At 62.6% G+C, this 55010-nt stretch carries 59 protein-coding genes, 1 pseudogene and 2 riboswitches (1 of these 62 running past the window's edge); of the genes and pseudogenes, 36 read left to right on the top strand and 24 right to left on the bottom strand.

Annotation, left to right across the window (positions count from 1 at the left end):
• Positions 1-34: 34 nt before the first annotated feature.
• Positions 35-928 carry an Rv0361 family membrane protein gene (locus ACWF6P_RS10715; RefSeq protein ID WP_452621014.1) on the bottom strand — a complete coding sequence of 298 codons (894 nt, stop codon included), beginning with the start codon at positions 926-928 and terminating at the stop codon, positions 35-37.
• A gap of 125 nt (positions 929-1053) precedes the next feature.
• Between ACWF6P_RS10715 and ACWF6P_RS10720 the strand changes: the two genes are divergently transcribed.
• The 3 genes from ACWF6P_RS10720 to ACWF6P_RS10730 all read left to right on the top strand — a co-directional run bounded on the left by ACWF6P_RS10720 (position 1054) and on the right by ACWF6P_RS10730 (position 3623).
• The gene (locus ACWF6P_RS10720; RefSeq protein WP_378637712.1) at positions 1054-1470 is read left to right on the top strand and encodes a DUF3151 domain-containing protein; all 417 of its coding nucleotides are present in this window, start codon (positions 1054-1056) and stop codon (positions 1468-1470) included.
• The gene (locus ACWF6P_RS10725) at positions 1457-2602 is read left to right on the top strand and encodes an FUSC family protein (protein ID WP_378536122.1); all 1146 of its coding nucleotides are present in this window, start codon (positions 1457-1459) and stop codon (positions 2600-2602) included. The genes ACWF6P_RS10720 and ACWF6P_RS10725 overlap by 14 nt, the downstream gene beginning before the upstream one ends.
• Before the next feature lie 91 nt (positions 2603-2693).
• Entirely contained in the window at positions 2694-3623 is a 930-nt protein-coding gene (locus tag ACWF6P_RS10730) for a cation diffusion facilitator family transporter (protein WP_003944295.1), read from the top strand.
• Here ACWF6P_RS10730 and ACWF6P_RS10735 read toward each other — a convergent pair.
• Positions 3613-4077: a pyridoxamine 5'-phosphate oxidase family protein gene (locus ACWF6P_RS10735; RefSeq protein WP_029254754.1), complete on the bottom strand. Its 465-nt coding sequence runs from the start codon at positions 4075-4077 to the stop codon at positions 3613-3615. The two genes, ACWF6P_RS10730 and ACWF6P_RS10735, sit on opposite strands and share 11 nt — an antisense overlap.
• Positions 4078-4141: 64 nt before the next feature.
• Between ACWF6P_RS10735 and ACWF6P_RS10740 the strand changes: the two genes are divergently transcribed.
• Entirely contained in the window at positions 4142-5086 is a 945-nt protein-coding gene (locus tag ACWF6P_RS10740) for a helix-turn-helix transcriptional regulator (protein ID WP_452621015.1), read from the top strand.
• A 4-nt stretch (positions 5087-5090) separates the two neighbouring features.
• On the opposite strand, the gene ACWF6P_RS10745 is transcribed toward ACWF6P_RS10740, so the two are convergent.
• Positions 5091-6032 carry a DUF808 domain-containing protein gene (locus ACWF6P_RS10745; RefSeq protein ID WP_378536126.1) on the bottom strand — a complete coding sequence of 314 codons (942 nt, stop codon included), beginning with the start codon at positions 6030-6032 and terminating at the stop codon, positions 5091-5093.
• A gap of 240 nt (positions 6033-6272) precedes the next feature.
• On the opposite strand from ACWF6P_RS10745, the gene ACWF6P_RS10750 reads away from it, so the two are divergent.
• On the top strand, positions 6273-6929 hold the full coding sequence (locus tag ACWF6P_RS10750; protein WP_378536128.1) for a class I SAM-dependent methyltransferase: 657 nt from the start codon (positions 6273-6275) through the stop codon (positions 6927-6929).
• Between the two features lie 27 nt (positions 6930-6956).
• On the opposite strand, the gene ACWF6P_RS10755 is transcribed toward ACWF6P_RS10750, so the two are convergent.
• Both ACWF6P_RS10755 and ACWF6P_RS10760 read right to left on the bottom strand, forming a co-directional pair.
• Complete coding sequence (locus ACWF6P_RS10755; protein ID WP_452621016.1) at positions 6957-8126, bottom strand: thiolase family protein; 1170 nt, start codon at positions 8124-8126, stop codon at positions 6957-6959.
• Entirely contained in the window at positions 8123-9538 is a 1416-nt protein-coding gene (locus ACWF6P_RS10760; protein WP_452621017.1) for an MFS transporter, read from the bottom strand. The genes ACWF6P_RS10755 and ACWF6P_RS10760 overlap by 4 nt, the downstream gene beginning before the upstream one ends.
• Before the next feature lie 58 nt (positions 9539-9596).
• Here ACWF6P_RS10760 and ACWF6P_RS10765 point away from each other — a divergent pair, with 58 nt between their 5' ends.
• Positions 9597-10085 (top strand): winged helix-turn-helix transcriptional regulator, encoded by a 489-nt coding sequence (locus tag ACWF6P_RS10765; protein WP_452621018.1) that lies wholly within the window; start codon positions 9597-9599, stop codon positions 10083-10085.
• Positions 10086-10198: 113 nt separating this feature from the next.
• Complete coding sequence (locus ACWF6P_RS10770) at positions 10199-11437, top strand: DUF222 domain-containing protein (protein ID WP_452621019.1); 1239 nt, start codon at positions 10199-10201, stop codon at positions 11435-11437.
• Between the two features lie 86 nt (positions 11438-11523).
• Here the strand turns inward: ACWF6P_RS10770 and ACWF6P_RS10775 are convergent, their stop codons facing one another.
• From ACWF6P_RS10775 to ACWF6P_RS10785, 3 genes are all read right to left on the bottom strand, one after another.
• On the bottom strand, positions 11524-12012 hold the full coding sequence (locus ACWF6P_RS10775) for a GNAT family N-acetyltransferase (RefSeq protein WP_317828127.1): 489 nt from the start codon (positions 12010-12012) through the stop codon (positions 11524-11526).
• A 70-nt stretch (positions 12013-12082) separates the two neighbouring features.
• Positions 12083-12853, bottom strand: coding sequence for a site-2 protease family protein (locus ACWF6P_RS10780; RefSeq protein ID WP_378446987.1), 771 nt, complete (start codon positions 12851-12853; stop codon positions 12083-12085).
• Positions 12850-13524, bottom strand: coding sequence for a hypothetical protein (locus ACWF6P_RS10785; protein WP_452621020.1), 675 nt, complete (start codon positions 13522-13524; stop codon positions 12850-12852). The genes ACWF6P_RS10780 and ACWF6P_RS10785 overlap by 4 nt, the downstream gene beginning before the upstream one ends.
• Positions 13525-13806: 282 nt before the next feature.
• Here ACWF6P_RS10785 and ACWF6P_RS10790 point away from each other — a divergent pair, with 282 nt between their 5' ends.
• A complete protein-coding gene (locus ACWF6P_RS10790; RefSeq protein WP_003944351.1) occupies positions 13807-15096 on the top strand; it encodes an adenylosuccinate synthase in 1290 nt (429 codons plus the stop codon).
• A 230-nt stretch (positions 15097-15326) separates the two neighbouring features.
• On the opposite strand, the gene ACWF6P_RS10795 is transcribed toward ACWF6P_RS10790, so the two are convergent.
• Entirely contained in the window at positions 15327-15557 is a 231-nt protein-coding gene (locus tag ACWF6P_RS10795) for a hypothetical protein (protein ID WP_452621021.1), read from the bottom strand.
• A 61-nt stretch (positions 15558-15618) separates the two neighbouring features.
• On the opposite strand from ACWF6P_RS10795, the gene yczR reads away from it, so the two are divergent.
• Both yczR and ACWF6P_RS10805 read left to right on the top strand, forming a co-directional pair.
• Positions 15619-17094, top strand: coding sequence for a MocR-like transcription factor YczR (gene yczR / locus ACWF6P_RS10800; RefSeq protein WP_452621022.1), 1476 nt, complete (start codon positions 15619-15621; stop codon positions 17092-17094).
• A 47-nt stretch (positions 17095-17141) separates the two neighbouring features.
• Positions 17142-18245, top strand: a complete 1104-nt coding sequence (locus ACWF6P_RS10805) for a class I SAM-dependent methyltransferase (RefSeq protein WP_452621023.1) — start codon at positions 17142-17144, stop codon at positions 18243-18245.
• Between the two features lie 59 nt (positions 18246-18304).
• On the opposite strand, the gene ACWF6P_RS10810 is transcribed toward ACWF6P_RS10805, so the two are convergent.
• The 3 genes from ACWF6P_RS10810 to ACWF6P_RS10820 all read right to left on the bottom strand — a co-directional run bounded on the left by ACWF6P_RS10810 (position 18305) and on the right by ACWF6P_RS10820 (position 23309).
• Positions 18305-19405 carry a CaiB/BaiF CoA transferase family protein gene (locus ACWF6P_RS10810; protein WP_452621024.1) on the bottom strand — a complete coding sequence of 367 codons (1101 nt, stop codon included), beginning with the start codon at positions 19403-19405 and terminating at the stop codon, positions 18305-18307.
• 107 nt (positions 19406-19512) lie between these two features.
• The gene (locus ACWF6P_RS10815) at positions 19513-21579 is read right to left on the bottom strand and encodes an ABC transporter ATP-binding protein (RefSeq protein ID WP_452621025.1); all 2067 of its coding nucleotides are present in this window, start codon (positions 21577-21579) and stop codon (positions 19513-19515) included.
• A complete protein-coding gene (locus ACWF6P_RS10820) occupies positions 21576-23309 on the bottom strand; it encodes an ABC transporter ATP-binding protein (RefSeq protein ID WP_452621026.1) in 1734 nt (577 codons plus the stop codon). The genes ACWF6P_RS10815 and ACWF6P_RS10820 overlap by 4 nt, the downstream gene beginning before the upstream one ends.
• 319 nt (positions 23310-23628) lie before the next feature.
• Between ACWF6P_RS10820 and ACWF6P_RS10825 the strand changes: the two genes are divergently transcribed.
• From ACWF6P_RS10825 to ACWF6P_RS10850, 6 genes are all read left to right on the top strand, one after another.
• Complete coding sequence (locus ACWF6P_RS10825; protein WP_378537223.1) at positions 23629-23751, top strand: hypothetical protein; 123 nt, start codon at positions 23629-23631, stop codon at positions 23749-23751.
• A 239-nt stretch (positions 23752-23990) separates the two neighbouring features.
• On the top strand, positions 23991-24113 hold the full coding sequence (locus ACWF6P_RS10830) for a hypothetical protein (protein WP_378446996.1): 123 nt from the start codon (positions 23991-23993) through the stop codon (positions 24111-24113).
• Positions 24114-24474: 361 nt separating this feature from the next.
• Positions 24475-24627 (top strand): hypothetical protein, encoded by a 153-nt coding sequence (locus tag ACWF6P_RS10835; RefSeq protein ID WP_378537228.1) that lies wholly within the window; start codon positions 24475-24477, stop codon positions 24625-24627.
• A gap of 260 nt (positions 24628-24887) precedes the next feature.
• Complete coding sequence (locus ACWF6P_RS10840; protein WP_452621027.1) at positions 24888-26393, top strand: GGDEF domain-containing protein; 1506 nt, start codon at positions 24888-24890, stop codon at positions 26391-26393.
• 40 nt (positions 26394-26433) lie between these two features.
• The gene (purT, locus tag ACWF6P_RS10845) at positions 26434-27669 is read left to right on the top strand and encodes a formate-dependent phosphoribosylglycinamide formyltransferase (protein WP_452621028.1); all 1236 of its coding nucleotides are present in this window, start codon (positions 26434-26436) and stop codon (positions 27667-27669) included.
• A complete protein-coding gene (locus ACWF6P_RS10850; protein WP_452621029.1) occupies positions 27666-28148 on the top strand; it encodes a DUF456 domain-containing protein in 483 nt (160 codons plus the stop codon). The genes purT and ACWF6P_RS10850 overlap by 4 nt, the downstream gene beginning before the upstream one ends.
• On the opposite strand, the gene ACWF6P_RS10855 is transcribed toward ACWF6P_RS10850, so the two are convergent.
• Both ACWF6P_RS10855 and ACWF6P_RS10860 read right to left on the bottom strand, forming a co-directional pair.
• Positions 28052-28891, bottom strand: coding sequence for an amidohydrolase family protein (locus ACWF6P_RS10855; protein ID WP_452621030.1), 840 nt, complete (start codon positions 28889-28891; stop codon positions 28052-28054). The two genes, ACWF6P_RS10850 and ACWF6P_RS10855, sit on opposite strands and share 97 nt — an antisense overlap.
• A 109-nt stretch (positions 28892-29000) precedes the next feature.
• Entirely contained in the window at positions 29001-30398 is a 1398-nt protein-coding gene (locus ACWF6P_RS10860; RefSeq protein ID WP_230816290.1) for an FAD-dependent oxidoreductase, read from the bottom strand.
• A gap of 230 nt (positions 30399-30628) precedes the next feature.
• On the opposite strand from ACWF6P_RS10860, the gene ACWF6P_RS10865 reads away from it, so the two are divergent.
• Genes ACWF6P_RS10865 through ACWF6P_RS10875 form a run of 3 tightly spaced genes read left to right on the top strand, consistent with a single transcriptional unit; the run spans position 30629 to position 32749 of the window.
• Positions 30629-31054: an Rv0361 family membrane protein gene (locus ACWF6P_RS10865; RefSeq protein ID WP_452621031.1), complete on the top strand. Its 426-nt coding sequence runs from the start codon at positions 30629-30631 to the stop codon at positions 31052-31054.
• Positions 31055-31100: 46 nt separating this feature from the next.
• The gene (locus ACWF6P_RS10870; RefSeq protein ID WP_230816478.1) at positions 31101-31529 is read left to right on the top strand and encodes a rhodanese-like domain-containing protein; all 429 of its coding nucleotides are present in this window, start codon (positions 31101-31103) and stop codon (positions 31527-31529) included.
• Complete coding sequence (locus tag ACWF6P_RS10875; RefSeq protein ID WP_029254764.1) at positions 31526-32749, top strand: O-succinylhomoserine sulfhydrylase; 1224 nt, start codon at positions 31526-31528, stop codon at positions 32747-32749. The genes ACWF6P_RS10870 and ACWF6P_RS10875 overlap by 4 nt, the downstream gene beginning before the upstream one ends.
• A 70-nt stretch (positions 32750-32819) precedes the next feature.
• Here the strand turns inward: ACWF6P_RS10875 and ACWF6P_RS10880 are convergent, their stop codons facing one another.
• Together ACWF6P_RS10880 and ACWF6P_RS10885 are read right to left on the bottom strand one after the other, a co-directional pair.
• Positions 32820-33416 (bottom strand): alternate-type signal peptide domain-containing protein, encoded by a 597-nt coding sequence (locus tag ACWF6P_RS10880; RefSeq protein WP_452621032.1) that lies wholly within the window; start codon positions 33414-33416, stop codon positions 32820-32822.
• On the bottom strand, positions 33416-33613 hold the full coding sequence (locus ACWF6P_RS10885; RefSeq protein ID WP_452621248.1) for a hypothetical protein: 198 nt from the start codon (positions 33611-33613) through the stop codon (positions 33416-33418). Before ACWF6P_RS10885 ends, ACWF6P_RS10880 begins: the two co-directional genes overlap by 1 nt.
• Here ACWF6P_RS10885 and ACWF6P_RS10890 point away from each other — a divergent pair.
• The gene (locus ACWF6P_RS10890; RefSeq protein ID WP_452621249.1) at positions 33594-34091 is read left to right on the top strand and encodes a hypothetical protein; all 498 of its coding nucleotides are present in this window, start codon (positions 33594-33596) and stop codon (positions 34089-34091) included. The two genes, ACWF6P_RS10885 and ACWF6P_RS10890, sit on opposite strands and share 20 nt — an antisense overlap.
• A gap of 587 nt (positions 34092-34678) precedes the next feature.
• Here ACWF6P_RS10890 and ACWF6P_RS10895 read toward each other — a convergent pair.
• From ACWF6P_RS10895 to ACWF6P_RS10925, 7 genes and pseudogenes are all read right to left on the bottom strand, one after another.
• Positions 34679-35146, bottom strand: a pseudogene (locus ACWF6P_RS10895) (signal peptidase I); the annotation flags it as partial.
• Positions 35059-35661, bottom strand: coding sequence for a SipW-dependent-type signal peptide-containing protein (locus ACWF6P_RS10900; RefSeq protein ID WP_378646299.1), 603 nt, complete (start codon positions 35659-35661; stop codon positions 35059-35061). The pseudogene ACWF6P_RS10895 and the gene ACWF6P_RS10900, both read right to left, overlap by 88 nt.
• Entirely contained in the window at positions 35645-36286 is a 642-nt protein-coding gene (locus ACWF6P_RS10905) for a signal peptidase I (protein WP_452621033.1), read from the bottom strand. Before ACWF6P_RS10905 ends, ACWF6P_RS10900 begins: the two co-directional genes overlap by 17 nt.
• Positions 36283-36849 (bottom strand): hypothetical protein, encoded by a 567-nt coding sequence (locus ACWF6P_RS10910; protein WP_452621034.1) that lies wholly within the window; start codon positions 36847-36849, stop codon positions 36283-36285. Before ACWF6P_RS10910 ends, ACWF6P_RS10905 begins: the two co-directional genes overlap by 4 nt.
• Before the next feature lie 4 nt (positions 36850-36853).
• Positions 36854-37411: an alternate-type signal peptide domain-containing protein gene (locus ACWF6P_RS10915; RefSeq protein ID WP_378548927.1), complete on the bottom strand. Its 558-nt coding sequence runs from the start codon at positions 37409-37411 to the stop codon at positions 36854-36856.
• Between the two features lie 285 nt (positions 37412-37696).
• Complete coding sequence (locus ACWF6P_RS10920) at positions 37697-38512, bottom strand: HAD-IIA family hydrolase (protein WP_378537262.1); 816 nt, start codon at positions 38510-38512, stop codon at positions 37697-37699.
• 37 nt (positions 38513-38549) lie between these two features.
• A complete protein-coding gene (locus ACWF6P_RS10925; RefSeq protein ID WP_452621035.1) occupies positions 38550-39317 on the bottom strand; it encodes a sulfite exporter TauE/SafE family protein in 768 nt (255 codons plus the stop codon).
• Between the two features lie 199 nt (positions 39318-39516).
• A riboswitch (SAM riboswitch) is annotated at positions 39517-39611 on the top strand.
• A gap of 7 nt (positions 39612-39618) precedes the next feature.
• On the opposite strand from ACWF6P_RS10925, the gene ACWF6P_RS10930 reads away from it, so the two are divergent.
• The 16 genes from ACWF6P_RS10930 (at position 39619) to ACWF6P_RS11005 (ending at position 54790) form a co-directional block, all read left to right on the top strand.
• The gene (locus ACWF6P_RS10930; RefSeq protein ID WP_378537806.1) at positions 39619-39696 is read left to right on the top strand and encodes a putative leader peptide; all 78 of its coding nucleotides are present in this window, start codon (positions 39619-39621) and stop codon (positions 39694-39696) included.
• Positions 39697-39820: 124 nt separating this feature from the next.
• Positions 39821-40795, top strand: a complete 975-nt coding sequence (locus ACWF6P_RS10935) for an amino acid ABC transporter permease (protein WP_378537264.1) — start codon at positions 39821-39823, stop codon at positions 40793-40795.
• Positions 40792-41577, top strand: a complete 786-nt coding sequence (locus ACWF6P_RS10940) for an amino acid ABC transporter ATP-binding protein (protein ID WP_020968833.1) — start codon at positions 40792-40794, stop codon at positions 41575-41577. Before ACWF6P_RS10935 ends, ACWF6P_RS10940 begins: the two co-directional genes overlap by 4 nt.
• Positions 41578-41611: 34 nt before the next feature.
• On the top strand, positions 41612-42583 hold the full coding sequence (locus tag ACWF6P_RS10945) for an ABC transporter substrate-binding protein (RefSeq protein ID WP_378637787.1): 972 nt from the start codon (positions 41612-41614) through the stop codon (positions 42581-42583).
• Between the two features lie 10 nt (positions 42584-42593).
• Positions 42594-43703, top strand: coding sequence for an FAD-dependent oxidoreductase (locus ACWF6P_RS10950; RefSeq protein ID WP_452621036.1), 1110 nt, complete (start codon positions 42594-42596; stop codon positions 43701-43703).
• Between the two features lie 8 nt (positions 43704-43711).
• Positions 43712-44302, top strand: a complete 591-nt coding sequence (locus ACWF6P_RS10955; RefSeq protein WP_452621037.1) for a GNAT family N-acetyltransferase — start codon at positions 43712-43714, stop codon at positions 44300-44302.
• Positions 44303-44319: 17 nt separating this feature from the next.
• Positions 44320-44414, top strand: a riboswitch (SAM riboswitch).
• 8 nt (positions 44415-44422) lie between these two features.
• Complete coding sequence (locus tag ACWF6P_RS10960) at positions 44423-44512, top strand: putative leader peptide (RefSeq protein WP_310504006.1); 90 nt, start codon at positions 44423-44425, stop codon at positions 44510-44512.
• A 148-nt stretch (positions 44513-44660) separates the two neighbouring features.
• Positions 44661-46301: an ABC transporter substrate-binding protein gene (locus tag ACWF6P_RS10965; RefSeq protein WP_452621038.1), complete on the top strand. Its 1641-nt coding sequence runs from the start codon at positions 44661-44663 to the stop codon at positions 46299-46301.
• 2 nt (positions 46302-46303) lie between these two features.
• Positions 46304-47302, top strand: coding sequence for an ABC transporter permease (locus ACWF6P_RS10970; RefSeq protein WP_452621039.1), 999 nt, complete (start codon positions 46304-46306; stop codon positions 47300-47302).
• Positions 47295-48185, top strand: a complete 891-nt coding sequence (locus tag ACWF6P_RS10975; protein ID WP_378537276.1) for an ABC transporter permease — start codon at positions 47295-47297, stop codon at positions 48183-48185. The genes ACWF6P_RS10970 and ACWF6P_RS10975 overlap by 8 nt, the downstream gene beginning before the upstream one ends.
• Positions 48182-49804, top strand: a complete 1623-nt coding sequence (locus ACWF6P_RS10980) for a dipeptide ABC transporter ATP-binding protein (protein ID WP_452621040.1) — start codon at positions 48182-48184, stop codon at positions 49802-49804. The genes ACWF6P_RS10975 and ACWF6P_RS10980 overlap by 4 nt, the downstream gene beginning before the upstream one ends.
• Positions 49791-50909, top strand: coding sequence for an LLM class flavin-dependent oxidoreductase (locus ACWF6P_RS10985; RefSeq protein ID WP_452621041.1), 1119 nt, complete (start codon positions 49791-49793; stop codon positions 50907-50909). Before ACWF6P_RS10980 ends, ACWF6P_RS10985 begins: the two co-directional genes overlap by 14 nt.
• 24 nt (positions 50910-50933) lie before the next feature.
• The gene (locus tag ACWF6P_RS10990) at positions 50934-52304 is read left to right on the top strand and encodes an NtaA/DmoA family FMN-dependent monooxygenase (RefSeq protein ID WP_452621042.1); all 1371 of its coding nucleotides are present in this window, start codon (positions 50934-50936) and stop codon (positions 52302-52304) included.
• The gene (locus ACWF6P_RS10995) at positions 52301-53125 is read left to right on the top strand and encodes a DUF1684 domain-containing protein (RefSeq protein WP_452621043.1); all 825 of its coding nucleotides are present in this window, start codon (positions 52301-52303) and stop codon (positions 53123-53125) included. The genes ACWF6P_RS10990 and ACWF6P_RS10995 overlap by 4 nt, the downstream gene beginning before the upstream one ends.
• A complete protein-coding gene (locus ACWF6P_RS11000; RefSeq protein ID WP_452621044.1) occupies positions 53122-54264 on the top strand; it encodes an LLM class flavin-dependent oxidoreductase in 1143 nt (380 codons plus the stop codon). The genes ACWF6P_RS10995 and ACWF6P_RS11000 overlap by 4 nt, the downstream gene beginning before the upstream one ends.
• Positions 54265-54292: 28 nt before the next feature.
• Positions 54293-54790 carry a nucleoside deaminase gene (locus ACWF6P_RS11005; protein WP_452621045.1) on the top strand — a complete coding sequence of 166 codons (498 nt, stop codon included), beginning with the start codon at positions 54293-54295 and terminating at the stop codon, positions 54788-54790.
• Positions 54791-54820: 30 nt separating this feature from the next.
• Here the strand turns inward: ACWF6P_RS11005 and ACWF6P_RS11010 are convergent, their stop codons facing one another.
• Positions 54821-55010 carry the 3' portion of an alpha/beta hydrolase gene (locus ACWF6P_RS11010; protein WP_452621046.1) on the bottom strand. The gene runs 752 nt beyond the window's last position, so 190 of the gene's 942 nt are visible here — the last part of the coding sequence; the start codon falls outside the window, past its right edge; it ends in the stop codon at positions 54821-54823.

Below are 55010 nucleotides of genomic sequence, written 5' to 3' on the forward strand. Positions count from 1 at the left end.
GTTTCTCGCCGGCGCGCATTTTCTGTTCAGGTACCTACTTGCTGGGGTCGCAAACCTTCCACGTGCCGTCCTGGCGTTCGAGGTCGAACGTGCGCCACGACTGCTCGCCGGTGCTCGGCAAACTTGCCTGGACCTGAGCGATCGCGGTGTCGTCGGTGATGCGAACAGCGTCGACGGCTCCGACCTGCGGGATCGTCTTCTGCGCGACGGCATTGTCGTGGACCTGAGCGAACGCAGCGTCGGGAATGGTCCGGTAGTACTCGCCCAGCGCTCCACACGTCGACGTTCGCAGAGTCGCCAGATCGCCGGTTTGCAGTGCGTCGACGTACGTCGAGATGGCGGTCTGAACCTGGGCTTCAGGTGAGCTTTCGCCGCTACCGCTGTTGGACGAGACGAATACGGCGACGCCGATCGCCGCGAGGACGGCGACGCCTGCCGCTGCCGCCGCGATGTACCAGCCCTTGCCGCTGCGCTTGGTTTTCTCCGGCGCGGCGGGCTCGATGCGAGTCGGCATCGGCTGGGCCGGAGGTGGGGTTGGCGCGACGCCCACCCGTTGAGGTGCGGCGCGCTGCGGCGGTTGAGGCGCGGCGCGCTGCGGCGGTGGTGTGGGGGCCTGCTGCCCTGTCGGGGGCGCCACCTTGGGAATGGCGACGGTCGCCGGCTCCGGCTCCGGCTCCGGCTCCGGCTCCGGCTCCGGCTCCGGCTCCGGCTTGGGCTGGGGTGTCGGTGCCGGTGTTCCCGTGGGTGCCTGAGTTGCCTTCGGGATCGCGACGGTTGGTGCGCTGGTGGCTTTGGCGTCGCCGTCTGCCTTCGAGCCCGTGCCTGCCTTCTGAATCGCCACCGTCGCAGGTTCGACCGGGGCCGACTTCTCCGGCGCACCGTTCGGGGCTGCGCTCTTTTTCGAGTTGTCGTCTTTCGAGTCCGGCACGGGTAACCCTTCGGTCTTATGCAGCAATGACCATGTCAGGGTAACGACCGGTATGTACCCGGCATAACTCCGACCGTCGGCGAGGCGGTCCTGTGGCGGAAAGGCGTAGCGGGCACAATGAGCGCATGACCCAATTCGGTGACCTGCTCGGACCCAAGCCCACTCTGCTTCCCGGCGACGACGACGCGGAATCGGCACTGCTCAACCACGCTGACCCGGCCCAGGTCGCGGCCGACCATCCCACTGCCTCCATCGCGTGGGCCTACCTCGCCGAGGCTTCCCTGGACAAGGGTGAAACCATCACTGCCTACGCCTACGCGCGTACCGGCTACCACCGTGGACTCGACCAACTGCGTCGTAACGGTTGGAAGGGTTTCGGTCCCGTGCCCTACAGCCATGAACCGAACCGTGGCTTCCTGCGTTGCGTCGCAGTCTTGGCGAAGGCTGCGAAGACGATCGGTGAAGCCGACGAGTACGCGCGTTGCCTCGATCTGCTCGAAGACTGCGACCCCAACGCCGCCGAAGCGCTTGGCCTCGGTTAGCAGTTTCCGCCCGAGCCGGGCCGGCATCAAGGACCGGGCTCGCAAATCGGTGCGTCGGCTTCAGACGTCGGCGCTACCGATCATTCAATGTGCCTTGGCGGCCGGATTAGCGTGGTGGGTTGCCACCACGGTGATCGGGCACCATGCGCCGTTCTTCGCGCCGATTGCTGCCGTGGTCTCGCTCGGTCTGTCGCTGGGTGCACGACTACGACGCTCGTTCGAGTTGGTTGCGGGCGTCACGGTCGGCATCGGAATCGGCGATCTGATCATCTCCGGTATCGGGAGCGGACCGTGGCAGATCAGTTTGGTCGTCGTGCTGGCGATGTCCGTCGCGGTGCTTCTCAACAGCGGGCCGATTTTCTCCATGCAGGCGGGAAACTCGGCTGTGCTGGTGGCGACGCTCATCCCGCCGGGTGGCAGCGGCGGTCCGGATCGCATGATCGATGCCCTGGTCGGTGGTCTGGTGGGCATCGCGGTGGTCGCGATCATCCCCACCCACCCGGTACGACGCGCACGCAAGGATGCAGCATCGATCCTCGGAACAGCTTCCGAGGTACTGCAATTGGTGGCAGACGGCCTCGTCGCGAATGACCCGGACCCGATCGTGAAGGCACTGCAGAAGGCGCGCGCAACTCAAGGCGCCATCGACGGGTTGCGCAGTAATCTTCTCGGCGGGCGCGAGATCAGCCGAATCTCCCCGCTGTACTGGAACAGTCGACCTCGCCTCGAAAGGCTCATGGCAACAGCCGATCCCATCGACAACGCGTTGCGCAACATTCGAGTGCTCGCGCGTCGTTCGTTGACGTTGGTCAGAGATGACGAGATTCTCGATCCCCGTTTGGTGGCTCAGGTCGAGCGCTTGTCGAAAGCCGTTGAAGTGCTGAAAGACATGATCCTGGCGGAGCCGGGGGAGCAGCCCGATCAAGCCGAGGCAGCGCGTGTCCTGCGCTCGGTGGCCAAGGAACTGAAACCTGCGATTGTCGAGAACGCGGGCCTGTCCTCGACTGTGGTGTTCGCCCAGATTCGATCGTTGGTGGTCGACCTCCTGCAGGTCGCGGGCATGAAGCGCATCTCGTCGATCGCCACACTGCCGCCGACTGTGCCGCACCCGGCGTACGAGCCGGATCACTGACCTCTGCCCTTTCCCGCTCACTGAGCAACTCATTGTATGTATGCGAATGTATGCATATGCTCTGAGAAGGACTTGGGAGGGAACAGGACAAATGGGAGCAGGGCACGGCCATTCGCATGGCCACTCGGCAGCAGATTCGGTCGGCGTAGGACCGTCACCGCAGCGCATCAGAAAAATGGCGATCGCACTTGCGATCCTCGTCGCGTTCCTCGTGCTCGAAGCCACGGTCGGCATCCTGATCAACTCGTTGGCTCTGCTTGCCGACGCCGGTCACATGCTTACCGACGTGGTGGGTATGGCCATGGGACTGACCGCGTTGCTACTTGCGAAGAAGGGCAGCACCACCGCGGCCAGGACCTTCGGTTGGCATCGCGCCGAAGTGTTGACCGCCATGGCCAACGCGGTGATGCTGCTGGCCGTCGCGGCCTGGGTCTTCTACGAGGCAATCGGTCGGATCGGAAACGAACCCGAGATCCCGGGCGGTGCCCTGATCATCACCGCGGCTGCCGGTTTGGCCGCGAACATCGTCGTGATGCTGATGCTGCGCGGTGACTCCAAGGACAGCCTGGCGGTGCGCGGCGCCTACCTCGAAGTGCTTGCCGACGCCGTCGGTAGCGTCGGTGTTCTGATCGCCGGTGGCCTTGTCCTGCTGTTCAACTGGACGTGGGCGGACGTCGTCGTCGGTGTACTCATCTCGCTCTGGGTGGTGCCGCGCGCGATCAAACTGGCCGCAGCATCGCTGCGCATTCTGACGCAGGCTTCGCCGGCCGACGTCGACGTCGAAGCGGTCGAGGCCGACTTGGCCGCCCTGCCGAGCGTGATGGGTGTTCACGACCTACATGTCTGGACTCTCACCACCGGCATGGATGTCGCCACGGTCCACCTGACCAGTGACGCGAATTCGTCGAACGTTCTGGAATCCGCACGTACCGTCCTCGAGAGTCACGGTCTTTCCCACGCCACCGTCCAGGTGGAATCGTGTGCCAACGGCGAGCACTGCGAGAAGAACGTCACTTGGTGAAGCGGGTGATCTCCTTGCCCGGCTTCCAGAGGTCTACGTACATGTGCTCGTCGTCGACAGTCGTATGCACCACCTCGTCGATGTCGAGAACGAAGAGGTGCAGGGGCTTCGGAACCTCGTAGGTGTAGCTTGCCAGCACGGCTTCGAACTCGTCGCCGGTCACCTCGCGTGCGATTCCGGCGATTTTCGCATCGCCGCCTTCCATCGTGTGCTCGCCGGGATTGCTGTGGAGGGCGTAGCGCCCGTCGCGGATGAGGTCCTTCGCCTTGAGCGCGCCGAACATCGAACCGAGCACCAAACGCCCGTCGAGGATCTCGACTTCGGTGCCGCTGACCCTCGGTGAACCGTCCTTGCGCAGCGTTGCGAGGACGTGATGCTTGTGGGCCTTGAATCGCGCTTGGACCGCGTCGGCGAGGGCGGGAACTTCTTCGGAGAACTGCTTCCAGGTGACCATGACGGTCATTGTGCACCCCTATTCCTGACAACTTCTGTCAGTGATTCTCGGTAATGTTCGCGTCATGAGATCCGCGCGGTTGCTCCAACTCATGTTGCGTTTGCAGGGCAGTCGTGGCGTCGTTGCCGATCAGTTGGCCGACGAGTTCGGTGTATCGGTGCGGACGATCTACCGCGACGTGGCCTCGTTGTCGGCTGCCGGAGTGCCGATCTGGACCGAGAGCGGACCGGGCGGTGGCGTCCGTCTGCTCGACGGTTGGCAGTCCAAACTCTCCGGTATGACGGACGACGAGACGTCCGCGCTCATGCTGTTGGGTGTGCCGTCCATCGCTGCGGATCTCGGGCGATCCGACGCCGTCGGTTCGGCGGGGGCCAAACTGCTCCGCACCCTGCCCGGACCGCTGCGCGAGAGCGCGCGCCTGTGGCAGGACCGAATCCTGGTCGACGTCCCAGGCTGGTTCGGCGGCGTCGACGACATCTCCGCGCTTCCGATCGTCACATCTGCCGTGCTCGACTCGCGTCGGCTGCGGTTCATCTATCGCGATCGGGAGCGGACGGTCGAACCGCTGGGGTTGGTCATCAAAGCCGGCGTTTGGTACCTCGTGGCGGGTTTGAACGGACGTACCCTCTCGTTCCGGGCAGGCCGCATCAAAAACGCCGTGGTAGAAGATGATTCGTTCGCCCGGCCGTTGGATTTCGACCTGGCGTCGTGGTGGGCGGCGTCGATGGCCGAGTTCGACCGGTCGCTGCTCCGTTTCCACTGCCGAGTGCGGGTGTCGCCTGAGGGAAGGCGCCGGCTCCCCGATGTGGTGGGCGAGCTTGCCGCTGCTGTCGAAGTGGGACCAGAGGACAACGACGGATGGGTGAGTGCCGAGCTGAAACTCGAGAGCGAGGATGTCGCGCTCTCACAGTTGATCGGGCTGGGCGTAGACGTCGAGGTGCTCGAACCCTCGTCCTTGCGTGAAGGGATGCGCACCGTGGCGGAGCGGATGCTGCTCCGCCACGGGTAGGTGATCAGGCCGTCGCAGAACGCTTTGCAAGCAGACGGGTAATACCTAGTTGAGCTGCAACGATGATCGCACCAACCACCAGTCCAAGTGCTGCCGACGCAAGTGTGTTGACGATCCACGCCAATACACCGCCGACTCCGGCGATGTCACTGACTGCTTCTTCGCCATGATGAACGGCATCGTAGAGCGGGTGGAAGCCCAGTTCGTCGATGCCGACCAACAGGATGTGGCCACCGACCCACAGCATCGCGGCGGTACCCACCACCGAGAGCACCGACATCACGTGAGGCATGCCGCGAACCAGGCCTCGGCCGACCTTGTGGGTGAAGCCCGATGACGTCTCGGCGATTTTCAAGCCGATGTCGTCCATCTTCACGATCAGTCCGACGACGCCGTAGACGACCACGGTGATGACCACGGCGACGACGGCGAGAATTACCAACCGGCTCCAGAAACCTTCGCCCGCGATGGTGTTGAGTGCAATCACCATGATCTCGGCGGACAGGATCAGGTCGGTGCGCACGGCGCCCGAAACCACAGCCTCTTCGTCGCGCGGATGCTCGCCGGCCGTTTCGTGGTGGTCACCGTGGCCGAAGATTGCACCCCAGATCTTGTGCACTGCTTCGTAGCTGAGGTAACAGCCGCCGACCATCAACAGGGGAGTCAGCAGCCAGGGAAGGAACTGACTCAGCAACAGAGCGATCGGCAGAATGATCAGCAGCTTGTTGCGCAGCGATCCGATGGCGATGCGCTTGATGATCGGTAATTCGCGTTCGGCCGCGAGCCCGCGGACATACTGCGGTGTGACGGCTGCGTCGTCGATGACCACGCCTGCAGCTTTGGCGGTCGCCTTACCGGTTGCGGCGGCGACGTCGTCGATCGAGGCGGCTGCCATACGAGCCAGGGCTGCCACGTCGTCGAGCAGGGCGAAGAGTCCGCCGGCCATCACAGACCTCCAGTGGAATCAGTGGAAAAAGGTGGCCGGACCGAACCGGTGACGCAATTACTTGATCGCACGAGGTCTCTATCCATGATCGTCGTAGGTGAGGTCAGGTCACCTGGAACGATACCGGGGGCATCCGTCAGGGACGACCTCGCTCGGTCGATTGCCCTTCGTCACGAAAGGTCTTCCCGACCCGGTGCTCGCATGTAAGACTGCACAGAAGATCGATCGAAACGGGGCACTATGCGTGAACCAGACACTGCACAGGTCGCCAAGACTTTCGACGCAATGGCGGCGCACTACGACCGACAGATCGGGCGCTTCGAACGCTTTGTGCTCGGCGACGCCCGGAAATGGGCTGTGGACCAGGCCCACGGGCGCGTGGTCGAGATCGCCGTGGGAACCGGGCTGAACCTGCCTCTCTACGGGGATGACGTCGATTACGTCATCGGCGTGGATATCTCGAGTGCGATGCTCGATCAGGCCAGGATGAAAGTCTCCGAGGGGGTGAAGACCGAAGTCGACCTACGTCTCGGCGACGTGCAAGCACTCGATGTTCCCGACGAGTGCGTGGACACGTTGGTGTCCACGTACGCCTTTTGCACGATCCCCGATCCGGACCGAGTTGCGAGCGAAGCATTTCGGGTCCTGGTGCCTGGAGGTCGGTTCGTTCTCGCGGAGCACGGGCCGAGCAAGAACATTGTTGCGCGCACATTGATGAAGGCCGTGGAACCGCTTTTCGTACGGTTCGGTGCTGATCACCTCACCCGCGAACCGGTCGGATACCTCGAAAACGCAGGCTTCCTGATCGACGAGGTGCAGCGCAGCGGACGGGGCGGAATCGTGTTTCGTGTGGTGGCGCGGAAGCCGGATCCCGAATGGACGGCGCTCGGTCACTGACGTCCGAGCACCGTCCATTGAGTTTGCTCAGCCCAGGCGCTCCAGGATGGTCGCGTTGGCCAACCCACCTGCCTCACACATGGTCTGGAGCCCGTAGCGCGCGCCGCGCTGTTCCATCGCATTGACCAGGGTGGTCATGATCCGCGTTCCACTGCCGCCCAGCGGGTGACCGAGTGCGATGGCGCCGCCGTGGACGTTCACCTTGGACAGGTCGACGCCGGTATCCGCTGCCCACGAGAGGACCACTGGGGCAAAGGCCTCGTTGACCTCGAACAGGTCGATGTCCGAAACCGTCAACCCCGCACGGGCCAGGACCTTCTGCGTAGCCCGGATCACCGCGGTGAGCATGTAGAGCGGATCGTCGCCGGCGACGGCGAAGCTGTGCAACCGTGCCTTCGGGGTGAGGCCGAGTTTCGCGGCGATCTCACTGGTCGTGATCATCACCGCCGAACTGCCGTCCGAAAGCGGGCTGCTGTTGCCCGCGGTGATGGACCAGTCGATCTGCGGGAATCGCTGTGCGTAGTAGTCGGATTCGAAGGCGGTCCGTAGGCCGCCAAGGGTCGCGACCGTGGTACCGGGGCGGATCGCTTCGTCGACCGACAGCTGCGGGAGAGTGGCGAGTTCCTTGGTGAAGTACCCACTCTCGGTTGCCAGCGCGGCTTTCCGATGACTCGACGCCGAGAACTCGTCGAGTTGGGTGCGGCTCAGTCCCCACTTGGCGGCGATCAATTCGGCGCTGATGCCCTGCGGAACCAGACCGTCCGGGTAACGCTCTTCGAAACCTACCCCGAGTGACTCGCGCCCGACGCTGCTCGAGCCCATCGGCACTCGGCTCATCGACTCGACTCCGGCAGCGACGACGATGTCGTATGCCCCGGCGATGACACCCTGAGCGGCAAAATGAACCGCTTGTTGGCTACTTCCACACTGTCGGTCGACCGTGGTCCCCGGCACCGACTCGGGGTAGCCGGCGGCGAGAAGTGCAGTGCGAGTGACATTCTGGCTCTGCTCGCCGACTTGGCTGACTGCACCGCCGATGACGTCGTCGATCAGTGCGGCATCGATTCCGGTTCGCTCGACCACCGCTTTCAGGCTGTGGGCGAGCAGGTCGACGGCATTGATGCCGTGCAGTGCGCCGTTCGCTTTTCCCTTGCCGATCGGAGTGCGAACGGCTTCGACGATAACTGCGTCTCTCATGACAAATTCCTTTCAGGGATGGCGGATTCAGCGGGGACAACTGGGGAGGGTGCAGTAGCCGGGGTCATTCCCAGCGATGCCAGTGCAGAGGCAAGCGCGACAGCGAAGATCACCCACCAGGCCTGACGGAAAGTGTCAGGGGCGACGGAGGAGCCGAGAACCGCGATCAGAACGCTCACGCCGAGAACGGTTCCGATCTGTCGGCTCATGCTGACGATTGCGCTACCGGTGGCTGATCGAGCCGGCGCCAGATCTGCGGTGGCCTGGGACAGAATGGTCGGGAGGGCAAGGCCGACGCCGATTCCGGCGATGATCCAGCCCGGCAGGAGTCCGGTCGCGTAGTTGGGCGTTGAATCGACCGAGACGAGGACCAATACCGTTCCGACAGCCCACAAAATGCTGCCGAGTGCGGCGACGCGTCCGGCCGAGTACCTGCGCGAAAGCGACCCTCCGGCGATCGCGAACAGCGGAACCAGAAGCGGACCCGGCGAGACGGCGAAGCCGGTTCGCAATGCCGAGTATCCCCAAACTTCCTGCAACCAGAGGATGTTCGAGAGCAGGCCGGCGGCAAATGCCGCGCTGAACAGGATGGCGGTGACGTTGGACCAGGCAAATGAGCGGATCTTCAGAAGGTCGGGAGCAATCAATGGAGTGCGATGGCGAGAGTTGCTCCACCAGAACGAGAGTAGGGTGACGGCGGCGACGGCGAAGGCGATCAGAACGCGGCTGTCGGTCCATCCCCAGTCCGGACCCTGGACGAGAGCGAGTGCGAGAGAGCCGATTCCGACCGTGAGAAGGGCAGCGCCGGCGAAGTCGATTTCGGCATCGGTGTCTTTGTGTGTCGTATCCGGGACGAGTCGGACTGCCAAGTAAAGCAATACGATCCCCACCGGAACGTTGATCAGGAAAACCCAGCGCCACGACGCTTCGACGAGAATCCCGCCGACGACAGGGCCGAATGCCGCTGCTGCCGCACCGGCCGCCGCCCAGATGCGCACGCCGGATTGGCGTTTCGCAGCCGGAAGTGCGCTGATCAAGAGGCCGAGGCTGGCCGGGGTGAGCGCTGCGGCGCCGACTGCCTGGACGATGCGGAATGCCACCAGTGCCCACAATGACGGACTGAAAGCGCAGGCGGCGCTGGCGAGGGTGAACAGCGCGAGGCCGGCGATGAAGGCGCGCTTGTGCCCGATCCTGTCCGCCCAGCGTCCGAGGGGTATCAGCAGCGCGGCGTAGACGATCGCGTAGCTGTTGAGGATCCAACTGAACTCGCCGAGCGAGTGACCCGGGTAGCTCTTGGCGATGTCGCCGAAGGCCACGTTGACCACAAAAAGATCGAGGCTGGCGACAAACGGCGCCCCCGACAGTATGGCGAGGAGGGGTCCGGTTCGCACCGGCTGGCTATGAAGTTCCATAGTCAGCAATCTAGACTCTGGCTATGGTTATGGCAAGCCAGGGGGTATGGTGAATTGCATGGACGCTGTACGACTGACCGGAGTGCTCGAAGATCGCGACGCCTGGCGGGCCACGCACTGTTCGATCGGGCGGGCCATGGAAGTGGTCGGCACTCGCTCGGCAATGCTGATTCTGCGAGAGGCCTATTACGGCACAACGCGTTTCGACGACTTCGCGTCGCGAGTCGGCATCACCGAGGCGGTTGCGTCGGCGAGGCTGAAAGAACTCACTGAGGCGGGCCTCTTCGAGCGTGCGCCGTACAAGGAACCTGGAAAGCGGACGCGGCACGAGTACGTGCTCACTGAGAAGGGTCGTGACCTGCTGCCGGCAGTTCTGGCGCTGATGCAGTGGGGGGACAAGTACCTGCACGGCGGAAAAGGTGGACCGTTGGAGGTGGCGGACGACGCCACCGGCGAGCGCGTTCGCGTCGAGGTGCGCAGTGAGTCGGGACGTGAAGTGCCTTTGGGGGAGTTGCGGGTATCTGTCAACAAATCGCGCGGGCGATAGCTTTTGGCGCGCTCGAATATTCATGTACTTCAACGGGTCTCGAGTGTTCGTTGCTTTTGAAGTTGTCCGTTATGTCTCTGGTTGTCGAAAGTATGTTCGATTAAACTTTCGGTATGGACAGTCGGGATGCGTGGCAGCTGGATGGTGAGGGCCTCAAGTGTGAGGTTCTGGATCTGGTGCGTGTCCGGCATGAGTTGCAGTCGCGGATGGTGTTGTTGATCGTGGAGATGTTTTCCCGGGAGGCTGTGGTCGGGAAGGGTTTTCGGGCGATCGCGCAGTGGTTGCATGGTTCTACGAATCTGGAGATCGGTGAGTGCAGTCTGCTGGTCAGTCTGGCGCGGTTGCTGTTGCTCGAACCTGTTGTGGCGGATGCATTCCACCGCGGGGATGTGGATGCGTTGAAGGCTCGTCAGGTGGCGTCGTTTTGTCAGCATCCGCCGAAAAACATGACGCCGGCGGATGTGGACAAGGCCCGCTGGATCCTGCTTGACCTGGCGTCGAAGAACATTGCGGATTGTGATGCGGTGCGGGCGGCGATCCGGCGGATCGAGAAGCAGTACGGAAAACGTGAAGACGGCGTCCCGGTCGGTGAGGATTCGGAGCGTAACGAGTTCTACGCCTCGAAAGGCTTGTACGGGCGGGTGTCGGTGAAAGGTGATCTGGATGCCGTGAACGGTGCACGTCTGATCACGTTGTTGTCGAGCCTGTCGGCGCCGACGCCGGAGAAGGACGGAGTCAAAGACGCCCGCACTCCGGCGCTACGGCGCGCGGATGGGTTTTGCGAGTTGTTGCGCCGGTACGAGCGGGCGGGGTTGGGTCCGATCGAGGGCGGGGTGAAACCGCACATCACGGTGACTGCGTCGGCGAAAGACATGACCGACCTCAAAGCCTTGAAGGATCTACTGCCGTCGACTCAGGAACTCGGGTTCGCGTGGACGGATTGGGTGGGCCCGATCAGCATCGACACAGCCCGGATGTTGGCGTGCGACTGCACCGTCACCCGGATTTTGTTGGATGAGAATGGTGTTCCGCTCGACTGCGGTAAGGAAGTGCGAACGGCGACGGTTCCGCAGCGGCGGGCGTTGGCGGTGCGTGATGGTGGGTGTGCGTTTCCGGGGTGCGGAACTCCATCAGGGTGGTGCGATGCTCACCATATCGTTCACTGGAATGATGGTGGCCCAACGGATCTCGACAACCTGATTCTGTTGTGTGGCCATCATCATCGGACACTGCACCACACGGAATGGCGGGTCGAGATCGGCCCCGATCGGAAGACGGTGTTCTATCCGCCGATGTCGGTGGATCCGTATCAGCATCCGATCGGCGGGAACAGTCCACCGGCAGCCGCCTGAACGGGCACAAACTGCAGACGCGAGCACCGGGGCACAATCATGCCGCGGTGCTCGAGCCTGTGTTCTGGAGTCTTGGTGGCTGGGCGTCAGCTCAGTGACTTCTTGAACCCGACATGCGAGGCGACAAATCCGAGTCGCTCGTAGAAGTCGTGAGCTTCCTTGCGAGTTTGATCCGAGGTGAGCTGCGCCAGGAAGGCGCCGCGCCGGGCACCTTCTTCGCAGGCCCAGCGGATCATCGAACTGCCGATGCCCTTGCTGCGGAAGTCCTCGTGCACGCGAACGGCTTCGATCTGCAGGCGAGTCGCGCCCATCCGGCTCATGCCCGGAATGAAGGTCAATTGCATTGTGCCGATGACAGCGTCGCCGACCAGAACGGTGACGAGGAGTTGCGCCGGATCCTCGTCGATTCGTTTGAAGGCGTCCTCGTAGATCATTCGGGCCTCGGGGTTGGTCGTCTCCCGAGTGCTCCCGATCGGGTCGTCGGCGAGCAAGTCGATCAGTGCTTCCACGTGTCGAATCTCGGCCCGCGTGAGGGTGTATTCCACTCCGCCGGACTGAAATGACGTCGCAATCATCGATGCTCCCCTGAAGAAGAATGAATGTCTGAAATGTCAGACTCTCACGAGTCTCCTCCAGCGCACTCGATCACGTCCAGAAACGCATGAGGGCGTTACCGAGCATGGCGTAGTAGTCGGACACCCCGCTCAATTCGAAGATCCAGTAGATCGCGTCGAAGAAGACGACATTGATCTGCGGGACAAACAGGAGCGCAACCAACAGGAGCAGCCCGTACGGCTTGAACTGTTCGAGTTGGTGCCGTGTGTTGGGTGCGAGGTACGGCTCCAGCGCGTTGTAACCGTCCAGACCGGGGACGGGGAGCAGGTTCAAGACTGTGGCCATGACCTGTAGGAAGGCAAGAAAACTGAGGCCGGCCCAGAACGTCAGATGTTCGGCCCCTGAGCCGTACGTACGTATGACGACGAGGAGGATCACCGCGGCGACGGCGTTCGTGAACGGACCGGCGAGAGATATTCGCGCTTGCACCTTGGGCGGGAACATCCCGGTGCGCAGGTACACGGCGCCGCCGGGAAGCCCGATGCCGCCCAACGCGATGAACAGCACCGGCAACCCGATCGAGAGCATCGGATGGCTGTACTTGAGCGGGTTGAGCGTCAGGTAGCCACGAGCCTCGACGTCGGTGTCTCCGTGACGCCACGCCAGATACGCATGGGCGAACTCGTGCAAGCACAGCGTGACCACCCAGCCGGCAACCACGAGGACAAAGACACCCGCGCGGCCCGCGATGGAACCCCACGTCGAGTTCCAAGCGACTACTCCGGCAATGACGGTGACGGCAACTACGCCGAGGAAGACGGGGCTGGGTCGAACCGCCGACCGTGCTGCTCCGGTTCTCACCTGACCAACAACCAAGTCTTGTCGTGCCGGTAGAAGGTCGAACGCTTGAGATCGCGCGGGTTGGGGACACCGTCGCGAACCAGGCGAGCTGCGGGCGATCCCAGCTGAATCGCTCGGCCTTCCAGCCAGCGTCGTCCGCTCCATCGACTCTTACGATCGACAGATGCCTTGATGCCGGGGAGTTTGGGGCTCGGCACGATCCGGATGCCAGGGACTGTGCCGGAGAACAGTTTGTTGTCGTCGACGTAGGCCTCGCCGATCAGTTCGTCGGCATCGGCTGGACCCGTGACGGTTGCTGCACCGACCAGCGCGATTCCGGCGTCGTCACGAATGAGCGGCACGGTGTGGACTGTGCCTTTCAACGCCGTGCGCGCAGCCCGTGCACCGGTCGCGAGTTTGTACGCGTCGGTTGCATCGGACCTGTTCTCGGTGACGTAGGCGAGTTCGACGTGGAGTCGCTCGAGTCGCATCAACCGCGTCAATGCCGCGGCAAACGCGCCGTCGTTGCCCACGACGATCAAGCGCGGCTCCGTCACGACCTGCAGTTGGGACAGTGCCTCGTCGAAGTCTTGCTTCTCCGGAAGCTCGGGGACAGTGAACGACGTGAGTTCACCCAGGGGGAGTGGAACCGGCGAATCGCCACATTTGAGCACCACAGGGGTCAAAGCCACTCCTAGCTCGATCAGACTTCTTCTCGGGTAGTGGGACCTCGCCACCCTTCCCCGAAATGGCCGTCCGAATCACTGCCGACGATCTTAGTGCGAGTGTCTGTGTCGACTCGCAATCGTGATGGTCACCGGCCAAATTCTGGACCGTCAGGTCTGGTCTGGCGCTCTGGGCTAGACTGCTCCTTCGGTCACTGCAACAGTTCGGCGCTGCATCATGTGCGCGGAAGCCAGGCAGTACCAATGCGGCGGGACAACTGCTGCACGTCGACCGTAGGAGACAACGTCATGCCGGCAATCGTCCTGATCGGCGCCCAGTGGGGCGACGAAGGTAAGGGCAAAGCTACAGATCTACTGGGCGAGCAGCTTCAGTGGGTCGTGCGATACCAGGGCGGTAACAACGCCGGACACACCGTGGTTCTGCCGAACGGTGACAAGTTCGCACTGCACCTCATCCCGTCCGGAATCCTCACCCCCGCCGTCAACAACGTCATCGGTAACGGTGTCGTCGTCGACCCGGGTGTGTTGTTGACCGAATTGGCAGGCCTGGAAGAGCGCGGCGTGGACACGTCCCGCCTGCTGCTTTCTGCTGATGCCCACCTGATCATGCCGTACCACGTGGCCATCGACAAGGTCACCGAACGCTTCCTGGGAGCGAAGAAGATCGGCACGACCGGCCGCGGTATCGGCCCGTGCTACCAGGACAAGATCGCCCGTGTCGGTGTCCGCGCCGCGGACGTCCTGGACGAGAAGATCCTGACCCAGAAGGTCGAGGCAGCACTCGAATTCAAGAACCAGGTGCTGGTCAAGATCTACAACCGCAAGGCACTCGACCCGCAGCAGGTCGTCGAAGAGGTACTGACGCAGGCCGAGGGTTTCAAGCACCGCATCTCGGACACGCGCCTGGAACTCAACCTCGCCCTCGAGCGCGGCGAGACCGTTCTGCTCGAAGGTTCGCAGGGCACTCTGCTGGACGTCGACCACGGCACGTACCCGTACGTGACCTCGTCCAACCCCACTTCGGGTGGCGCGGCAGTCGGTTCGGGAATCGGTCCCACCAAGATCACCACGGTCCTCGGAATTCTGAAGGCGTACACGACGCGTGTCGGTTCCGGCCCGTTCCCGACGGAGCTGTTCGACGATCACGGCGCATACCTGGCCAAGCAGGGCGGCGAGGTCGGCGTCACCACCGGACGCGCACGTCGGACGGGATGGTTCGACGCTGTCATCGCGCGTTACGCGACGCGCGTCAACGGCATCACCGACTACTTCCTCACCAAGCTGGACGTGCTGAGCAGCCTCGACACCGTGCCGATTTGTGTCGCATACGAGGTGGACGGTGTCCGTCACGACGAAATGCCGATGTCGCAGAGCGACATTCACCACGCCAAGCCCATCTACGAAGAGATGCCTGGCTGGTGGGAAGACATCTCGGAGGCTCGCACCTTCGAGGAACTGCCGCAGAATGCGCAGAACTACGTGCTTCGACTCGAAGAGCTTTCGGGTGCGTTCATTTCCTGCATCGGTGTCGGCCCCGGCCGCGACGAGACGATCGTCCGGCGCGAGATCGTCCGCTAGTTCGCTTCCTCGAAATCCCCGTTCCTGCAAGCAGGAGCGGGGATTTCGTGTTTAAGCCAACTTCGACAGGTGTGCGGTGACGGTCTTCCACGGCGCCGTCGAGAGGATGTAGGTGTCGAACTGCTGCGCCAATTGGTGGTAGGCGTCGATAGCACCTTCGAGGGGGTCCATCCGAGAAAAGATATGCGGCGCCTCGCCGGAGACACTCTGGGTACGCAAAGAGTCCAGTTTTATGGAACTGGACTGAGATCAGTGAATTCTTCCCCTTGATCACAATCGCTCAAAGGTCTGACAGGGTTGTTCTCGCAGTCTGCAGTCGCGTCGTGGAAGATACCGCCGAGGGGTGCTGCCAGGCGAAACTGCTCGACGCGAATGTAGGTACCTTCACCTTCGGCGGGTGCAAAGAAGTAGACGAGCGCCACGAAGAGGCCGATGCCGATGAGGGTTGCGAAGGTAGTCATGGACATATGATCAACTCGACTGGTATTGAAATACATAGCCAAGTTGTCGATACTGGATTGCATGATGACCCGAGTTCTTGGTGCCCGTTCCCTTGCGCGTGATCTCGGCTCCTGGCAGGAAGAGTCCGGACGCAGGCCCGCGTACCGTGCGCTTGCCGACGGTATCCGCCTGCTCGTGCACGACGGTCGCGTTCCGCTCGGCGTCGCGTTGCCCAGTGAGCGCGAACTTGCGACGGTGCTCGAACTCAGCCGAACCACGATCACGTCGTCGTACTCGGTGTTGCGCGACGAGGGGTACCTGATCAGCCGGCAGGGATCGCGGAGCACGGTGGCCTTACCGGCCGGTGCTCAGCCCAACGGGTTGATGTTCCGCTCCCATCAACCGGGGCCCAGTGGACCCGTCGTGGATCTCAGCTATGCCGCGATGGCAGCTCCCGCGGCTCAAGTCGAACTTGCGTATGCGTCTGCGCTGCGGGAACTTCCGAATTACCTACCCACGCACGGGATGGAACCGGTCGGAATCGGCGACTTGCGTGACGTGATCGCGCAGCGTTACACAGCGCGAGGTCTGCCCACCGCCGCCGAACAGATCATGGTGACCTCGGGCGCGCAGCATGCGCTTCGGTTGTTGCTCTCGGTGCTCACCTCGCCCGGCGAGCGCGTGCTGGTCGATCATCCGACGTATCCCAATGCGCTGGAAGCGATTCGGCGAAACGGTGCTCGACCGGTCCCGGTGCCGGTGCGGCCGGAATTCGCGGCAGCCGGAGCCTGGGACCTCGACGGGATTCGAAGTGCAGCAAGGCAAACCGCTGCCAGAATGGCGTACCTGATTCCCGATTTCCACAACCCGACCGGACTCTGCATGGATTCTGCCGGGCGCGCCGAACTTGCGAAGATCGCGCACGAAACGCGGATGACTCTGGTCGTCGACGAGACGATGGTGGACCTGTGGCTCGACGCACCACCGCCGGCGCCGGTCGCTTCGCACGGGCGAGGCGCCGCGAAAACCGAAGTGGTGACGCTCGGTTCGACGGCGAAGTCGCTGTGGGGTGGACTGCGTGTCGGCTGGATTCGCGCCGACGCCGCGCTCATCACACAGTTGGTCGGTGCGCGTGCCGCGATCGATCTCGGTACTCCCGTCATGGATCAGCTTGCGGCCGCCTACCTGCTCGCCGATGACCGCTCGCTCCTCGAACAGCGTCGCGAAGTTCTGCGTGAACAGCGCGCAGTACTCCTCGGTGCAGTGGCCGAGCGTCTGCCGGACTGGCTCCCCACCATCGGCTCCGGCGGAATGTCGGTGTGGATGCGTATGTCTGCGCCAGTCTCGACGGCATTGGCGGCGGTGGCTCCCAACTTCGGAGTGCTCCTCGCTGCCGGCCCCCGTTTCGGCGTCGAAGGCGCGTTCGAACGATTCATCCGCGTGCCGTACGCGCGTTCCCCCGAGGACCTCATTCGCGGAGTTGCATCCATCGCCGCTGCATACGACACTCTCGCGACGGATCGCGACACGGCCGACCAACGAATGGTCGTCGTCTGAGAACTGGGTACACACCCTGAAAGAGGTGTGAAACCCAGGAGGTCGGCATGACGGCGGTAAACGGCACAGGCGCAGCGGGAACCAGTGCGGCGGAGGCGCTGGCAGAACGATTGTTCGCGGCCACACTCGGCGCTTCGGAGCTGCAGGCTGTGTATCTGGGCGACCGCTTGGGCTGGTACCGCGCGCTGAGCGATTACGGCCCGCTCACGTCGACGGAGTTGGCGGACCGGACGGGGACCGTCGAAAGGTATGCGCGGGAGTGGCTCGAGCAGCAGGCAGTGGCCGGATATGTGGACGTCAATTCGGATGCCAATCGTCGGTACAGCCTGTCGCCGGCCCACGCCGAAGTGTTGGTCGACGACGAAAACCTGCTGTTCCTGACACCGTTGGCGAGGCTGTTCGTCGCGACGACGGGGTCGATGCCACGTCTACTGGATGCCTATCGCCACGGCGGCGGAGTGACGTGGGAATCGATGGGACCCGACGCTCGCGAGGGTCAGGCACTGCTGAACCGGCCGATGTATCTGCAGCAGCTCTGTCAGCAATTCCTGCCGGTAGTTACCGACCTGCATGCCGTTCTTTCGGACGGCGGGCAGGTCGCCGATCTCGGAATGGGGGAGGGCTGGTCGTCGATCGCGCTTGCCCTCGGCTACCCGAAGATCGAGGTGCACGGCTTCGACGTCGACGCGGCCTCGGTGAACGCCGCCCGTCGTAACGCCCACGATCGTGGGGTCGACGACCGCGTGCATTTCTCTTTGGTCGACGTTGCCGGCCAAGCTCCGGAGAACGGCCGAGCCGATGCCGGGACCTACGATGCCGTCTTTGCTTTCGAGTGCCTTCACGACGTACCGGATCCGGTGGGATTTCTGTCCACGGCTCGGGCGATCGCCCAGCCGGGCGCTCCGGTGATCGTGATGGACGAACGAACGGCGGATGCGTTCGATCCCGAGGCTGGCCCGATCGAGCAATTGCTGTACGGCTTTTCGCTGACCTGTTGCTTGCCGGACAGTCTTTCGCATCCGGGGAGCATTGGCACCGGGACGGTGATGAGGCACTCGACACTCGAAAGCTATGCCAAGGCAGCAGGTTTCGAGCGGGTGGACGTGCTGCCGATCGAGCACGAGATGTTCAGGTTCTACAGGTTGGGCTGACGCCCCGTGTGCGGTTGAAGAGTCCCGAGGCTCCTTAACCACGCACGGGGCCGAAGGCCCTAGGTCCAGACCGTGTCGATATCCGTCGCCTCACGCGCCGGGGCGGCGGGCGTCGTGGTGGGCGTGCGCGAGAAGCGCGGCGCCGGTGCGTGCTGGGTGACGCCGTCGAGTTCGATGAGCGAACCGCGAGCCGCGATGTGTTCGTTCGACGGTGCCTCGGCGAATGTCAGGACCGGCGAGACGCAGGCGTCCGTGCCGAGGAAGATCTTGGCCCACTCGTCGCGAGTCTTGGACAAGAACTTTTCGGTGAAGAGCTTCTTCATGTCGTCCCACTTGGACGTGTCCATCTGGTGGGGGAGCGTCGCGGGATCGAGTTCGAGGCCATCGAGCAGCAGTGCGTAGAACTGCGGTTCGATGGAACCGACGGCCATGTACTTACCGTCGGAGGTCTCGTAGGTGTCGTAGAACGGGGCACCGGTGTCGAGGAGGTTGACGCCGCGCTCGTCGGACCAGACGCCGCGACCGCGGAATGCCCACATCATGTGTGAGAGCGCCAGCGTGCCGTCGACCATCGCCGCGTCGACGACCTGGCCCTTGCCGGACGTCGAGCGCTCGACGAGAGCCGACAGAATGCCGAAGATCAGGAACATGGAGCCGCCGCCGAAATCGCCGACCATGTTGAGCGGCGGAACGGGGCGCTCACCCTTGCGTCCGATGGCGTTGAGGACACCGGTCAGAGAGATGTAATTGATGTCGTGACCGGCTGCGTTGGCGAGCGGGCCTTCCTGGCCCCAGCCCGTCATGCGGCCGTAGACGAGACGCGGATTGCGCTCCGACACCACATCGGGTCCGAGTCCCATACGTTCCATGACGCCGGGGCGGAAGCCTTCGATCAACACGTCGGCGCGGCCCAGGAGATCGAGCACCTTGGCGACGTCTGCCGGGTCCTTCAGGTTGGCCTCGACAATGCGGCGGCCGCGCTTGATCTGGTCGGTTGCGTTCGAGTCCTGCGGGATCTGCCCTGCGCGCTGCACGATGACGATGTCGGCGCCCATGTCCGCCAACAGCGTCGCGGCGTGCGGGCCCGGTCCCAATCCAGCGAATTCCACGATCCGAATGCCCGCGAGCGGGCCCTTCTTCTCCACAGCTTCTGCAGACACACGCACTCCCAATTCAGACGGTGACAACACTTCTGACCCGACGGTAACCTGTCGGATCGATCAGGTGTGCTCCGGGGCACTGTGTCCGCTGAGGGAGGCGCCGATCACTAGACGGCGGCACCCTCGAACTGGGCGTTGTAGAGACGGAAGTACGCGCCCGCTGCTGCGATGAGTTCGTCGTGTGTGCCCTGCTCGACGATCTTGCCCGCCTCCATCACGACGATCAGATCGGCGTTGCGGATAGTGGACAGTCGGTGCGCGATGATGAAGCTGGTACGCCCGACGCGCAATGCGGACATTGCTTGCTGCACAAGTTGTTCCGTACGTGTGTCGACCGAGCTGGTCGCCTCGTCGAGGATCAGCAGCGACGGCTCCGACAGGAAGGCGCGGGCAATCGTGATGAGCTGCTTCTCGCCGGAGCTGATGTTCGACGCTTCCTCGTCGAGCACGGTGTCGTACCCGTTCGGGAGCGTGTGGATAAAGCGGTCGACGAAGGCAGCGCGTGCTGCTTCGTGGATCTCGTATTCGCTGGCGTCGAGTCGGCCGTACGCGATGTTGTCGCGGATCGTGCCGCCGAAGAGCCACGTGTCCTGCAAAACCATGCCGACGTGCTTGCGCAGGTCGGAGCGACGCATCTGTGAGATGTCGACGTCGTCGAGAGTGATTCGGCCCGAGTCCACTTCGTAGAAGCGCATGAGCAGGTTGACCAGGGTGGTCTTGCCGGCGCCGGTAGGTCCGACGATGGCGACCATCTGCCCGGGCCGAGCCGTCAGGTACACGTTCTCGATCAGCGGCTTGTCCGGCTCGTAACGGAACGAGACGTTCTCGAATTCGATGTGACCGACGTTGCGATGGCGTCCGGCAGGCTCGGGCAGTAGCGGCACGTCGATGTCGGGTGACTGCTCAGGCTCGTCGAGAAGCTCGAAAACCCGCTCGGCCGAGGCTGCTCCGGACTGCAGACTCGTCGACATGGATGCGATCTGCGTGAGTGGCTGACTGAACTGGCGTGAGTAGACGATGAACGCCTGAACGTCACCGAGCGACATGTTGCCGCTGGCGACCTTGAGCGCGCCGACCACCGCGAGCAGCACATAGGTGATGTTTCCGACGAAGTTCATGACCGGCATGATCAGGCTGGAGAGGAACTGCGCGCCGAAGGACGCGTCGAGCAGCCTCTTGTTCTGCTCGGCGAACTCACGCTCGGCTTCGGCCTGGTGACCGTACACGCGAACCAGGTCGCGACCGCTGTAGTTCTCCTCGATCTGTGCGTTGATCTTGCCCGTCTCAGCCCACTGAGCCTTGTACAAGACCTGTGCGCGCTTGGCGACCCTGGCAACGAGTAGCACCGATACCGGCACCGCGATCAGCGCGATCAGGGCGAGCATCGGAGAAATGACGAACATCATCGTCAGAACACCGAGGACGGTGAGCACCGACGTCAGGAGTGAGGTCAAGGTCGACGACAGCGTCGACGAGATGTTGTCGATGTCATTGGTGACGCGGCTGAGGATCTCGCCGCGCGGTGTCTTGTCGAAGTACGGAAGGGGCAGGCGGTGAAGCTTCGCCTCGACCGAGGCGCGCAGGTTGTAGATGGTCTTCTGGACGATGATGTTGAGGAGGAATGCTTCCAACCAGGCCAGCAGCGACGAGAGCAAATACACGCCGATCGCGAGCATGACGACCTTGCCGATGGCGTCGAAGTTCAGACCTACACCGGGAACGACGTCGGTCGAGTTGGCGACGAGGTCGGCGAACGTCGAATTTCCTGATGCCCGAATCGCCTCTGATGCCTGATCGCGGGTCAGTCCGGCCGGCAGGCTCTTGCCGATGAACCCGGCGAAGATGAGGTCCGTCGCGTGACCGAGGATCTTCGGCACTGCGACGGAGAGTGCGATGCTGGCGATCGTCGCGACGACGACACAGCAGACTGCAAACTTGTGTGGCTGCAGAAGCGAGAGAAGCCGCTTCATCGTCGCCTTGAAGTGGCGTGGCTTGGTGTCCGTCGCGGTCAGCGCGGGCTTCGGCTCGTTGTCGGGCTTCTCAGGGTTGCTCGACTTCGCCTCGCCGTCTGCGGATTCCGGTTCGTTCGGGATCTTGTCGAACACTACGGTCGGCGCATCGTCGAAGTACTGGCTGTTGGGACTGCCCCATGTCGGGTCCTGCGGGCTGGTCATGCGCTCATCTCCGCGGGAATCTGGGAAGCCACGATCTCTTGGTAGGTCGGACAGTTGGCCAAGAGGAACTGATGGTCGCCGAGGCCGACAGGAGCGCCGTCCTCGAGGACCATGATCTGGTCTGCATCGATGATGGACGCGACGCGTTGCGCGACGATGATGACAGTCGAATGCGTCGAGACCGTACGAAGTTCGCGCCGGACTGCAGCGTCGGTGTGCATGTCGAGTGCGGAGAACGAATCGTCGAACACGAAGATCCGGGGTCTGCGGACCACAGCTCTGGCGATGGCGAGACGCTGTCTTTGTCCACCCGAGAGATTGCCGCCGCCCTGGGCGATGGGTGACTCGAGACCGTCGGACAGTTCCCGGACGAAGTCGTCTGCCTGAGCGATGGTGAGGGCTGCCCAGATGTCTTCGTCGGTGGCCGTGGGGTTTCCGTAGCGGATATTGCTTGCGATCGTGCCGGCGAACAAGTAGGCCTTCTGAGGCACGTATCCGAAGTTGGCGAAGAGTTCGTCCTGATCCCAACCGCGGACGTCCAAGCCGTCGACCAGGACAGCGCCGGCCGTGACGTCGAAGAGCCGGGGGATGAGTGAGACCAAGGTCGATTTGCCACTGCCGGTACTGCCCACGATCGCGGTGACCGTGCCCGGCATGCATCGCATCGAGACATTCGACAGGACCGGCGTTTCTGCTCCCGGATACGTGAATCCGGCTCCTCCGAACTCGACAACACCATAGGGACTGGTCGGGCGCAGAGGTTGGGCGGGCGCAGGCACGGTCGGCTCGGTGTCGAGCACCTCCGTGATGCGGTCGGCGCACACGGCCGCGCGCGGAATCACGACGGCCAACATGGTTGCCATGACCACCGACATCAGGATCTGCATGACGTACGCGAGGAAGGCGCTGATCTGACCGATCTGCATGTCACCGGTGTCGACCAGATGCGCGCCGAACCACAGCACCGCGACGCTCGACAGGTTGGCGATCAACATGACGGTGGGCAGCAGAACCGCCTGGTACCGACCGATGAGGAGCGCGGTATCGGTCAGTTCCTTGTTGGCTTTGTCGAAGCGGATCGTCTCGTCAGGTTCGCGAACGAAGGCGCGAATGACACGCATGCCGGTGAGCTGTTCACGCAGTGATCGATTGATGTTGTCGATCCGCGTCTGCATTGTCCGGAAGTGCGGGATGAGCTTGGCGACCACGACCGAGACGGTGATGCCGAGCAGTGGCACCGAAATCGTCAGGAGCCAGGACATCTGCAGGTTCTCGCGCAGCGCCATGATGATGCCGCCGATACACATCAGTGGGGCACTGACGAGCATCGATGACGTAAGCATGACCAGGGCCTGGATCTGCAGGACGTCGTTGGTGTTTCGTGTGATCAGCGTCGGCGCACCGAAACTGTTGAATTCGCGATCCGAGAAACTGCCGACGGCCTTGTAGAAGGCGCCTCGAACGTCGTGGCCGAAGCCCATCGACGATTTTGCAGCCAGATAGGTCGACGCGACCGACGCGATGATCGACGCAAGCGAGACCAGAAGCATGATCCCGCCGGTGGACATGATGAATCCGGTGTCGCCGCGGGCGACGCCGTCGTCGATGATCCGAGCGTTGAGCGTGGGCAGGACCAACGACGCGATAGCCCCGAAGAGTTGAAGTGCGAGGACTCCGGCAAGCAACCAGCGGTACGGCGGCAGGTACGCCTTGAGCAGTTTTGCTAACACGACGGTTCCCGGTGAGTTGCGTGGGTTGCCGCTCGTTCGCGATTGATCACACGCACACGGTATGACAGATCGCGGTCGAGGTCGGCACCGACTCTGACGATTGCATCCTTTTGTCCTAATTAACTGTGATCTCGAACACACTTGAGTTCGAGATTGGATTCAGGTCACAGCGCCTGAACTGCGGATTTACATATTGGTCCAATGTGTCACGTTTTTGTTTGAATAGAAACAAACTGGACGTACGTATTTAGCTTCGCTAAAGAGGGGCGGAGCGAACAAAACGTGCGCCGCGTCATAGATATTCATGCAAGGAGTCAACATGGGATCCCTCGGAAACCTTCTCAAGGCCAACGGCATGGGCTGGGGCCTTCTCCAGCTTCTTCCCCTGGTCAACATGCTAAAGACCATCCAGGGTCTGGATTCGGCCAGTTCGAACTCCTGACGTTCGACTAACTGACGTTCGACCATCTGACGTTCGAACACTGCCATCTTTCGTAACAAGCACAGGAGTAATCGCATGACCTCGATCCAGAATCTCGACGCCTTCCTCAAAAGCGTCCTCGCGTTCGTGACCAAGCTCAATGCGGGATCGGCAGATTCCTCAGGCTCGGCTGGTTCTGCCGCCGAGTAGTTATCGGTCCCCAACCCTTTCAACTGCATCCCGAGAAAAGGAGACCCGACATGGGTTCACTCGAAGACTTCAGCGGCGTCGTCAAGACGTTCATTCCGGTACTCAAGGACCTGTTCACGGCTCTCGGTGGTGGCTCACTCACCTCCGGGACCGGATCGGCAGCTGACAAGTAAGTCCCGTTTGTCCGAAAGTGTGGCTCGTAGTTGTCTGCGGGCCACACTTTTTCCATAAATAATGTGAGCTAGATCACATTTCGAATTGATCCGATTTGCTGATTTGCCTGCTGAACTGCACTTATATCGAAAGGTGTTACGGAGAGTTTACGAGAGTAGCTATCTGATAGCTAGACAAGTGCGAGTAGTCCGTCTATAAATGCACACAGCGCCAAGGTAGTGCGCTACATCACAGCTCGGGATGTTGTTCGGGGGCGGTTCCGCTTTCCGTGCGGCAGGAGTTCCCGAACCATTCCGGTCACCGCCTGCGGCCGGTCTGGCGCTGGAACATCACACCACCTCACATACAGGAGAAACTCCTATGTTCGGATCACTCAGCACCCTCGGACCCCTGCTCACCGCGCTCGGAGCTTTCCTCAAGTCCGTTCCCACCGAATCGCTGTCCGGCGAGGGCAAGGGCTCGGGCTCGTCCACCGGTTCGCTCTCGGGTCTCTCCAGCGGATCCGCCGAATAGTCGTCCCTTTCCGGCAGGTCCAATCGGCTCTGCACTCCGGATTGCATTGCAGGTGCCCTCTGTCCACTCTCGTGGTCGGAGGGCACCCGTATTTGCGGGGGCTTTCGTAGTTGGTGTTTCGGCGATTGAACGAAGGCCAGCGGGTGAGGGCACCTGCGTACGATGGTTCGACGACATACAGACATGCCGTCGACGGCATGCAAACGTGTCGCGACGTCCAGTGCTCCTGTCTTTCGAGGTAGCCGACCGCGAGGTGACGCATGGCAAGGAAAAGTCGCTTTCTGCGCCTGCTCCTCGTGCTGTCCGTCGTGCTTGTGGCTTCGTTGATCGGCATCCTCACTCGCCCACCAGGTTTGCTCGCGACGTTCTGGTGCGCGAACGCCCTGCTCCTGGGAATGATGGTCAGGTGGCCGGTTCTGATCGAGTGGCCGACGTGGATCGCCGCGGCCGTCGGATACGTCTGCGCTGACCTGGTAACCGGTAACTCCCTGTCGCTCGCGGTGCAGTTGAACGGGGCGAATCTCGCCGGAGTGACGGTTGGAGTCCTTGTTCTGCACTACTTGAAGCGCACTCCGTTCCGATTGGTCGATTCGCAGTCGCTGGTGTGGATGGTCTTCGTCTCGTTCGTCGCGGCGACTGGTACCGCGGCCACCGCCGGCGCCTTGGACCGTCTCTTACGCGGTAAGTCCTTCACCGACACTTTTGTCCACTGGGGTGCTACCGAGGTCATGGCGTATCTGCTTGTCCTTCCTCTCATTCTCACTCTCACCATCCCGTCGAGTCTTGCCGAGTTCCGCAGCAAACTGACCGCCAGAACTGTCGCCGCTATGAGCGTTCCGCTACTCGCCACTGCAGCCTGCGTGCCGATCGCCCTCAACATCGAAGGGCCGATCGCGCTGGTCCTGCCGATTCCGGCTCTCCTCTGGTGTGCCACTCGTATCTCGGTCCCGAGTACTGCCTTCGTTTCCGTGGTCTGGTCGGTGTGGTCACTCATGATGGCGGGTAGCGGTCGACTCGACATCGGGGACCAAGCCGCCTCGAGCTGGAACGAGGACGTCATCACGTCCATTGCGGTCACGTTGATCGCGTTGGGGCCGATCGCGGTGGCCTGTGCGACCGAGGAACGTCGTGCTGCCGAGCGCGAACTATTTCTCGCGGTGGAATTCGACCATTTGACCGGGGTCCTCTCGCGCGGCGCCTTTCTCGGACATGCGGAATCGGAACTTGCAGACGCGGCCCGCGCACAGTCCCCGATCGGCCTGCTGATGCTCGACCTGGATCACTTCAAGAGCATCAACGACACTCACGGACATATGACCGGTGACAGCGTTCTCGCGAACTTCGCCGAACGGGCCGCTGCCCGATTGTCCGACGGCGATCTGATCGGAAGGCTCGGCGGCGAGGAGTTCGCCATTCTGCTTCCGGACTGCCGTCTCACGCGAGCAGTCGACGTCGCCGAGGCCGTCCGCGGCGCACAAGTCGAGTACTCGGCCGAATCGGACGTGACGAGCACCGTCAGTGTCGGAGTCGCGTGGGTCGATCACGCGACGCCCGCCTTGTCCACCCTCATGAGCGTCGCGGACGAGGCTCTGTACGACGCGAAGCGTGCCGGGCGCAACCTCGTCAAAGTGCGCCAGGTCGGCAACGACGCGTTGCCGCAACAGAATTCCGCGCCGGACACGGTCACCCGCACCTATCGCAAACCTGCCGTACCGCGAACGATCAGGCGAGGTTTTCACCCCGAAGGTGTGGTGGACGGCCGATAACTGCGCTGACCTGCATCGGGATTGGCATATAGTCGCACCCATGCAGCTTGATTCGACGCCTTCGCACCTGCCGACGCTTCCCCTCCGATTCGGAACTCCACTGACCGAGAACTCCATCCGCGTGATGATGTTGGGATCAGGTGAGTTGGGTAAGGAAGTTGTCATCGCGTTGCAGCGTCTGGGCGTCGAAGTGATTGCGGTGGATCGGTATCCCGACGCCCCTGGGCACCAGGTGGCTCACCGCGCTCACACCGTCGACATGACCGATCCGGAAGCGCTGCTTGCCGTCATCGAGTTGGAAAAGCCACACTTCGTGGTTCCCGAGATCGAGGCCATCGCGACGGACGCGCTTGCGCTCGTCGAAGAGCGTGGAGGCGCGGTGGTCATTCCGACCGCGCGCGCCACCCAGCTCACGATGAACCGTGAGGGAATCCGTCGGCTCGCGGCCGAGGAGTTGGGCCTGCCCACGTCGCCTTACGCCTTCGCGGATTCGCTCGCCGACGTACAGGCAGCGACAGACCGAATCGGTTTCCCGTGCGTGATCAAGCCTGTCATGTCTTCGTCGGGGAAGGGCCAGTCGACGGTTCGATCCGCTGACGATCTCGACGCGGCATGGGAGTACGCGATGGCCGGAGGTCGTGTGAATCACGGCCGGGTGATTGTCGAGGGTTTTGTCGATTTCGATTACGAGATAACGCAATTGACGGTTCGCGCCGTCGGCGAGAGCGGTGAGGTCGAGACGTCGTTCTGCGAGCCGATCGGGCACCTGCAGGATGCCGGCGACTACGTCGAATCGTGGCAACCGCAGCAGATGTCCGCGGTTGCCCTCGCTTCGGCCCGGGACGTCGCCGAGAAGGTGACCACGGCATTGGGCGGGCGAGGCATCTTCGGCGTCGAACTTTTCGTGAAGGGCGACGACGTCTTCTTCTCCGAAGTGAGCCCTCGGCCGCATGACACCGGTTTGGTGACTCTGCGTACGCAGCGACTTTCGGAGTTCGAACTCCATGCCCGCGCGATCCTGGGCTTGCCGGTCGATACGACACTCACGGCTCCAGGAGCGTCGGCGGTGATCTACGGCGGCGTGGAGGCAAAGGGGATCGGATTCGACGGTGTCGCAGAGGCTCTCGCGGTTCCCGAGACGGACCTGCGTCTCTTCGGCAAGCCGGAGAGTTTCACGCGTCGTCGCATGGGTGTTGCGGTGTCGACGGCCGCTGACGTCCCGACCGCACGCGCCCGTGCCCGCGAAGCCGCGTCGAAAGTGCGTCCCGTCGGATGAGTCCAGTGGCCGAGGTCCTCGTCGGGCTGGTCATCCTGGTCGGTCTGATCGGAGTCGTCGTTCCGATCCTCCCCGGGACACTTCTCGTTTTCGGCGCAATTCTGGTGTGGGCGATCATGACCGGTGGCGCGACGGCGTGGACGGTGTTCGCATTGTCCGCGCTGGCGCTGGTGGTCACCGGGATCGTGAAGTACACGTGGCCCGGCAAGCGGATGAAGTCCGGGGGAGTGCCGAACCTGTCGGTGGTGGTCGGCGGCGTCGTCGGCATCATCGGGTTCTTCGTGATCCCGGTGGTGGGGTTGTTCCTCGGATTCATCGTCGGAACGTACTTCGCCGAACTAGCGCGACTGCGCCGCTACGACATCGCGTGGGCGTCGACGCTTCACGCGGTGAAGGCAGTCGGATTGTCCATGCTGGTGGAACTGTTCGGAGCACTTATCGCTGCGGGGCTGTGGCTGGGCGCCGTCGCGTTCACCTGACCGCAGCGGTACCAGGAGCGGGCGTTGTCGCACATCACCGCGGACAGGTCGTCGCCGACAGCTTCGGCGATCACGTCCAGATCGTGGACCTCGAAAGCTCGACGTGCCCGTGTACCGGGTAGATCGGTACCGAACATCAGCGCAGCGGGATTGACCGCGTGGATCTGGCGCAGCACATCGCTGACGTCGGAGATGGTGGTGCGGCCGAACCCGGTGGCTTTGACGCGTACCCCACGGTCGACGAGGTTGAGGAGATACGGCAATCCGCGCGTCGACATTCCCAGGTGATCGATGCTCACCGCGGGCAATTTGGCGAAAACAGGTTCCAACGACAGCAACAGTGTGGCATCGACGTAGAACTCGGCGTGCCAGCCGACCAGATCGAATGCGCGGTTGGCGAGATCGGCGAGCAGACGCAGGTCGGTGGCGCCGCGGCGCAGGTTGAACCGGACGGCGCGTACTCCCAGCGCGTCCAGAGCAACGATGTCTTCGTCCGTTGCATCGAGTGGCAAAGCAGTGACGCCGACCCAGCCTTCGCCCAGTTCGGACAGCGCGGCTTTCAGGTATTCCTGGTCATTGCCCTGGTACGACGCCGTCACGACGGCCCCGCCGTCCACACTCAGGCCCTTCAGCGACGCAACTCGTGCTCGGTAATCGGCAACGGTGAAGGGCTCAGGCAGGTACCCGTGATTCTCGACCAGCGGGAAGCGCGGGTCGATGATATGCACATGGGCGTCAAACACGGAGTCTATTTTGCCCTGTTGCCCTGGGTGCCTGCACACACCACCGGCCCGATGTGACCTGGGTCGCGTCGGGCCGGTAGAGGGCTTCTGTTCAGTTACTTCTGTGCACTCAGTTGGTGCGGTCGGGCTCGGAAGCCTTCAGCATGTCGTGACGCTCGACGACCTTGATGCGCTCGCGGCCCTCGGGCTCGCCCAGGCTGCGCTCATGGGCGTCGAGGCGGTACCAGCCCTGCCACGTCGTGTATGGCACCTGCTTGCCTTCGAGGAACTCGATGACGGCGTTCTCGTCGGGGTTCGCGGCGCCGGCGAAGTTGACGGAATCCTCGAGGAGGTTCGCGACGGTTTCGTTGGCGTCACCCTTGGTGTGGCCGATGAGGCCGACGGGGCCGCGCTTGATCCAGCCGGTGACGTACGTGGCCGGCATGAACCGGGCGGCGCCTTCGGCGTTGTCGTCGGCGACGACGCGGCCGGCGTCATTGGGAACAGTGCCTGCCTGGTCGTCGAACGGCAGCTGCGTGACGTTCTGCGAGAGGTAACCGACGGCGCGGTACACGGCCTGGACATCCCAGTCCTTGTACGTGCCGGTGCCCTTGACGTTGCCGGTGCCGTCGAGCTGGGTGCGCTCGGTGCGCAGGCCGACGACCTTGCCGTCTTCGCCGAGGATCTCGGTGGGAGATTCGAAGAAGTGCAGGAACAGCTTGTGCGGGCGAGCTCCGACGTCGCGAATTGCCCAGTCCTGCAGGGTGTTCGCAACCATGTCGACCTGCTTGGAGTTGCGGCGAGCCTGCTCGGAACCCTCGTCGTAGTCGATGTCCTCGGGGTCGACGATGACCTCGATGGTCGGCGAGTGGTCGAGTTCGCGCAGTTCGAGAGGCGTGAACTTGGCCTGGGCCGGGCCGCGGCGTCCGAAGACGTGAACCTCGACGGCCTTGTTGTTCTTGAGGCCCTCGTAGACGTTCGCGGGGATCTCGGTGGGCAGCAGTTCGTCGCCGGTCTTGGCGAGGACGCGGGCGATGTCGAGTGCAACGTTGCCCACGCCCAGGACGGCGACCTTCTCGGCTTCGAGCGGCCACGTACGCGGTACGTCGGGGTGGCCGTCGTACCAGGAGACGAAGTCGGCCGCGCCGTAGCTGCCGTCGAGTTCGATACCCGGGATGCCGAGCGCGCGGTCGGCGTTGGCGCCGGTGGAGAAGATGACTGCGTCGTAGAACGACTGCAGGTCGTCGAGGGTGATGTCGGTGCCGTAGTCGATGTTGCCGAGCAGGCGTACCTGAGGCTTGTCGAGCACCTTGTGCAGGGCGGTGATGATGCCCTTGATGCGCGGATGATCGGGCGCAACGCCGTAACGAATCAGGCCGAAGGGCGCGGGCATGCGCTCGAAGAGGTCGATGCTGACGCCGCGGCCGGAGACTGCGGTGTCGGATTTCATGAGGGCGTCGGCGGCGTAGATGCCGGCGGGGCCGGCGCCGACGATCGCGACCCGGAGTGGGCGGTTGGAGTCAGTCATCGTGAGGACAGCTACCTTCTTCGAAGTTCGGACAACATATCGACAAGTATCCAATTTAGCCGAACCTAAGCACGGTGCCTCGGTTGCGGCCGAACGGATCCACACTCTCACTCGATCGGTTGTGGGTAAACCTATTCTTTCTTCCCATTCTCCCGTTGTCTCGGGTATTCGGGGTAGGGGCCTGATCCTTGGCGGGCCACAATTCCAAGTTGTGGGGGAGTATTGGCACTATGAGTGACGAGCTTCGCGAATCCGACAACATCGATGGCAAGAAGGCGTCTGCGGGGCCATTTCTCTTGGCTGTCGCCATCGTCGCCTTGATTCTGGGTGGCATCTTTGTCGCGTCGTGGATTTCGCCGGCGGAGGAGAACGTCACCGAGTCCGACCGTGTCAGCCGTTCCGTCACCGACTACGTCGATGCCGAGAACCGCGATGATGCTGAAACGATCAAGATCCTGACTTGCACGAGCTTCAATTCGAGCACCGGTCCGCTGGCCGGCGTGGACGGGACCGTCGAACTCAAAGGCGTGGACAAGGTCGAGGTCAACGGCGATCGCGGCAGGGCCGACGTGACGATCACCGGCGGCGGAGCGGGAGATCGAGTCTCGACCTGGGCACTGACCCGTGACGGCAACCGCTGGGTCGTCTGTAACTGACGGCCCACTCAGGCGCTCACGGCAGTCTTGTGAAAACATGGACTACGTGAGTTACGCAGGCGATCTGACGCCGGAGCAAGCCTGGGAGCTGCTCCGCGAAAACCCCGACGCCGTGCTGGTCGACGTGCGGACCGATGCGGAGTGGAAGTACGTCGGTGTCCCCGATGTTTCCTCCCTCGGCAAGCAGGCCGCACTGATCGAATGGGTGAGCCACCCGACCGGCGCGCGCAATGACAACTTCGTCGACCAGTTGAAGGAAGCCGGCATCACCGCCGATTCCTCCGGGTCGGAGCGTCCGGTGATCTTCCTGTGTCGATCCGGACAACGTTCCATCGGTGCGGCGGAAGCTGCGACTGCGGCGGGCATCGGCCCGTCGTTCAACGTGCTCGACGGGTTCGAAGGCGCATTGGGTGCCGACGGACATCGCGGACTTGTAGGTTGGCGGGCCATCGGCTTGCCGTGGAGGCAGCAGTGAGCGGAATTCCCCAGGGTGGCGCATTTCAACGAGCGCTGCCGGACGACGTCGGTCTCGGCACTCTCGGTGTTCGCGGCGGACTGATGCGTACCGGGTTCGAGGAGACGTCCGAAGCGCTGTTCCTCAACTCCGGATTCGTTTACGAGAGTGCAGAAGCCGCCGAACAAGCCTTCACCGGCGAGGTGGATCACTTTGTCTACTCCCGCTACGGCAACCCGACGGTCAAGATGTTCGAAGAGCGTCTGCGTCTGATCGAAGGCGCGGAAGCCTGCTTTGCAACGGCCAGCGGAATGTCGGCCGTCTTCACGGCGTTGGGTGCGCTGTTGGGCAACGGCGACCGATTGGTTGCCGCGCGCAGCCTTTTCGGATCCTGCTTCGTGGTGTGCAACGAAATCCTCCCGCGCTGGGGCGTCGAGGTCGTTTTTGTCGACGGCGAGGACAACGCGCAGTGGGAAGAGGCGCTGTCCGTGCCCACCACGGCGGTGTTCTTCGAGACGCCGTCCAACCCGATGCAATCCCTCGTCGACGTTCGGCGGGTGTCGGAGCTTGCTCATGCGGCCGGGGCGAAAGTAGTGCTGGACAACGTCTTCGCGACACCGCTGCTGCAGCGCAGCCTCGATCTGGGTGCCGACGTCGTTGTGTATTCCGGCACCAAGCACATCGACGGTCAGGGCCGCGTGCTCGGCGGCGCGATCCTCGGAACCGAGGAGTACATCAGCGGCCCCGTTCGAGAACTGATGCGGCACACCGGACCTGCGCTCAGCCCGTTCAACGCCTGGACGCTGCTCAAGGGTCTCGAGACGATGCCGGTCCGCATTCGGCACTCCGTGGCTTCGGCCCTCGAGATCGCCGAATTCCTCGAAGGGCACTCCGGCGTCAAGTGGGTCAAGTATCCGTACCTGACTTCGCACCCGCAGCACGAGCTCGCGAAGTCTCAAATGAGCGGCGGTGGAACCGTTGTCACGTTCGAGCTCAATGCCCCCGATGGTGAGGGCAAGAAGCGGGCATTCGAGGTTCTCAACGGCCTGCGAGTCATCGACATCTCCAACAACCTCGGTGACTCCAAGTCCTTGATCACACACCCCGCCACGACGACGCACCGGGCCATGGGGCCGGAAGGTCGCGCGGCAGTGGGTATTACGGATGGCGTGGTGCGCTTGTCCGTGGGGCTCGAGGACACTGCCGATCTGTTGGCTGATCTGAAGCGAGCCCTCGGCTGAAGCCGTAGAACGCAACCCGTAGAACGCAACCCGTAGAACGCCTTCCTCGATCTTAGTTGGGCGAGGCTTTCTACGGCGCGGGCGTGAGTCCCAATTGTTTGACGTCGATTGTCAACGCCGCCGTATTCAGTGTGAGTCCTGAGCTCGTGGTGTCGCTCGGGTAGATCGTGAACAGCACCTGCGCCGTCAGGTTGGTGTTGTTCAATGCCGACGTGACTGGGATGAGGTTAGGCGTCGGCGCTGTGCTGTCGTACAGCAGATTGTTGCTCTGATCGGTGACGTAGGTGCGGAGATCGACACTGGCGGTCGCGAGCCCGCCACTCAACTTGGTCTTGTCGACCGTCACATTGGCTCTCAACCGGGGACCGGTGGCCAAGACCTTCGAATCGCAGAAATACGTGTAGTTGAATCCAGGCTTGAGTCGATAGGTAGTGATGTTCGGGATAGGCACGAGTGGATTCGGGTTGGTGGGTGCGTTGACGTAGATCTGCGAATACCAACCGCCGCCGTTCGTGGTCACACACGCACCCAGATCGAGGGTTCCGGATTGCACAGCGGCGCTTGTCAGGGTCGCGCTGTCGGTCCACTTCGCCAATGTGCCCGAACCACCGAGCAATACAGCTCCGGCCGCGGCGACTGCCATGGCAGCTTTCGTCGTCTTTTTCATCACGGCACCAGCGCCTTGATCTCGTCCGGAAGTTCGCTCGGGGCAGGAGATTCGGCCCAGACTCCCGTTGAACTGTCGATGACGGAGACTCCGGACGCGGTGATCACATACAACTGATCGGTACCGGTGAGCCAATGCAGGACAGCGTCGCTGTCGACGGTACCTCGATAGACTTCAGTGCCTGATGAATTCGACACGGACACAACGGTTCCACTGGCAGTCGAGAGCTTCTGTGCGCTGAGACCGGCAGTAGTCACCGGGGCGCCGACGGGGACCTCGCTCGGAGTGGTCGTGATTGGTGGCACCGTTGTCGTTGTCGTTGTCGTTGTCGTGGCCGCGGTGGATGTCGTTGTCGGGGGCGCCGTAGTTGTAGTCGGTGACGAGGTGGTCGTCGAGACCACCGTAGTGCTGGAGGGTGTCGTAGTCGGCGCCGAAGTCGTGGTGGGCGTTGTGGATGAGGAAGTCGCGGAACCGGTGGCCGTGGTGGAAGTGGAGGTAGGAGAACTCGGAGCCACTGTCGCGAGCGCAGAACGTGCAGCCAGAGCCGAGACCGCAGTGGTACCACTCGTAGGCCCGGATACGCACGACACGGAACTGAAGAGGATGAGAGCTGTTGAACTGCTGACGCGGTACCCCGTGTACTCCGGAGTCACCACCGTTCCCGTAAGGGCATGAACCTCTACGTCATAGTTCGTGTTGGACAGGAGGATTCCCCCACTGGGGAGATCCGAAAGCGTCAGTGTCGTGGATCCGCTCGTGACGTCCCTGACTAGTGGAGGCTGGGTGGTGTTCGTTGCATTTCGCACGATGATTCGGTAGCTCTGTCCTGCGGTCGCGGGCCAGGTGAGTGTTACGGATGTTCCGTTTCCTGTGCATGTCAATGACGCGGGTGGGGTGGGAAAGCTTGCGGCAGTTGTGAAAGTAGCGGGCCCCGCCGTCGCAGAGCCGGCGAAGCCCGCCTGAGTCCCGCCGATGTTGGCGATACCCGCCACACTGAGACCCACCGTTGCCAGTGCGATGATCACCTTGAGTGCGTGGGAGTCGCCGCGACCTGCGCCCAGATTATTCGGTTGTGGCCTATCGACAACAACATGTGTGTCATCTTCACCTGGCCCCGAGTTGCTGCGCTTCGTCCTCGGACGAAACGCAATGTAGGAAAGCCCGCACACGGCAATCGCGCCGAGCACGAAACCACTCGGTCCGGAGAGCCATACAGCAACGTAGCCGAGACGATCGACGCTGAAGAAGACTCGATCGGCTTCGGTGATGACGTAGGGATCAGGATCGGTGATCGGATTTGCGTCACCACGCAGTTGTGCGACGGCAAGATTATTGCCTTGCTGATCAATCGTTTCGACGCGATGGGTGATGCGCGTGCCTTGACTGTCGTACACGCTGACGATGTCACCGACCTGAACTTCGGACGCGGGCACGGTACGCGCGAATGCCAATGCACCGGTATCGATCGTGGGAGACATCGATCCGCTCTTGAAGATCAAAGGAGTGATACCAAAAGCCAGACCGGCGACGAAGAAGACTATCGATACCAGTCCGGCGAGGGCACCGAGCGTAAGCAAGACCTCCTGAACGCGGCGGGGCTTTGAAGTGTTCGAGGGTGACTTCGTGTGTTGGGCCACTGTGCTCACACCTTTGCCGTGAAGGTCAGGACGATGCTCGAAGAACTGCTCTTCGGCGGCATGGGGCTCGCGGGAAGCTGAACGGAGACACACAAATTCTCGGTAGCCCCGGCCGCCAGCGGGCGGTCGGCGGTGCCGACAGCCTGATTCGAAGTCAGTGTCAGGGGTAAGGAGGACACCACATTGGTTCCGTCGGCACACTTGTTTGCCACAGTTCCGTTCGACGACACCGTCATCCGCAAAAAGGTCGTCAACGCACCGTTGCTCGTGGATGTGATCGTGTACTTCAGCGGAAGGGTCGCCCCAGCACCGACATTGTTGACCTTGAGGATCGCGGTGTTCGAATCTCCCGGAATCATCCCGGTTTTGCCGAGTTGGCTGAAGTTCAGTGTTGTGGTCAGCTCGGGTTGCGTTGTGGTGTTCAAGTTCAGATTGATCGACCCGGTCGTGATGTTGCCCGAGGTTGCCGTGGCGGAGGATGTCCATGCGGCGAGTGTGGTCACGCCACCGACACCCAGCACCATCCCCAAAGCGAGCAGCGCGCGAAAGCGAGTGCTGGTCAACAGGTGACGAATCCGATGGGCCGGACGGTCAGGGCGCGAGGGCATCGTGCTGGCCTTTCTCGATCTGGGCGGAGTCTGTGGGCGCGAAAGTTGCAGGGTCAGGAGCCAATCGGGCTCGAGCACGCTCCTTCCGGCCATCACGGATGCCGCTGATCATCATGTAGGCCGCGTACAGCAGTAGTGCCGTCACGACTATCACCACGATCACGGTGCGCTGCTCTCCGGTGAGCCAAGTGTTGACGTAGCCGAGATACGGAAGGCTGTACCAGACCTTTCCCCGGATCTGTACTGGCCGTACTTCCTTCTCGTCAGGCTCACCGTTCGCGTCGCCTTGGGTGATGAAAGTTCGTTCACCCTTCTGGTTTTCACTTGTGGCGATGATCCGGTGCGTGACGACGGTCGGCTGACCCGATTCCAGCTGGTACGTAATAGGTGTACCGATCCCCAGTTCGGACGGATCGACAGGTTTGACGACTACCAGTGATCCAGGGTTGTACGTCGGGCGCATCGAACCGGTCAGAATCGTGAAGCGCTGCGCTCCCGCGAAGAAGGGGACGACGATGGTTGCGACGATGACTGCCGAAATTGCCAGCAGCAGTGTCCAACTGACGATCGAGGTGATCCACCAGAGCGGGCCGGTATGTTCGCGCTTCGTGGAGTGCTTTGTCATACCGGACCTGCCTGGAACGTCAAGGTAGCGGTGTTTGTTGCTCCGGAGACCGACTGAGTTCCTACTGTGAGCCGTAAACACAGGACGTAAGTTGCGTTCGAGGCCAGCGGACTCGGCATGTACGCCGGCGAAACCGGGTATTGCAGCGATGCGTTCATCGAACCCGATATCAGGGGGGTGACTGCCGGGGCCGCTGTGTTCACTCCAGCCGGGCAGGCGCCTTCGTTGGCGACTCCGTATGTGGTCAGGGTGAATTCGGTCAGTAGTGTCGTCGCCTGCATTCGCCATTGCAAGGGGTCGGTTCCCGAGTTTTTGACTGTCAGCGGCGCTTGCACCGTATTACCAGGAACTACCAGAGTCGTTCCGGTCGTCAGCGTTGACAATGGGTACGCCGCACTGGTTCCGGTAGAGGTACCAACCGTGAGGTTGACGCTGGCGGCAGTTGCCGTGCCGCCATTCGCGCTCGCCGAATCGGACCACAGCGCGAGCGACTGCTGCGACGATGCGAACACCGCTACAGCAGCCACCGCGACTGCGATCGCTCCCCAGACCTTTTTCCTCATGAAATTACGGGGCCGGTGTCAGTGCTGTCTGAGTGACGACCAGCTTCAGTGCCGACAAGTTCAGCGACTGGTTCTGCGCGACCTGGTTGGCCACATCGGTGAAGTTGAGACGGACCCCGACGTGGACGACGGTATTGTTCTGCACCTTGGTGATCTGGGAGATCGGGTTGCCACCTGCATCCTTGATCGTGGTAACCGGTTGCACCGCCGCGGCAAGTTCGGCGCTGTTGGCACCTGGAACGATTCCGGCTGTGTCGGCGGTCAGAACAGCGGCGAGGCGATCTCCGACTGCAGTCACCGTGACGTCGCAGGTGTATTCGATGCTCTCAGTGGTGACGATGCGGTAGGCCGAGATATTGGTGATCGCGGTCTTCGTCGGGTTGAGGGAGTTCCAACCGCCGCCAACCGGTGCGCAAGCGCTCAGGTCGAGTGCGCCGGACGTGACGGGTCCGCCGCCACTGACGTCGGCCGAATCGCTCCACACTGCGAGCGAGCCCGCTCCACCGAGGAGGAGGGCACCGGCCGCCGCAGCAGCGATCGCACCCTTGGTCTGCTTCTTCATGAAAATCTCATTTCATGTCTGGGACCCGAAATGGGTCGTTCAGACATGAGTATCAGCCACGGCAAACGATTCGTTACTACTTTTCCAAAATTTCTTTTTCGACTGTGATCCACATTGTCCGGGGAATTGAAAGTGGCTCTGACCTGCGGATAACTATCAGTATGTAATTTTGGTGCGAAGAAAACCGTTTGTTTGTCCAGTTGGACAAACGGGACGAGTCGGATCCTGGCAAACTCGCTGTTTTTACCAGTTAATTACCAACTTTCCATTCTTTTGACAATTCCTTCAATTGTTTGCGTTGCTACGGAATGGATCGGTTGTCATTCCGACCAAATCTGCGACCGACTCGAGGACGATGGTCGGGCGGTACGGGTAGAGCTCCACCGACGCGCGGGTCGAGATTCCGGTCATCACCAGAATCGTCTGCAGTCCGGCTTCGAGGCCGCAGACGATGTCGGTGTCCATGCGGTCGCCGATCATCAACGTGTTGGCTGAATGAGCGCCGATGGACCGCAGGGCGGACCGCATCATCAAGGCGTTGGGCTTGCCGACGTAGTAGGGATCGCGTCCGGTTGCCTTGGTGATGAGAGCGGCGACCGAGCCTGTGGCCGGGAGAGAGCCGTCGCGCGACGGTCCGGTGGCGTCGGGGTTGGTGGCGATGAACCGCGATCCACGCTCGACCAGGCGAATGGCCGTGGTGATCGCCTCGAAGGAGTACGTGCGCGTCTCGCCGAGGACGACGTAGTCGGGGTCGCTGTCCGTCAGGACGTAGCCGATGTCGTGCAGTGCAGTGGTCAGGCCCGATTCACCGACCACGTAGGCGCTGCCGCCCGGACGCTGGTTGGCCAGGAAGGTCGCGGTAGCGAGCGCTGACGTCCAGATCGACTTCTCCGGGATGTCGAGTCCCGAATTGAGGAGGCGTGCTCGCAGGTCACGCGGGGTGCGGATGGAGTTGTTGGTGAGCACCATGTACGGAATGTCGTTCGACGCCAGTTCTGCCAGGAACGTGTCTGCTCCGGGTATCAAGTGCTCCTCGTGGACGAGAACCCCGTCCATGTCCATGAGGTAGGTCCAACCGGTCTGATCGTCTGTTCTGGTCATATCTCCAGTATGTGCGGGTGCCGCCCGATGTGGGCGGTCAAGCGAGAAGACGCCACAAGCCGATCAGGCCGACGACGACAATCGTGTATCGCAGTGCAGTGGGGGACAGGCGTCGTCCGTAGCGGGCGCCGAGAACGCCGCCACCGAGTGAGCCGACAGCGATCAAACCTGCTGCTGCCCAATTGATCTGGTCGAAGGCCAGGGTGATGTACATTCCGGCCGCGACGATGTTGACGAGCAGTGAGAGCAGGTTCTTCGCGCCGTTCATGCGCTGGAGGGTTTCCGGGAGGATGGCACCCATCACACCGATGAGGAGGATGCCCTGCGCGGCGGTGAAGTAGCCGCCGTAGATGCCGACGGCAAAGGTGCCCGCGGTCAGGAGCATCAGCCTCTTGGTGGACAGCGTCGTCTCTTCGGTGGAACGCTTCTTCGCCCACGCCTGGATACGTGGCTGGAGGAGGACAAGTGCGAGAGCCAGGATCAGCAGCACCGGAACGATGGTCTCGAACAGTTTCTCGGGTAGGTGCATGAGCAACCACGAACCAAGGAGTGCGCCGGCGAGCGACGCGGGAATCTGCCACTTCAAACGACCCCACTGCCCGGACAACTCACGCCGGTATCCCCACGTGCCCGAAACCCCGCCGGCGACGAGCCCGACTGCGTTGGACATGGTCGCGGTCACCGGCGGCATGCCGAAGGCGACCAGGGTGGGAAACGTGATCAGCGTTCCACTGCCGACGACGGCATTGATCGCGCCCGCACCGATGCCGGCCAACAAGATGAAGAAAGCGTCGATTCCACTCACTCCGCAGACGGTACGGCAGAGGAAAAGTCAGTCCGGACGGCGGTCCCGGTCTCGATTCGAACACTCCATTGAACACGGCGACCAAGGTTTCGGACACCGTTGAAATCAGTGCGATTTCAACATGAAGCGGCCTTCATTTCCCTTGCGGTGCAGGGAAATACAACATTTGACGACTCGGGAATTCGCGTCTAGTCTTTGCTCACCATCCAGAGCGACCGAGAGACCTGGCTCGTCGACGTCGCAGCAACCCCCCGAGTGATCGGGAGCGGGTGCTACCGCCAGGACCGATGGAAGGCATCACATGGGTTCCACTTCGCACGCTGCGCACAGGCGTCGTCACATCGATCTGTGCCGCACCGCTTCGTGTCACTGTCTCTGACCTCACTGTCACCGACCGAACTGTCGTCGTCTTCGCAACTCGAGTACGCCACCTCGAGAACACAGCTGCGTTCCCATTCCCCGAAAGGTCTATTCGTGATGTCCACTCCGTCAGGTAGTGCGCCGTGAGCGCGCCCACCGATGTCCGCCCCGAAAAGTCGGTGGCCGAGCCGCAACTTCCCGACTCGGAACTTGTCGTTGCTCGCACCTGGCACCCGCTGCGCTGGGTGATCAGCGCGGTCGTGCTGGTATTGCTTGCTCAGTTCATTCACGGACTCGTTGTCAATCCAGGCTGGGACTGGCCGACGTTCGCGCAGTACTTCACCGCGAAATCAGTGCTTGCCGCGTTGTGGATGACGATCAAACTGACCCTGTGGGGGACGATCCTCGGATTCGGTCTCGGTGTTTTCCTCGCACTCGGCCGGTTGTCGAAGAATCCGGTCCTGCAGGTGATCGCCTGGACCTACATCTGGGCCTTCCGCTCGATTCCGCTCATCGTGCAGCTGCTCTTCTGGTTCAACATCACGTACCTGTACCAGACCCTTTCTCTTGGAATACCTTTCGGACCGGAGTTCTTCACCTTCCAGGTCAGCGGTGTGATCGGTGGATTCACTGCAGCAGTCATCGGTTTGGCACTGCACCAGGCCGCGTACTCGGCCGAGATCATCCGCTCCGGAATTATCTCGGTGGATCACGGTCAGATCGAAGCAGCTCACTCGCTCGGTATTCCGCGCAGTCGCCAGTTCTTCAAGATCATTCTCCCGCAGGCGATGCGGGCGATCCTCCCCAATGCCGCCAACGAGGTCATCGGACTCTTCAAGGGAACGTCCATCGTCTCCACCATGGCGATCGCCGAACTGTTCTACCAGGTGCAGGTCATATTCGGCCGCAACGGACGAGTTGTGCCCCTGCTGATGGTCGCCACAATCTGGTACATCATCCTCACGACGTTGCTCTCGATCGGTCAGTACTACGTTGAGCGCCACTACGCACGTGGATCCGCCCGCGCCCTTCCTTTGACTCCGATCCAGAAGGCGCGCAAGAAGTTCGAAGAGATTCGTGATGCGCGTCTCGATATTCCGAGAGGTGCGACCCGGTGACCGCAGAATTGGCCGAAGAGACGGTGTACGCCGTCGAAGCGCGCGGAATCCACAAGTCGTTCGGCACGCTGGAAGTACTTGCCGGCGTTGATCTCCTGGTTCGCAAGGGCGAAGTGACCGTCATTCTCGGACCGTCCGGTTCCGGTAAGTCCACCTTGCTGCGCACCCTCAATCACCTCGAGAAGGTCGACCGCGGGACCGTACGGATCGACGGAGAACTGATCGGATACCGGCGCAAGGGAAATCGACTTCACGAACTGCGTGACCGCGAGATCCTGAAGCAGCGTTCACATATCGGATTCGTGTTCCAGAACTTCAACCTGTTTCCGCACCTGACCGCGCTGGAGAACGTGGTGGAAGCACCGCTCTCGGCCCAGAAACGAGACCGTGACGAGGTCTACCGCGAAGCCCGCGCTCTGCTCGAGCGAGTGGGAGTGGGAGACAAGGCCGACGAGTACCCCCGCCAACTCTCCGGCGGCCAGCAACAGCGCGTAGCGATAGCGCGAGCGTTGGCACTGCGTCCGGCTGTGATTCTCTTCGACGAACCGACGTCGGCGCTCGATCCCGAGTTGGTCGGCGAAGTCCTCGAAGTTCTTGCCCAGCTTGCCCGCGACGGCGCCACCTTGGTGATCGTCACGCACGAGGTCGGATTTGCTCGGGAGGTGGCGGACACCGCGGTCTTCATGGACGGCGGCGTCATCGTCGAACAGGGCCCGCCGTCGCAGGTGATCGACAATCCGGTCCACGAACGGACCAAAGCGTTTCTCTCCCGCGTCCTCTGACGCGACCCAGACTCATTCCCGGAAGGAAAAATTGATGTTCTCCCCATCCCGTCGCGCGACTTTTCTGATCTCGGCTCTTGCCACCGTCGGACTGCTCAGCGCTGCGTGCAGCAGTGCTGACGCCGAGTCCGACGGCGCCCAGGTCACCGCGGCCGCGGGTTACAACCTCACCGCCGACCAGAATCGCATCACCACCGACAAGGTGGATGCCATCGCCGCCGAGGTTCCTCAGGACATTCGTGATCGCGGCACGCTGCGAGTCACCGGTAGCGCGGGTTCCGCTCCGCCGCTTCGCTTCTACGCCGACGACGACACCACCCTCATCGGCTCCGAGACCGACTTCGCCTACCTGATCGGTGACGTTCTCGGTTTGAAGGTCGATCTGCAGACAGCGGACTGGGCACAGAACTTCGTCCGCATCGACTCCGGGGAAGCCGACGCTTTCCTCTCCAACGTGACTGTCACAGAGGAGCGTAAGGAGAAGTACGACTTCGCCACCTACCGACTCGACACCCTCGCCTTCGAAGCGAAGAAGGGCGCCGGGATCTCCATCAAGGAACCCAAGGACGTCGCCGGCAAGAAGATCGCCGTCTCCTCTGGTACCAATCAGGAAGCGCTGCTGGTCAAGTGGAGTGAGCAGAACGTCGCGGCCGGCCTGGCGCCCACCGACATCTCCTACTACCAGAACACCACCGACTACTACCTCCCCTTGCAGTCCGGCCGAATCGACGCCTACTTCGGCCCGAACCCGTCGTCGCAGTTCCACGCCAAGCAGTCGGGTGAAACCGAGGTTGTCGGTGAGTTCTCCGGTGCCGGCGACACTTTGCAAGGACAGATCGCGGTGCTGGTGAAGAAGGACAACGGGTTGATCAAGGCCGTCAACGACGCGATCAACCACACGATCGAGAACGGTACGTACCAGCAGATCCTCGAGCGTTGGAACATCACCAGCGAAGCCGTCGACAAGTCTCTGATCAACCCGCCCGGCCTTCCCAAGACCAAGTGAGCTCTCGTCCATGAGTGAGATTCTCGATGTGATCGTCATCGGCGGAGGACTCGTCGGGTCCTCCGCCGCATGGCGGCTCGCGGCGCGCGGACACAGCGTCGTACAGCTGGAACAGTTCGGGCCGGGGCACAAGCACGGTGCATCGCACGGTACTTCGCGCATCTACCGTCAGGCCTACGACAATCACCTGTACACAGGATTGGCGGCCGACGCGCTGCCACTGTGGCGGGAGTTGGAGTCCACCACGGACATCGGGTTCCTGGAACTGACCGGTGCCGTCGATCACGGTCTGCCGCAGGCAGTGCAGTCCAAGGCGCAGATATTGGTCGAGGCCGGCATCAAGGGTGAGGTCCTCACTCCTGCCGAGGCGTCCGCCCGCTGGCCGGGGTTGCGATTCGACACCACCGTGCTCCATCACCCCGATGCAGGCCGGTTGCACGCGGACCGCGCCGTGACCGCGCTGAAAGCGGGAGCGGTGTTCGCCGGTGCCGAGGTCCGTCACGACGTTCGGGTACTGGCACTCGCGCGAGCGTCGTACGGCGTGGACGTGGTGACGGACGGCGGAACGCTCGCGGCTCGTCAGGTCGTGATCGCGGCTGGGGCGTGGACTGCGGACCTGATCGCAGACAGCGGACTCGGTTCCGAGATCGTGCTCCCGACGCTGCGCACGACGCAGGAACAACCGGCCCACTTTGCACCGCTGGACCCGGGAGTCGAGTGGCCGAGTTTCGTTCACCACACGGGTGCGCAGTTGGAGACCGCGGGGATCTACGGACTCGGTTCCGAGGACGGCATCAAGATCGGCGAACACGCGACCGGGCCGGTCGTGACTCCACAGACCCGCGACTACACCCCTGATGTCGACGGAGAGCAACGATTGGTCGAGTACGCCGAGTCGTGGTTGCCCGGCGTTGATTCCACCCACGTCGAGTCGATCACGTGCCTGTACACGAGCACGCCGGACAGTAACTTCGTCATCGACCGAGTCGGCGCCGTCACGGTCGCGGCGGGATTCTCGGGTCATGGATTCAAATTCGGTCCGGCCCTGGGTGACCTTGTATCGAACCTCGTCGAGGGAACCGCGCTCGCTCCGGAAGTTTTTCGGCTGGGGGAGCGTTGACCAGATTCATGGAGGAAAGTGTTGTGGCACTGGAGCTCGGGACCCGGCAGGTCGAGGGCATCGGCGCGGTAGAGGTCTACTCGGTATCGCAGGACGATCCCTTGGCGGCTCCACTGATCGCGGAGTTGGCGCTCGAATACAGCTCGCGATACGGCGGAACTCGCGAAGCGATGCTCGCGGATCTCACCACGTACCCGGCAGAAGAATTTGCGTACCCGCAGGGGGCGCTCCTGGTGCTCACCCACGAGGATGTGCCTATTGGCGGTGGTGCATTTCGCCAATTTGATTCCACCACTGCCGAATTGAAGAGAATCTGGACATCGGTCGACTATCGGAAGCGTGGTCTCGGCAAGGTCGTCGTTCGCGAGTTGGAACGAGAGATCGAGCTTCGCGGATACCACAGGGTGTTCCTGACGACGGGCCCTCGGCAACCGGAGGCTGTCGCGCTGTACCTGTCCAGTGGATACACACCGCTCTACGACGCTTCACTCTCGCCCGAAGAAGTGGGCGTCCACCCGTTCGAGAAACAACTTCGGGTGCTCGAAAATGTGACCCGAGCAGCAATTCCTACCGACCGGGTTGACAACACCCGGGTTTAACCTCGTACACTTGCGAACGACCATCCAGAGCGACCGAGAGACCTGGCTCATTGAAGTCGCAGCAACCCCCCGAGTGATCGGGTGCGGGTGCTACCGCCAGGACCGATGGAGGAACACGAAATGAAGGCAGTCGAAGGCGGCTTCGATACCGCCTGGTCGCGTCGTCACGTAGACCTGTGCCGCACCGCGGGATCTTTCTGTACCAACTGACCTCGGTCAGTCATTCACACTCAGGCGAGTCGTCGACAAGTCTGTTTTCTCTTCTCTGCACAAGTGATTCGCGCTCGATCGCCTTCTTGGAGCTTCTTGCTCCACGGCGACGGGTGCGCTCTTCGGCATGCCTCTTTAGGAGTTCTTGGTGTCTTCGCCCTCATTCGGTGCCCGCAAACGCGCGACCGTCATTGCCGGTATCGGTGCTGTCTCGGTTCTCGGGACCGTCCTCGCCGGCTGCAGCAGCGACGGAAGCGGCAGCGGTGCCGACGCGGGTCCCGCGCAGTCCGGCGGAACCCTTCGTTACGGCCTCTCACAGGCGCCGACGTGCGCCGATCCGGCCCAGGCCGGCAGCAACCAGACCGTGTATGTCACTCGTACCGTGGTGGATTCGCTGACCGATCAAAATCCCGACACCGGAGAGATCACCCCGTGGCTCGCCAAGAGTTGGGAGATCAGCCCGGACGCCGCGAGCTTCACGTTTGTCCTTCGCGACGATGCCACTTTCAGTGACGGAACACCGGTAACGGCGGATTCGGTGAAGAAGACCTTCGACTCGGTCAAGAACCTCGGACCGAACGCATCGTTGGCGAAGAGCTACCTGTCCTCGTACACGGGCACCGACGTCGTTGACGCACACACGGCGAAGATCAATTTCTCCGGACCCAATGTTCAGTTCCTGCAGGCAACTTCGACGCCGCAGCTCGGAATCCTCGCCGAATCCACCACCGCCCTGGCCTCCGAGCAGCGCTGCCCCGGTGCAGCGGTGATCGCCTCCGGCCCGTTCGTCTACACCGACTGGCAGCAGGACAAGAGCGTCAAGATCGCCAAGCGTGCGGGATACAACTGGGCGTCGGACGCGGTCGCACACCAGGGCGAGGCCTACCTCGACGGCGTCGACTTCACCGTGGTCCCCGAATCCGGTGTGCGCGCGGGCAGCGTGGCTTCCGGCCAGCTCGATGCTGTCAGCGACGCGCTCCCGCAGGACGCGCCGCAGATCGAGGGCGCCGGTGGACGCATCCTCACCCGCCCCAACCCCGGCGTGAGCTTCTTCTTCCAGCCCAACGTCAGTCGTGGAGTTCTCGCTGATCAGGCTGTGCGCCAGGCCATCATTCCGGCGATCAACCGGCAAGAGCTCGTCGACACCGTTCTAGATCCGTCGTTCTTCCCGGCAACGAGCCCGTTGGCTCACACCACTCCGCTCTACACCGACGAATCCGGTGTCGTGACGTACGACGCCGACAAGTCGGCAAAGCTTCTCGACGCAGCCGGTTGGAAGGCCGGAAGCGACGGTATCCGCGAGAAGGACGGGCAGAAGCTCACGTTCAGCGTCACGTTCAGCCCGGTGTTCTCGGGTAATCAGGCCATTCTCGAGCTCGTGCAGCAGCAGCTCAAGAAGGTCGGCGTCGACCTGCAGCTCAATCTGGTCTCGAACGGTGAATGGACCGAGAAGGGGGTGTCGGGTGATTACGATTCGCTGTACTACAACAGCACTCGGGCCGACGCCGACATCCTCCGGGCGTCGTTCAGCACCGAGGGCCGCAACCTCAACCGTCGCGGCGCAGACCCGGAGCTCGACAAGGTTCTCACCGACCAGCTCGCAGCCACGGACAACGGTCAGCGCGGCGAACTGGTCTCCACCGCTCAGGAATTGATCCTCGACCGTGGGCTCTCCATCCCCACCATCGAGCTCTCGCAGGCCATCGGCGCCGGATCGAGTGTTCAGGATCTGAACTTCGAAGCCTCGTCACGCCTGCAGTTCTACGACGCATGGTTGTCGGGTAAGTAATCATGACTCGATACGTACTCACCCGACTGGGCCAGGCCGCGGTTGTCCTGTGGGCGGCCTTCACCATCTCGTTCGTGATTCTGTTCCTCCTGCCGAGCGATCCGGTCAGTATGGCTGCGGACTCGTCCGGGCAGGGTGTTGCAGTGGATCAGGCTGCGCTCGATCAGCTTCGAGCACGATACGGCTTGGACCAGTCGGTGTGGGTGCAGTACTGGACATCGCTGACAAACGCACTTCGCGGTGATTTCGGTACGTCGATCTCCACCGGTCAGTCGGTCACGGATGCCATCTCCTCGGCATTGCCGAGCACCCTGGTGCTGGCAACCACGGCGTTGGTTCTCGCCGTGCTGTTCGGACTGGCGATCGCGTTCTTCGCTACCTATACCCGCAAGCGGTGGCTGGCGAACCTGTTGTTCTCGTTGCCGCCTTTGGGTGTGGCAGTGCCCACCTTCTGGGTGGGTCTGATCCTCCTGCAGCTCTTCTCGTTCCGTTTGCACATCTTCCCGGCATTCGGGGACAAGGGATTCGCAACAGTGATTCTTCCGGCGATCACCCTGGCGATTCCGACCGGCGCCGTTATCGCGCAGGTCCTCACGACCAGCCTGCAGTCGACGCTGCGTTCGCCGCACGTGGAGACCGCCTATGCCAAGGGCGCCAGCCGTTGGCGCGTGCAGACCCGTCACGCGTTGCGACTGGCGAGCATTCCGGCATTCACCATCGCCGGTGTTCTGGTCGGAACTTTGCTGGCTGGTTCGGTGGTCGTGGAGACGGTGTTCTCCCGCGCGGGTGTCGGCCGTCTGACCCAGACGTCGGTGATGGCGCAGGACATCCCCGTGGTGCAGGGAGTCGTTGTGTTCGCCTCCCTGGTCTTCGTGCTCGTCAACCTCGCGGTCGACCTCTTCTACCCCCTGATCGATCCGCGAATCATTCAGGCGAAGAAGACACGCGCCGACAACTCGAATACCGAAAGCTCGACCGATCTGGAGCCGGCCCATGTCTGACACATTGATCGAACCCTTACTCCTCGATCCACGCGTCGAGGCCAAGGCACCAGTCGTTTCGCGCCGAAGGTCGACTGCCATCGGTTTGATCCGTAAGCCCGGTCTGGTCATTCCGGTGCTGATCGTGCTGCTTGCCATCGGCTTTGCCGTCGCGCCCGGGTTCTTCGCCAGCGGTGATCCGTTGTCCGGCGTCCCGGCGGACAAACTGCAGGGCCCGAGCTTGGCTCACTGGTTCGGAACCGACAACCTCGGACGTGACCTGTACACACGCTTCGTGCATGGCGCTGCACTGTCCTTGACTGCGACTTTGGTGGCGGTGGGAATCGCGTTGGTAGCAGGATCGATCATCGGTCTGCTCGCGGGCTTTGTCGGCGGCGTCGTCGACGCCGTTCTGATGCGCATCGTCGACGTCCTGCTGTCCATTCCGGCGCTGCTGCTCTCGTTGGCGTTGGTGACCGCACTCGGGTTCGGCACCATCAACGTCGCCATCGCGGTCGGTGTCAGCATGGTCGCCAACTTTGCGCGAGTGATGCGTGCCGAAGTGATGCGGGTGCGCGGCGCGCAGTACGTCGAGGCCGCGTTCAGCTCGGGTGTGCAGTGGCTCGGTGTCCTGCGTCGGCACGTGCTGCCCAACTCGTATGCGCCCGTGGTCGCGCTGTCCGCAGTCGAGTTCGGGCAGGCAGTTCTTGCGGTGTCGGCACTGAGCTTCTTGGGATTCGGGGCGGTTCCGCCTACCCCCGAATGGGGATCGCTGGTGTCCGAGGGGCGCAACTTCCTCGCCAATGCTTGGTGGATGACAACACTTCCCGGTCTCGCGATTGTTGCCGTGGTCATCTCGGCGCACCGTATCGGCCACGAGATCGAAAGGAGCAACCGGCGATGAGCACGACCGAGGAACAGTTGCTTTCCGTCACCGACCTGCAGATCTCCTACGGCAACGAGCCCGCGGTATCCGGTGTGAGTTTCACCGTCGGCCGCGGTGAAGTAGTTGCGGTGGTGGGCGAATCGGGTTCGGGAAAATCGACTACGGCCCACGCGATACTGGGCCTGCTCGCCGGTAGCGGTCATGTCACCGGTGGAAGCGTCGAGTTCGAAGGTGAGAGAATCGATTCGTACTCCGACCGCGCGTGGCAGCGAATCCGCGGCGCTCGTATCGGTTTGGTGCCGCAGGATCCGACGACCTCGCTCAACCCGGTGACCCGGATCGGCGACCAGGTTGCAGAAGTCCTGCGGATCCACGGCCTCGCCGACCGGCGCACAGCGCGGTTGGATGCCGTCGCCGTGCTCGAGCGCGCGGGTATCGACCGCCCGGAAATCCGGGCGCGCCAGTACCCACACGAGCTCTCCGGCGGTATGCGGCAACGAGTTCTGATCGGCATCGCTCTTGTGGCGAACCCGGCTCTCATCATCGCCGACGAGCCGACCAGTGCTCTGGACGTCACGGTTCAGCGACGCATTCTCGACCATCTCGACGAGCGAATCGCCGAATCCGGTGCCGCCGTACTCCTGATCACGCACGACCTGGGTGTGGCCGCAGACCGCGCGGATCGGATCCTGGTGATGCAGGGCGGCAGGATCGTCGAATCCGGTCGCACCGCAGATATTTTGGGAGACCCGCAAGACGAGTACACCAAGAAACTGCTGAACTCTGCCCCGAGCCTGTCCTCGGGACCGGTCGATCGTCCGGTCCGTCAGGACACGACACCGCTGCTGACGCTGACCGGAATCACCAAGCGTTTCAACGCCGGCCGCGGGAATTCGATCACCGCGGTGAACGAAGTATCGCTGACTGTTCCGAGGGGCCAGACGGTGTCGCTGGTGGGGGAGTCAGGCTCCGGAAAGTCGACTACCGCGCGCATTGCCGTGCGATTGGAGCAGGCGGACGTCGGCACCATCACCTTCGACGGACAGGACATCACGAAGGTCAAGGGCAGCGACCTGCGCGAGCTGCGTCGAAAGATTCAGCTCGTGTACCAGAACCCATATGCATCGCTCGACCCGAAATTGTCCGTCCAAGACATCGTGGCGGAGCCGTTGCGGGCCTTCAAAGTTGGCGGACGTAGCGAGCAACAGAGCCGTGCCGCCGAGCTGCTCGATCAGGTTGCATTGCCCGCGCAGTTCCTGAGCCGCAAGCCGGCCGAACTCTCGGGCGGCCAGCGTCAGCGGGTGGCGATTGCTCGTGCGCTCGCTCTGAAGCCGGATCTACTCGTTCTCGACGAGCCGGTATCCGCGCTCGACGTCTCGGTCCAGGCGCAGATCCTGGCGCTACTCGACGAGTTGCAGCGAGATCTGGGCCTGACCTATCTCTTCATCTCCCACGATCTGGCGGTTGTTCGCCAGATCAGCGACGTAGTCGGCGTCATGCAAGCCGGTCGATTGCTCGAAATCGGCACTACCACCGAGATTTTCGACAATCCCCGAAACGAGTACACACGCACACTTCTCGACGCGATCCCCGGGCGGGATCATTCGACAGGAAAGGCCGAACATGTCCGAGCGTAGTTCCGGAGCATTCCTGGTCGGCCTCGAATTCGAGGGCACCGGAGCTCATCCGTACTCCTGGCGACGCGAGGATTCGCGCGCCGAAGATCTGTTCACACCCTCGTACTGGGTGGACCTGGTGACCGCAGCGGATCGAGGTGGGGTGGATCTGGCCTTCCTCCCTGATGCTTTCGGACTCCAATCCGAGGGCCAGCACGCTGTGCGGGGCAGGTTGGAGGCCGTGGCAACTGCGGCGCGACTGAGTGCGGTGACCTCGCGGATCGGCCTGATCCCCACTGCGACGGTCACGCACACCGAACCGTTCCACATCTCCAAGGCCATTGCGAGTATCGACTACTCGTCTGCTGGGCGAGCCGGTTGGCAGGTCGCGGTGTCAGACACTGCGGAGCAGGCGGCGTTGTTCGGCCGAAAGGCAGTGCAGGGTACCGAATCTGCGTGGGAGGAAGCGTCCGAGGCGGTCGAGGTGGTGAGTCGTCTGTGGGACAGCTGGGAGGACGACGCCGAGATACGTGATGCTGCGAGCGGACGTTTCATCGATCGGGACAAGCTGCACTACATCGATTTCGAGGGAAAGAACTTTTCCGTCAAGGGCCCGTCCATCACGCCGCGCTCGCCACAGGGCCAGCCGTTGATCGCCGTCGACGCGAGTCGACCGGAGGCCCGCGAACTCGCTGTTGCGCGCGGCGATCTGATTCGGATCTCGGCAACCGACCTCGGCGAAGCCAAAGCTACGGCCAAGCTGGTCCACACGAGTGCGGCTGCCCTCGGGCGCAGCGTCAGAGTGCTCCTCGATGTCGACGTGCTTCTCGGAGCCGATCGCGGTGCCGCCGACGACGCTTTGGCGGAACTCGAGGAATGGGCGGGAGCGCCGTATGCCCCGCACTCGCTGTTCTATCGCGGTGACAGCGCGGGTTTGACTGCGCTGCTGCGTGAGATCGGTGGGCTCGCCGGGATCGACGGTGTGGTTCTGCGTCCACTGGCGCTGGCCGCCGCCGTGGACAAGATCGCGACGGACGTAGTGCCAACTCTCAATCCGCGACCGAGTACCGCCCCGACACTGCGCGAGCGGTTGGGCTTCGAGTTGCCCGTCAATCAGTTCGCGTAGCGCGAGTAGAGAACAGGAACACCGATGACACAGAACAGGATTCGCAAGCAAGTTCATCTGGGCGCTCACTTTCCCGGCGTGAACAACACCACGGTGTGGACCGATCCGGCGTCCAAGAGTCAGATCGAGTTCAGCTCGTTCGAGCATCTCGCACGCAGTGCCGAACGCGGATTGTTCGACTTCTTCTTCCTCGCAGAGGGTTTGCGCCTACGCGAGCATCAGGGCAAAATTCACGACCTCGACGTGGTCGGTCGCCCGGACACCTTCAGTATTCTCAATGCGGTTGCCGGTGTGACAACGCATCTCGGCCTGGCCGGGACGATCAACACCACGTTCAACGAACCGTACGAGTTGGCCAAGCAGTTCTCGACGCTCGATCATCTCTCCGACGGCCGGGCCGCCTGGAACCTGGTCACCTCCTCGGACGCCTTCACCGGCGAGAACTTCCGCCGCGGTGGCTATCTGGAGCATTCCGAGCGGTATGCACGCGCCAACGAGTTGGTCGACGCAGTACGGACGCTGTGGGACAGTTGGAGCGTCGACCGTCCGATCGTCGACCGTGAGCGCGGTGTTTTCGCCACCGACCAGCAGGTCGGCCAGTTCCAGCACTCCGGTAAGCAGTTCGAGATCGCCGGACGCTTCGAAGTTCCACGGAGTCCGCAGGGGCACCCAGTTCTGTTGCAGGCCGGTGACTCCGACGAAGGACGCGAGTTCGGCGCGGCCAAGGCCGATGCCATCTTCACCGGGCACGGAACGCTCGAAGCGGGCAAGGCCTTCTACGCCGACGTGAAGGGGCGCCTGGCCAAGTACGGACGTACGCACGCAGACCTCAAGATTCTCCCCGCCGCCACCTTTGTCCTCGGTGACAACGCAGCGGACGCACAGGAGAAGGCGTATCACATCCGGCGGCAGCAGGTCGGACGCCAGACTGCCATCGCTTTTCTCGAACAGGTGTGGGGCAGAGACCTTTCGCAGTACGACGCCGACGGCCCGTTGCCGAAGGAAGATCCGTCGGACGACGTCAACATCACTCGCGGACGCGTCCGTCACGTCAAGGATCCGCGGGCGGTCGCCGATCAGTGGCGAGCGAAGGCAGATGCCGAAAACCTCAGCATCCGTGAACTCATCATCGAAGTGACTGCCCGCCAACAGTTCGTGGGCAGTGCCGCCGAGGTGGCTGCCGAGATCGACAGCTACGTCCAGGGCGACGCGAGCGACGGCTTCATCCTCGTTCCCCACCTCACCCCCGCGGGACTGGACGCGTTCATCGACACCGTCGTACCGGAACTGCAGGACCGCGGCAGTTTCCGGACCGAATACTCAGGAACCACCCTGCGCAGCCATCTCGGGCTGCGCCACCCGCACGAGCAGGCTGAAGGAGTCCGCGCATCATGACCGTTACCGACACTTCCACCAGCACCTTCACCGGCGATTGGAATGCCTGGCACGCCTCGCGCGACGCGACCTTCAGCGAACCACTCGGCTGGCTGAGCCTGACTGCGTTGCATTGGCTGGTGGACACCGATTCCACGTTCGCAGACCTACCGGGAGCCTGGCGCGCCGACGCGAATGCCGTGGTCGTCACCGCAACGGCGGCAGACGATCTCTCGATCGACGGTGTCGCAGTGGACGGTTCGTCCACCCTGAATCCGATCGAGGGGGCGCCGGGCCTGATCGTCAAGCAGGGCAAACGTCTGGTCGAAGTCATCCGCCGCACCGGCGAGGTAGCCCTGCGGATCCACGATTCGGCAGCCCCGGCATTGGCGCAGTTCAGTGGTATCCCGACCTTCGAGCCGAACCCGCAGTGGCGCATCGACGGTGTCTTCACAGCTTTCGAGGAGGCCCGCACGGTGACGACCGGTGCGGTCGTCGAGCGCCTTCAGCATCATCACGACGCTCGCGGAACCATCAGCTTCGAACATGACGGAGAAACGCATACGTTGATTGCGTTCGCGGGCAGGGACAACGGCTTTCATATCCTGTTCACCGACGCGACCAGCGGGGTGTCCACCTACCCGGCCGCACGCTCGCTGCATGTGAGCGCACCGGAGCCCGGTGGTGCGGTAGTCCTCGATTTCAATCGGGCGTCGAACCTGCCCTGCGCGTTCACCGATTACGCGACGTGCCCCGTTGCCCCGGCCGAGAATCGCCTGACATTCGCGGTGGAAGCCGGGGAGAAGACACCGGATACTCGCTCCGGAAGCACACCGAGGTGAGCGCGCCGCTGTCCGTACTCGACCTCTCGCCGATCAGTGAGGGTGGAACCGCCCGCCAGGCTCTGCGGAATTCGCTGGATCTGGCGCGCTCTGCCGAGGCCTGGGGATACAAGAGGTACTGGGTCGCCGAACACCACTTCGTCGGTGTTGCCTCTTCGTCACCAGCAGTGCTTGTTGGGCTGATCGCGGCCGCCACCAACACCATTCGCGTCGGCTCGGCCGCCGTCCTGCTGGGCAACAACACGGCAGCTCAGGTGGTAGAAGCCTTCGGTACCGTCGAAGCGCTGTATCCGGGTCGTATCGATCTCGGTATCGGGCGCAGCGGACAGCGTCGGGTGGAGGCACTTCGCGCTGTCGCTGCCGGAACGCCTGCGCCGGCAGAATCGAAGCGGGGGAGCGTCGTACGCGACGGCGTCGTGATCCCGGCGCCCTTCGATCCAACCGGTCTTCTCACGTCACCGAGATTGCAGGCGTCGTTCGAGGCATTGGCGTTTCCGGGAGCGCAGGCGCCCGATTTCGAGCAGCAGGTCGACGACATACTTTCGCTCCTGAACGGAACCCACCGCACCCGCGACGGTATCGAATTGCACGCCAGTCCCGGGGAGGACGCTGACGTCGAATTGTGGGTGTTCGGAAGCAGCGCTGGCCCCAGTGCCGAACTTGCCGGTCGACTCGGATTGCCGTTCGGTGCGAATTACCATGTGGCGCCGTCGAGTACGCTCGACGCTGTCGAGGCTTACCGTGCGGCATTCCGTCCGTCGGTAGTTCTCTCCGAGCCGTACGTGGTCGTGTCCGCGGATGTTGTTGCTGCGGAAGATGATGCGACGGCGAGAGAGTTGGCGTCGACGTTCGGGCACTGGACGCACAGCATTCGCAGCGGGCACGGCGCCATCCCGTACCCCGATCCTGCGACAGCGCTCCCACTTTCCGATGCTGACAAAGCAGTGGTGGAAGATCGGCTGATCACGCAGTTCGTCGGTTCACCCACTACCGTCGCCGACAGGCTCGACAGTTTGCAGAAGCTCACCGGAGCGGACGAATTGGTGATCACCGGGGTGACCCATCGGCACGAGGATCGCCTGCGCTCGTACGAGCTGCTTGCCAAGGAATGGGGACTGCCCGCACTGCTGGCAGCATGAGCTTGCCTCGGTCCGCTGGCGTCGAGTGATGTTTTCACCTCGAGATGCGCTTGCGGTTGCTCTTGACGTAGCGCGTGAAGGAATGGAACGCGGGGAGATGCCGATCGGTGCAATCGTGTTCGACGACGACCGAGTGCTCGGGCGGTCGTATACGCAAGAACAGGCACTTCGTCGACGGATAGTCCATGCCGACCTTCAAGCGCTGCTGCAGGCCGACGAGACTCTCGGGTTCACCCGTGCCTCAGGAGAATTGACATTGGCGGTCAATCTCGAACCATGTCTGATGTGCATGGGTGCCGCGATCACGCTCGGGGTGACCCGGGTGTGGTTCGCTCTCGAATCCCCGAACGACGGTGCAACCGAACTCATGCAGCTGTGGGCGCCGCCCATGGAACTTTCGTTTTTCTGTAAGCCGCGTGAAGTCCTCGCTGGCGTTCGCCGTGACGAGGCGCGAAGCTTGTTCGCTGAATATGCCACTGGCACTGGCCCCGCCGGTATGCGGGCCTGGGCGCGCAGTCTCGTCTGACGCCGACGCTTGCAACGAGGGCCGTGAGGCTCACGCCCCGATAGCGCCGGCGATCATCGGCCACGATGCACGCATGTCAGCTTCGAAGAGTCCCCAGGTGTGGGTGCCCTCGGGGCGGAAGCTGAACGTCGCGGGTATGCCCAGCTGATTGAATCGACCCTGCAACGCGGCAGTGCACATGTTGGTGATGCCTTCGAGCACCGCGCCAGGCACGACCCCG

This window comes from Rhodococcus sp. NPDC055024, assembly GCF_053608585.1.

Bases quoted from the DNA above. Each gene is read 5' to 3' on its own strand.
- ACWF6P_RS10720 (WP_378637712.1), top strand. From the start codon at position 1,054: ATGACCCAATTCGGTGACCTGCTCGGACCCAAGCCCACTCTGCTTCCC.
- ACWF6P_RS10730 (WP_003944295.1), top strand. From the start codon at position 2,694: ATGGGAGCAGGGCACGGCCATTCGCATGGCCACTCGGCAGCAGATTCG.
- ACWF6P_RS10735 (WP_029254754.1), bottom strand. From the start codon at position 4,077: ATGGTCACCTGGAAGCAGTTCTCCGAAGAAGTTCCCGCCCTCGCCGAC.
- ACWF6P_RS10740 (WP_452621015.1), top strand. From the start codon at position 4,142: ATGAGATCCGCGCGGTTGCTCCAACTCATGTTGCGTTTGCAGGGCAGT.
- ACWF6P_RS10745 (WP_378536126.1), bottom strand. From the start codon at position 6,032: ATGGCCGGCGGACTCTTCGCCCTGCTCGACGACGTGGCAGCCCTGGCT.
- ACWF6P_RS10750 (WP_378536128.1), top strand. From the start codon at position 6,273: ATGCGTGAACCAGACACTGCACAGGTCGCCAAGACTTTCGACGCAATG.
- ACWF6P_RS10755 (WP_452621016.1), bottom strand. From the start codon at position 8,126: ATGAGAGACGCAGTTATCGTCGAAGCCGTTCGCACTCCGATCGGCAAG.
- ACWF6P_RS10760 (WP_452621017.1), bottom strand. From the start codon at position 9,538: ATGGAACTTCATAGCCAGCCGGTGCGAACCGGACCCCTCCTCGCCATA.
- ACWF6P_RS10765 (WP_452621018.1), top strand. From the start codon at position 9,597: ATGGACGCTGTACGACTGACCGGAGTGCTCGAAGATCGCGACGCCTGG.
- ACWF6P_RS10770 (WP_452621019.1), top strand. From the start codon at position 10,199: ATGGACAGTCGGGATGCGTGGCAGCTGGATGGTGAGGGCCTCAAGTGT.
- ACWF6P_RS10775 (WP_317828127.1), bottom strand. From the start codon at position 12,012: ATGATTGCGACGTCATTTCAGTCCGGCGGAGTGGAATACACCCTCACG.
- ACWF6P_RS10790 (WP_003944351.1), top strand. From the start codon at position 13,807: ATGCCGGCAATCGTCCTGATCGGCGCCCAGTGGGGCGACGAAGGTAAG.
- ACWF6P_RS10795 (WP_452621021.1), bottom strand. From the start codon at position 15,557: ATGACTACCTTCGCAACCCTCATCGGCATCGGCCTCTTCGTGGCGCTC.
- yczR (WP_452621022.1), top strand. From the start codon at position 15,619: ATGATGACCCGAGTTCTTGGTGCCCGTTCCCTTGCGCGTGATCTCGGC.
- ACWF6P_RS10805 (WP_452621023.1), top strand. From the start codon at position 17,142: ATGACGGCGGTAAACGGCACAGGCGCAGCGGGAACCAGTGCGGCGGAG.
- ACWF6P_RS10815 (WP_452621025.1), bottom strand. From the start codon at position 21,579: ATGACCAGCCCGCAGGACCCGACATGGGGCAGTCCCAACAGCCAGTAC.
- ACWF6P_RS10825 (WP_378537223.1), top strand. From the start codon at position 23,629: ATGGGATCCCTCGGAAACCTTCTCAAGGCCAACGGCATGGGCTGGGGC.
- ACWF6P_RS10830 (WP_378446996.1), top strand. From the start codon at position 23,991: ATGGGTTCACTCGAAGACTTCAGCGGCGTCGTCAAGACGTTCATTCCG.
- ACWF6P_RS10835 (WP_378537228.1), top strand. From the start codon at position 24,475: ATGTTCGGATCACTCAGCACCCTCGGACCCCTGCTCACCGCGCTCGGA.
- ACWF6P_RS10840 (WP_452621027.1), top strand. From the start codon at position 24,888: ATGGCAAGGAAAAGTCGCTTTCTGCGCCTGCTCCTCGTGCTGTCCGTC.
- purT (WP_452621028.1), top strand. From the start codon at position 26,434: ATGCAGCTTGATTCGACGCCTTCGCACCTGCCGACGCTTCCCCTCCGA.
- ACWF6P_RS10850 (WP_452621029.1), top strand. From the start codon at position 27,666: ATGAGTCCAGTGGCCGAGGTCCTCGTCGGGCTGGTCATCCTGGTCGGT.
- ACWF6P_RS10860 (WP_230816290.1), bottom strand. From the start codon at position 30,398: ATGACTGACTCCAACCGCCCACTCCGGGTCGCGATCGTCGGCGCCGGC.
- ACWF6P_RS10865 (WP_452621031.1), top strand. From the start codon at position 30,629: ATGAGTGACGAGCTTCGCGAATCCGACAACATCGATGGCAAGAAGGCG.
- ACWF6P_RS10880 (WP_452621032.1), bottom strand. From the start codon at position 33,416: ATGAAAAAGACGACGAAAGCTGCCATGGCAGTCGCCGCGGCCGGAGCT.
- ACWF6P_RS10900 (WP_378646299.1), bottom strand. From the start codon at position 35,661: ATGCCCTCGCGCCCTGACCGTCCGGCCCATCGGATTCGTCACCTGTTG.
- ACWF6P_RS10905 (WP_452621033.1), bottom strand. From the start codon at position 36,286: ATGACAAAGCACTCCACGAAGCGCGAACATACCGGCCCGCTCTGGTGG.
- ACWF6P_RS10910 (WP_452621034.1), bottom strand. From the start codon at position 36,849: ATGAGGAAAAAGGTCTGGGGAGCGATCGCAGTCGCGGTGGCTGCTGTA.
- ACWF6P_RS10915 (WP_378548927.1), bottom strand. From the start codon at position 37,411: ATGAAGAAGCAGACCAAGGGTGCGATCGCTGCTGCGGCGGCCGGTGCC.
- ACWF6P_RS10920 (WP_378537262.1), bottom strand. From the start codon at position 38,512: ATGACCAGAACAGACGATCAGACCGGTTGGACCTACCTCATGGACATG.
- ACWF6P_RS10930 (WP_378537806.1), top strand. From the start codon at position 39,619: ATGGGTTCCACTTCGCACGCTGCGCACAGGCGTCGTCACATCGATCTG.
- ACWF6P_RS10945 (WP_378637787.1), top strand. From the start codon at position 41,612: ATGTTCTCCCCATCCCGTCGCGCGACTTTTCTGATCTCGGCTCTTGCC.
- ACWF6P_RS10950 (WP_452621036.1), top strand. From the start codon at position 42,594: ATGAGTGAGATTCTCGATGTGATCGTCATCGGCGGAGGACTCGTCGGG.
- ACWF6P_RS10955 (WP_452621037.1), top strand. From the start codon at position 43,712: ATGGAGGAAAGTGTTGTGGCACTGGAGCTCGGGACCCGGCAGGTCGAG.
- ACWF6P_RS10960 (WP_310504006.1), top strand. From the start codon at position 44,423: ATGAAGGCAGTCGAAGGCGGCTTCGATACCGCCTGGTCGCGTCGTCAC.
- ACWF6P_RS10970 (WP_452621039.1), top strand. From the start codon at position 46,304: ATGACTCGATACGTACTCACCCGACTGGGCCAGGCCGCGGTTGTCCTG.
- ACWF6P_RS10975 (WP_378537276.1), top strand. From the start codon at position 47,295: ATGTCTGACACATTGATCGAACCCTTACTCCTCGATCCACGCGTCGAG.
- ACWF6P_RS10980 (WP_452621040.1), top strand. From the start codon at position 48,182: ATGAGCACGACCGAGGAACAGTTGCTTTCCGTCACCGACCTGCAGATC.
- ACWF6P_RS10985 (WP_452621041.1), top strand. From the start codon at position 49,791: ATGTCCGAGCGTAGTTCCGGAGCATTCCTGGTCGGCCTCGAATTCGAG.
- ACWF6P_RS10990 (WP_452621042.1), top strand. From the start codon at position 50,934: ATGACACAGAACAGGATTCGCAAGCAAGTTCATCTGGGCGCTCACTTT.
- ACWF6P_RS10995 (WP_452621043.1), top strand. From the start codon at position 52,301: ATGACCGTTACCGACACTTCCACCAGCACCTTCACCGGCGATTGGAAT.
- ACWF6P_RS11005 (WP_452621045.1), top strand. From the start codon at position 54,293: ATGTTTTCACCTCGAGATGCGCTTGCGGTTGCTCTTGACGTAGCGCGT.